This is a genomic window from Variovorax sp. Soil_C_39 (assembly GCF_057656815.1).
Genome location: NZ_JBDGJQ010000006.1, coordinates 224,686 through 281,082, shown reverse-complemented (window position 1 = coordinate 281,082; position 56,397 = coordinate 224,686). Strand labels below are relative to the sequence as shown.

48 protein-coding genes (2 of these 48 cut by a window edge) are annotated in these 56,397 nt (G+C 70.6%); 22 read left to right on the top strand and 26 right to left on the bottom strand.

Going from position 1 to position 56,397, the window contains the following annotated elements; translation table 11 throughout:
- The 4 genes from AC3A6J_RS17995 to AC3A6J_RS17980 form a co-directional block, all read left to right on the top strand.
- Positions 1–1,557: the 3' portion of an ATP-binding response regulator gene (locus tag AC3A6J_RS17995; RefSeq protein ID WP_487861335.1), read on the top strand. It extends 345 nt beyond the left edge of the window; 1,557 of the gene's 1,902 nt are visible here — the last part of the coding sequence; the start codon falls outside the window, past its left edge; its stop codon occupies positions 1,555–1,557.
- A 163-nt stretch (positions 1,558–1,720) separates the two neighbouring features.
- Complete coding sequence (locus AC3A6J_RS17990; protein WP_487861334.1) at positions 1,721–2,800, top strand: ABC transporter substrate binding protein; 1,080 nt, start codon at positions 1,721–1,723, stop codon at positions 2,798–2,800.
- On the top strand, positions 2,797–4,797 hold the full coding sequence (locus AC3A6J_RS17985; RefSeq protein ID WP_487861333.1) for a hybrid sensor histidine kinase/response regulator: 2,001 nt from the start codon (positions 2,797–2,799) through the stop codon (positions 4,795–4,797). The genes AC3A6J_RS17990 and AC3A6J_RS17985 overlap by 4 nt, the downstream gene beginning before the upstream one ends.
- 10 nt (positions 4,798–4,807) lie before the next feature.
- Positions 4,808–5,596, top strand: a complete 789-nt coding sequence (locus AC3A6J_RS17980; RefSeq protein ID WP_487861332.1) for a hypothetical protein — start codon at positions 4,808–4,810, stop codon at positions 5,594–5,596.
- On the opposite strand, the gene AC3A6J_RS17975 is transcribed toward AC3A6J_RS17980, so the two are convergent.
- Positions 5,551–7,320 (bottom strand): galactosyltransferase-related protein, encoded by a 1,770-nt coding sequence (locus AC3A6J_RS17975; RefSeq protein WP_487861331.1) that lies wholly within the window; start codon positions 7,318–7,320, stop codon positions 5,551–5,553. The two genes, AC3A6J_RS17980 and AC3A6J_RS17975, sit on opposite strands and share 46 nt — an antisense overlap.
- A gap of 41 nt (positions 7,321–7,361) precedes the next feature.
- Between AC3A6J_RS17975 and AC3A6J_RS17970 the strand changes: the two genes are divergently transcribed.
- Positions 7,362–8,219: a hypothetical protein gene (locus AC3A6J_RS17970; protein ID WP_487861330.1), complete on the top strand. Its 858-nt coding sequence runs from the start codon at positions 7,362–7,364 to the stop codon at positions 8,217–8,219.
- Between the two features lie 21 nt (positions 8,220–8,240).
- On the opposite strand, the gene AC3A6J_RS17965 is transcribed toward AC3A6J_RS17970, so the two are convergent.
- The 5 genes from AC3A6J_RS17965 to AC3A6J_RS17945 all read right to left on the bottom strand — a co-directional run bounded on the left by AC3A6J_RS17965 (position 8,241) and on the right by AC3A6J_RS17945 (position 20,094).
- Positions 8,241–13,718, bottom strand: coding sequence for a two-partner secretion domain-containing protein (locus AC3A6J_RS17965; protein WP_487861329.1), 5,478 nt, complete (start codon positions 13,716–13,718; stop codon positions 8,241–8,243).
- Positions 13,719–13,720: 2 nt separating this feature from the next.
- On the bottom strand, positions 13,721–15,430 hold the full coding sequence (locus tag AC3A6J_RS17960) for a ShlB/FhaC/HecB family hemolysin secretion/activation protein (RefSeq protein ID WP_487861328.1): 1,710 nt from the start codon (positions 15,428–15,430) through the stop codon (positions 13,721–13,723).
- On the bottom strand, positions 15,420–17,585 hold the full coding sequence (locus AC3A6J_RS17955) for a CHAT domain-containing protein (protein WP_487861327.1): 2,166 nt from the start codon (positions 17,583–17,585) through the stop codon (positions 15,420–15,422). The genes AC3A6J_RS17960 and AC3A6J_RS17955 overlap by 11 nt, the downstream gene beginning before the upstream one ends.
- Before the next feature lie 158 nt (positions 17,586–17,743).
- Positions 17,744–19,930: a catalase HPII gene (katE, locus tag AC3A6J_RS17950; RefSeq protein ID WP_487861326.1), complete on the bottom strand. Its 2,187-nt coding sequence runs from the start codon at positions 19,928–19,930 to the stop codon at positions 17,744–17,746.
- Positions 19,927–20,094 (bottom strand): hypothetical protein, encoded by a 168-nt coding sequence (locus AC3A6J_RS17945; protein ID WP_487861325.1) that lies wholly within the window; start codon positions 20,092–20,094, stop codon positions 19,927–19,929. The genes katE and AC3A6J_RS17945 overlap by 4 nt, the downstream gene beginning before the upstream one ends.
- A 288-nt stretch (positions 20,095–20,382) precedes the next feature.
- On the opposite strand from AC3A6J_RS17945, the gene AC3A6J_RS17940 reads away from it, so the two are divergent.
- Positions 20,383–21,198, top strand: coding sequence for a transglutaminase-like domain-containing protein (locus AC3A6J_RS17940; RefSeq protein WP_487861324.1), 816 nt, complete (start codon positions 20,383–20,385; stop codon positions 21,196–21,198).
- Positions 21,199–21,204: 6 nt separating this feature from the next.
- On the opposite strand, the gene ligD is transcribed toward AC3A6J_RS17940, so the two are convergent.
- Together ligD and AC3A6J_RS17930 are read right to left on the bottom strand one after the other, a co-directional pair.
- Entirely contained in the window at positions 21,205–22,128 is a 924-nt protein-coding gene (ligD, locus tag AC3A6J_RS17935; protein WP_487861323.1) for a non-homologous end-joining DNA ligase, read from the bottom strand.
- A 65-nt stretch (positions 22,129–22,193) separates the two neighbouring features.
- Positions 22,194–23,198 carry a M14 family metallopeptidase gene (locus AC3A6J_RS17930; protein ID WP_487861322.1) on the bottom strand — a complete coding sequence of 335 codons (1,005 nt, stop codon included), beginning with the start codon at positions 23,196–23,198 and terminating at the stop codon, positions 22,194–22,196.
- Between the two features lie 161 nt (positions 23,199–23,359).
- On the opposite strand from AC3A6J_RS17930, the gene AC3A6J_RS17925 reads away from it, so the two are divergent.
- Positions 23,360–23,629, top strand: coding sequence for a hypothetical protein (locus AC3A6J_RS17925; protein ID WP_487861321.1), 270 nt, complete (start codon positions 23,360–23,362; stop codon positions 23,627–23,629).
- Between the two features lie 12 nt (positions 23,630–23,641).
- Here the strand turns inward: AC3A6J_RS17925 and rpe are convergent, their stop codons facing one another.
- Complete coding sequence (gene rpe / locus AC3A6J_RS17920; RefSeq protein ID WP_487861320.1) at positions 23,642–24,337, bottom strand: ribulose-phosphate 3-epimerase; 696 nt, start codon at positions 24,335–24,337, stop codon at positions 23,642–23,644.
- Between the two features lie 63 nt (positions 24,338–24,400).
- On the opposite strand from rpe, the gene apaG reads away from it, so the two are divergent.
- The 3 genes from apaG to AC3A6J_RS17905 all read left to right on the top strand — a co-directional run bounded on the left by apaG (position 24,401) and on the right by AC3A6J_RS17905 (position 27,486).
- Entirely contained in the window at positions 24,401–24,796 is a 396-nt protein-coding gene (apaG, locus tag AC3A6J_RS17915; protein ID WP_487861319.1) for a Co2+/Mg2+ efflux protein ApaG, read from the top strand.
- A 195-nt stretch (positions 24,797–24,991) separates the two neighbouring features.
- A complete protein-coding gene (locus tag AC3A6J_RS17910; protein WP_487861318.1) occupies positions 24,992–26,266 on the top strand; it encodes a cation:proton antiporter in 1,275 nt (424 codons plus the stop codon).
- A 98-nt stretch (positions 26,267–26,364) separates the two neighbouring features.
- The gene (locus AC3A6J_RS17905; RefSeq protein ID WP_487861389.1) at positions 26,365–27,486 is read left to right on the top strand and encodes a YbdK family carboxylate-amine ligase; all 1,122 of its coding nucleotides are present in this window, start codon (positions 26,365–26,367) and stop codon (positions 27,484–27,486) included.
- A 10-nt stretch (positions 27,487–27,496) separates the two neighbouring features.
- On the opposite strand, the gene AC3A6J_RS17900 is transcribed toward AC3A6J_RS17905, so the two are convergent.
- On the bottom strand, positions 27,497–28,474 hold the full coding sequence (locus AC3A6J_RS17900) for a GlxA family transcriptional regulator (RefSeq protein WP_487861317.1): 978 nt from the start codon (positions 28,472–28,474) through the stop codon (positions 27,497–27,499).
- 100 nt (positions 28,475–28,574) lie between these two features.
- On the opposite strand from AC3A6J_RS17900, the gene AC3A6J_RS17895 reads away from it, so the two are divergent.
- Positions 28,575–29,204, top strand: coding sequence for a cysteine hydrolase family protein (locus AC3A6J_RS17895; RefSeq protein WP_487861316.1), 630 nt, complete (start codon positions 28,575–28,577; stop codon positions 29,202–29,204).
- A 51-nt stretch (positions 29,205–29,255) separates the two neighbouring features.
- Positions 29,256–30,215, top strand: coding sequence for a thiamine-phosphate kinase (gene thiL / locus AC3A6J_RS17890; protein ID WP_487861315.1), 960 nt, complete (start codon positions 29,256–29,258; stop codon positions 30,213–30,215).
- On the opposite strand, the gene AC3A6J_RS17885 is transcribed toward thiL, so the two are convergent.
- Positions 30,216–31,691 (bottom strand): MFS transporter, encoded by a 1,476-nt coding sequence (locus AC3A6J_RS17885; RefSeq protein ID WP_487861314.1) that lies wholly within the window; start codon positions 31,689–31,691, stop codon positions 30,216–30,218. It abuts the gene before it with no gap.
- A gap of 151 nt (positions 31,692–31,842) precedes the next feature.
- Here AC3A6J_RS17885 and AC3A6J_RS17880 point away from each other — a divergent pair, with 151 nt between their 5' ends.
- The 4 genes from AC3A6J_RS17880 (at position 31,843) to AC3A6J_RS17865 (ending at position 34,057) form a co-directional block, all read left to right on the top strand.
- A complete protein-coding gene (locus AC3A6J_RS17880) occupies positions 31,843–32,370 on the top strand; it encodes a phosphatidylglycerophosphatase A family protein (RefSeq protein ID WP_487861313.1) in 528 nt (175 codons plus the stop codon).
- 274 nt (positions 32,371–32,644) lie between these two features.
- Positions 32,645–33,178, top strand: a complete 534-nt coding sequence (locus AC3A6J_RS17875) for a CinA family protein (protein WP_487861312.1) — start codon at positions 32,645–32,647, stop codon at positions 33,176–33,178.
- 67 nt (positions 33,179–33,245) lie between these two features.
- Positions 33,246–33,743 (top strand): nuclear transport factor 2 family protein, encoded by a 498-nt coding sequence (locus tag AC3A6J_RS17870; RefSeq protein WP_487861311.1) that lies wholly within the window; start codon positions 33,246–33,248, stop codon positions 33,741–33,743.
- A complete protein-coding gene (locus AC3A6J_RS17865) occupies positions 33,740–34,057 on the top strand; it encodes a GNAT family N-acetyltransferase (protein ID WP_487861310.1) in 318 nt (105 codons plus the stop codon). The genes AC3A6J_RS17870 and AC3A6J_RS17865 overlap by 4 nt, the downstream gene beginning before the upstream one ends.
- 9 nt (positions 34,058–34,066) lie before the next feature.
- Here AC3A6J_RS17865 and AC3A6J_RS17860 read toward each other — a convergent pair whose 3' ends face one another.
- The gene (locus AC3A6J_RS17860) at positions 34,067–35,251 is read right to left on the bottom strand and encodes an MFS transporter (RefSeq protein ID WP_487861388.1); all 1,185 of its coding nucleotides are present in this window, start codon (positions 35,249–35,251) and stop codon (positions 34,067–34,069) included.
- A gap of 61 nt (positions 35,252–35,312) precedes the next feature.
- Positions 35,313–36,098, bottom strand: a complete 786-nt coding sequence (locus AC3A6J_RS17855; RefSeq protein WP_487861309.1) for a UPF0149 family protein — start codon at positions 36,096–36,098, stop codon at positions 35,313–35,315.
- Positions 36,099–36,123: 25 nt separating this feature from the next.
- Between AC3A6J_RS17855 and AC3A6J_RS17850 the strand changes: the two genes are divergently transcribed.
- Together AC3A6J_RS17850 and AC3A6J_RS17845 are read left to right on the top strand one after the other, a co-directional pair.
- Complete coding sequence (locus tag AC3A6J_RS17850; RefSeq protein ID WP_487861387.1) at positions 36,124–37,851, top strand: FMN-binding glutamate synthase family protein; 1,728 nt, start codon at positions 36,124–36,126, stop codon at positions 37,849–37,851.
- On the top strand, positions 37,848–38,684 hold the full coding sequence (locus tag AC3A6J_RS17845; RefSeq protein WP_487861308.1) for a BUD32 family EKC/KEOPS complex subunit: 837 nt from the start codon (positions 37,848–37,850) through the stop codon (positions 38,682–38,684). The genes AC3A6J_RS17850 and AC3A6J_RS17845 overlap by 4 nt, the downstream gene beginning before the upstream one ends.
- Here AC3A6J_RS17845 and AC3A6J_RS17840 read toward each other — a convergent pair.
- From AC3A6J_RS17840 to argS, 8 genes are all read right to left on the bottom strand, one after another.
- Positions 38,681–39,136 carry a PIN domain-containing protein gene (locus AC3A6J_RS17840; RefSeq protein WP_487861307.1) on the bottom strand — a complete coding sequence of 152 codons (456 nt, stop codon included), beginning with the start codon at positions 39,134–39,136 and terminating at the stop codon, positions 38,681–38,683. The genes AC3A6J_RS17845 and AC3A6J_RS17840 overlap by 4 nt on opposite strands.
- A 1-nt stretch (position 39,137) precedes the next feature.
- On the bottom strand, positions 39,138–40,382 hold the full coding sequence (locus AC3A6J_RS17835; protein ID WP_487861306.1) for a THUMP domain-containing class I SAM-dependent RNA methyltransferase: 1,245 nt from the start codon (positions 40,380–40,382) through the stop codon (positions 39,138–39,140).
- Between the two features lie 17 nt (positions 40,383–40,399).
- Positions 40,400–41,998, bottom strand: coding sequence for an RNA polymerase factor sigma-54 (locus AC3A6J_RS17830; RefSeq protein WP_487861305.1), 1,599 nt, complete (start codon positions 41,996–41,998; stop codon positions 40,400–40,402).
- A gap of 17 nt (positions 41,999–42,015) precedes the next feature.
- A complete protein-coding gene (lptB, locus tag AC3A6J_RS17825; RefSeq protein ID WP_487861304.1) occupies positions 42,016–42,810 on the bottom strand; it encodes an LPS export ABC transporter ATP-binding protein in 795 nt (264 codons plus the stop codon).
- Positions 42,811–43,491, bottom strand: a complete 681-nt coding sequence (gene lptA / locus AC3A6J_RS17820; protein ID WP_487861303.1) for a lipopolysaccharide transport periplasmic protein LptA — start codon at positions 43,489–43,491, stop codon at positions 42,811–42,813.
- A gap of 126 nt (positions 43,492–43,617) precedes the next feature.
- Positions 43,618–44,265 (bottom strand): thiol:disulfide interchange protein DsbA/DsbL, encoded by a 648-nt coding sequence (locus AC3A6J_RS17815; protein ID WP_487861302.1) that lies wholly within the window; start codon positions 44,263–44,265, stop codon positions 43,618–43,620.
- A gap of 145 nt (positions 44,266–44,410) precedes the next feature.
- The gene (locus AC3A6J_RS17810; RefSeq protein ID WP_487861301.1) at positions 44,411–45,160 is read right to left on the bottom strand and encodes an SPOR domain-containing protein; all 750 of its coding nucleotides are present in this window, start codon (positions 45,158–45,160) and stop codon (positions 44,411–44,413) included.
- Positions 45,161–45,170: 10 nt separating this feature from the next.
- On the bottom strand, positions 45,171–46,856 hold the full coding sequence (gene argS / locus AC3A6J_RS17805; RefSeq protein ID WP_487861300.1) for an arginine--tRNA ligase: 1,686 nt from the start codon (positions 46,854–46,856) through the stop codon (positions 45,171–45,173).
- Between the two features lie 133 nt (positions 46,857–46,989).
- On the opposite strand from argS, the gene AC3A6J_RS17800 reads away from it, so the two are divergent.
- On the top strand, positions 46,990–47,331 hold the full coding sequence (locus AC3A6J_RS17800; RefSeq protein ID WP_487861299.1) for a hypothetical protein: 342 nt from the start codon (positions 46,990–46,992) through the stop codon (positions 47,329–47,331).
- A 118-nt stretch (positions 47,332–47,449) separates the two neighbouring features.
- Here the strand turns inward: AC3A6J_RS17800 and AC3A6J_RS17795 are convergent, their stop codons facing one another.
- The 4 genes from AC3A6J_RS17795 to AC3A6J_RS17780 form a co-directional block, all read right to left on the bottom strand.
- Positions 47,450–47,902 carry a DUF2214 family protein gene (locus AC3A6J_RS17795; RefSeq protein WP_487861298.1) on the bottom strand — a complete coding sequence of 151 codons (453 nt, stop codon included), beginning with the start codon at positions 47,900–47,902 and terminating at the stop codon, positions 47,450–47,452.
- An 82-nt stretch (positions 47,903–47,984) separates the two neighbouring features.
- Positions 47,985–48,911 carry a LysR family transcriptional regulator gene (locus AC3A6J_RS17790; RefSeq protein ID WP_487861297.1) on the bottom strand — a complete coding sequence of 309 codons (927 nt, stop codon included), beginning with the start codon at positions 48,909–48,911 and terminating at the stop codon, positions 47,985–47,987.
- Between the two features lie 34 nt (positions 48,912–48,945).
- A complete protein-coding gene (locus AC3A6J_RS17785) occupies positions 48,946–50,139 on the bottom strand; it encodes a CaiB/BaiF CoA transferase family protein (RefSeq protein WP_487861296.1) in 1,194 nt (397 codons plus the stop codon).
- Positions 50,136–51,071 (bottom strand): hydroxymethylglutaryl-CoA lyase, encoded by a 936-nt coding sequence (locus AC3A6J_RS17780; RefSeq protein ID WP_487861295.1) that lies wholly within the window; start codon positions 51,069–51,071, stop codon positions 50,136–50,138. The genes AC3A6J_RS17785 and AC3A6J_RS17780 overlap by 4 nt, the downstream gene beginning before the upstream one ends.
- 134 nt (positions 51,072–51,205) lie before the next feature.
- Between AC3A6J_RS17780 and AC3A6J_RS17775 the strand changes: the two genes are divergently transcribed.
- From AC3A6J_RS17775 to AC3A6J_RS17765, 3 genes are all read left to right on the top strand, one after another.
- Positions 51,206–51,949 (top strand): IclR family transcriptional regulator, encoded by a 744-nt coding sequence (locus AC3A6J_RS17775; protein ID WP_487861294.1) that lies wholly within the window; start codon positions 51,206–51,208, stop codon positions 51,947–51,949.
- 174 nt (positions 51,950–52,123) lie between these two features.
- A complete protein-coding gene (locus tag AC3A6J_RS17770) occupies positions 52,124–54,301 on the top strand; it encodes a malate synthase G (RefSeq protein ID WP_487861293.1) in 2,178 nt (725 codons plus the stop codon).
- Positions 54,302–54,402: 101 nt separating this feature from the next.
- Positions 54,403–55,632 carry an MFS transporter gene (locus AC3A6J_RS17765; RefSeq protein ID WP_487861292.1) on the top strand — a complete coding sequence of 410 codons (1,230 nt, stop codon included), beginning with the start codon at positions 54,403–54,405 and terminating at the stop codon, positions 55,630–55,632.
- A 27-nt stretch (positions 55,633–55,659) separates the two neighbouring features.
- On the opposite strand, the gene AC3A6J_RS17760 is transcribed toward AC3A6J_RS17765, so the two are convergent.
- Positions 55,660–56,397, bottom strand: the 3' portion of a protein-coding gene (locus AC3A6J_RS17760) for a LysR family transcriptional regulator (RefSeq protein WP_487861291.1). It continues 171 nt past the right edge of the window; only the last 738 of its 909 coding nucleotides appear in the window; the start codon falls outside the window, past its right edge — the gene reads right to left on this strand; its stop codon occupies positions 55,660–55,662.

Here is a 56,397-nt window from a genome sequence, read left to right as displayed (position 1 = left end):
GATGGCCTGCAGGTGGTGGTGCCGATCGTGAGCGACGAAGGCCAGCCGGGCGGCAAGGTGATGGTCGAGATGAGCCTCGAAGCGGTGCAGCAGGCGCGGCGCTCGGTCTGGCTCAACGTGGTGCTGGTGCTGGCCACCAGCCTGGTGGGCGTGGGCCTGGCCGGCTGGTGGGCCGCGCGCCGCATCAGCGAGCCGATCCGCGCGCTCGGCAAGGCCGTCGACCGGCTCGGCGCGGGCGAGTCCGCGAGCGTGACGATCGAAGGCACCTCCGAGGTACGGCATCTGCAGCACGGCTTCAACCAGGCCGCGCGTGCGCTCGCCGAAAGCCACCGGCTGCTGCAAAGCCGCATCGCCGATGCCACCGCCGAACTCGCGCGCAAGAACCAGCAGCTCGAGGTGGCGAGCCAGGCCAAGACCCGCCTGCTGGCCGCAGCCAGCCACGACCTGCGCCAGCCGCTGCACGCGCTCACGCTGTTTTCCGACGGGCTCGCCAACGGCGAGACCGACCCGGTGCGGCTGCAGCGCATCGGCCACATCCGCGAATGCGTCGATTCGCTCGACCGGCTGTTCTCTGAACTGCTGAACCTTTCGCAGCTCGACGCGGGCGTGCTGCAGCCGCAATGGGCCGAGTTCGCGCTCGACCAGCTGTTCGACGAGATCAGCCGCAACTTCCGCCCGGTCGCGGAGCAGCAGGGCCTTCGCCTGGTGGTGCGCAAGACCGACCTCTGGGTGCGCTGCGACTACGTGATGCTCTCGCGCATCCTCAACAACCTGGTGTCCAACTCGCTGCGCCACACGATCGAAGGCGGTGTGCTGGTCGGTGCGCGACGGCGCGGCAAGGGCGTGCGCATCGAGGTGGTCGACACCGGCGTGGGCATCGCACCGCAGCACCAGGCGCGCGTGTTCGAGGAGTTCTACCAGGTCGAGCCCACCGGCCGCAATGCGCCGCGCGGCCAGCGCGGCATGGGCCTCGGGCTCGCCACGGTGCAGCGGCTGGCCGAGCTGCTCAACACGCGCGTCGAACTCACGTCGCGGCCGCAGAAGGGCACCTGCGTGCGGGTGCTGGTGCGCTCGGCACCGGCCGCGCTCGCGGCACCCGTTGCGCCCTCCGCGACGGGCGCGGCCGAGGACGACGACGCCGGCCTCGCACCCCTGCGCATTCTCGTGATCGACGACGAGCGCACCATCCTCGAAGGCCTCTCGGTGGTGCTGACGAACTGGGGCGCCGAAGTGATGGCGGCCCAGACCCGCGCCGAGGCGCTCGCGCTGGCCGACACATGGGCCGAGCCGCCCGACGTGGTGGTGAGCGACCTGCTGCTGCAGGGTGGCGACAACGGCCTCGGCGTGATCGCCGCGCTCGAGCGCCATCCGCGCGGCATCGGCGCCGCCACCGCACGCCTGCTCGTGACCGGCGAGACCAAGCCCGACCGGCTGCGCGAAGTGGCGGAGGCCGGCATCGCGGTGCTCTACAAGCCGGTCTCGCCGCGCGTGCTGCGGCAGGCGATCCTGGCGCAGCGGGCGGCGGTGATGCAGCAGGCAGGCCGAGGCAGCGGCTGACCGTCGGGCATAGGCCAGGCGGCCGATGCGGCGCGGCCTTCCGTCACGCTCCCGCCGCACGCCGGGCGTCGACATAAGCCCTCCGCCTTATCGCGCGAACCAGGGGCCTTCCGTACATTGGGGTTCTGCCCTTGCCGCAGAAGTCATCCCCATGCCTGTTGCCGTGAACCCTTTCATCTCGTTCCTCCGGAAACGGCTGCGGCATTGGCGCGTCCGCCTCGCGCTGGCCCTGTGCATGGCGCCGTTCGCCGCCGTGGCCGCGGGTGCCGCCGGGCTCACGGTGCTGATGGGCGACGAGGTGCCTGCGCATACCGAATTCGTGCAGCACATGCGCGCCGCGCAGGCGCCCGGCGGGCGCTTCGAGCTGGTGCGGCTTTTGCCCGGCGCGGCCGATGTAGCGCAGTCGGGCGTCGAGAGCGCCGTGGCCGCAGCGGGCGCCGAGCCCGAGCGCGCGGTGAACGCCGGCGTGCGCACGCGCAGCCTGCGCACGGCCACGCCGGCCCCGGCCGACACGAGCCTCACGATGGCCGTCGGCGCGCCCGCTGCGCGCGCCGCGCTCGATCGCCCGGGCCAGCAGCCGCTGCTGCTCGCGATGCTGAGCCGGCTCGAGTACGAGAACCTGCGCGCCAGCGCCCCGGCGCTGCGGCGCGGCGACCGGCGCGTGGGCGTGCTGCTGCGCGACCCGGCCATGGCCGACCAGTTGGCGCTGGTGGCCGCAGTGCTGCCGAACAAGCCGCGCCTCGGCGTGGTCGCCACGCCCGAATCCGAACCGCTGGTGCGCGATCTGCAGCGTGCCGCGGCCCAGGGCGGCCAGCCCGCGTGGGACCTGCAGGTCGAATACGCGCCCGACGCGCGCTCGCTGGCCGCGGCGCTGCGCGCGGTGGTGCCGCGCAGCGACGCTCTGATGGTGCTGCCCGACCTGATCGGCGACAACCAGGCGGCCACGCTGGCGGTGCTTCGCGCGGGCGCGAGCGCGGGGCTGCCGGTGTTCGGCGCGAGCGAAGGGTTGGTGCGATCGGGCGGTCTGGCCGCGGCCGTCTCGACGCCCGCGCAGCTGGCGCAGCAGGCGCAGCTGCTCGGGCAGAAGCTCGCGGGCCACGGCAGCAGCGCAAGCAACCACGTCCCGCTGGTGGAATCGGCCGCGCCGCCGTCGGTGCGCGTCAACGCCACGGTGGCACGCGGACTCGGGCTTCGCTTGCCGCAGGAGCGCGACCTGACCGAGCGGATCACCGCCACGCGATGAGCGACGTGGTGCCGTCCGAAGGCGCGCAGTCCGCGCACCCGCCGCCGCCTGCTTCACCATCGTCCGCGCCCACGCTACTGGTGCGCGGCAACCTGCAGCGCGACCTGTTCCGGCTCGGCGTGGTGCCGTGCGCCGCAGTGGCGCTGGCGCTCACCGGCTGGTTCACCCACCACCGGCTGCAGACGCTCGAGGCGGCCTTCGACGCCGAGGGCCAGGCCGTGGCACGCCAGGTGGCCGCGATGTCGGACCTGAGCCTCTATGCGGGCGACGTGCCGGCGCTGCAGAACGTGGCGAATGCTGCGTTGCGCGGCGGGCAGGTGATGCGCGTGGAGATCAGCAACAGCGCCGGCGTGTACGTGACGGCCGGGCCCAGGACCTCGCCGCTCGCTCAGCTGCGCATGTTCACGTCGCCGGTCACGCTGCGCGAAGCCTCGCGCGCCAGTGCCTTCGCGCCCGCAGGCTCGACGGCCGCCGGCGACACCCCGATCGGGCTGGTGCAGACCTTCCGCGACACCACGGCCTATGCGCGCGAGCGCAGCCGTTCGCTCATCGCCGGCATCGGCATCGCGCTGGTCGCGCTGCTCGCGGCCTGGGCCTCGGTGCGCCACATGGCGCGCACCGTGGCGCGGCCGCTGCGCCGCGTGTCGCGCACCGTGGCCGCGCTGGAGGCAGGGCATTTCGAGGCGCGCTGCGGCGTGGGCGACGGCGGCGGCATCGCGTCCGCACAGGCGCCCTCCGCCGGTGCGCACGAGCTCGCGGTGCTCGCGCGCGACATCGACCGCCTGGCCGAGCGCCTGCAGCACAACCGGCAGGTGAGCGAGGAACGCGTGCGCGAAGCCACCGCGGTGGCGCTGCAGCGCATGGCCGAGGCCGAGCAGGCGGCGCTCTCCCGCGCGCGCTTTCTCGCCGCTGCGAGCCACGACCTGCGCCAGCCGCTGCATGCCATGGGCCTGTTCATCGACGGCCTGCTGCCGGGCGCCAGCGCGGCGCAGCGGCCGGCCATGATGCGCCTGCAGGAGAGCACAGAGTTCATGGGCGTGCTGCTCGACGACCTGCTCGAGATCTCGCGCCTCGATGCGCAGGTGCTGACACCCGCGATCACCCGCGTGTCGCTGGCCGCATTGTTCGACCAGCTCGATGCGCAGCATGCCGCCACGGCCGCCGAGAGCCGCGTGCGGCTGCGCTGGAGCGACCGCGGTCTGGTCGTGCGCAGCGACGCGGCGCTGCTGCAGCGGATCGTCGGCAACCTGGTGTCCAACGCATTGCGCCATGCGCCGCCGGGCGGCACGGTGCTGGTGGCTGCGCGCCGCGGCCGTGCCGACGATGGCGGCGACGGCGTGCGCATCGAGGTGCGCGACAACGGCGTGGGCATCGCGCCCATCCACCAGGGGCGCATCTTCGAGGAGTTCTATCAGGTGGCCAACACCGAGCGCGACCGCCGGCGAGGCTTCGGGCTGGGGCTGGCGATCTGTGCGCGCATCGCCACGCTGCTCGGCACCCGCATCACCGTGCGCTCGGCACTGCAGGCCGGCAGCACCTTCGCGCTGACGCTCCCGGCGGTGCAGGCCGCCGAGGCGAGCACGCCCGAGGAAGAGCCCGCACCGGTGCCCGCGGCGCCCCTTGCGGGGCTGAACTGCATGGTGGTGGACGACGATCCGGCGATCCTCGACGGCAGTCGCGCGCTGCTCGAGCAGTGGGGCTGCCGCGTCGAGTGCATCGCCACCGGCGCCGAGGCGATCGCGCGGCTCGGCACGGGCGACCTGCGCTTCGATGCGGTACTGTGCGACCTGCAGCTCGCGGGCGACGGCGACGGCATGGACGTGATCGCGGCGGCGAAGCGGCTGCAGCCCGATGCGCTCGCGGTGCTGGTCTCGGGCGCCACCGGCCCCGAGGTGCTGCAGCGCCTGCGCCGCGGCGGCGTGATGCTGTTGACCAAGCCGGTCGCGCCGGCCAAGCTGCGGGCGCTGCTTTCCACGCGGCGCCACGCACCGGCCTGAAAGGATCGCCATGCTCGACACCGACGCGCTGAAGACCATCCGCCCCTTCATCGCCACGCCGAGCCACAGCGGCTCGATGACGAGCGACTACGTGCGCAGCCTGCTCGGCCTGGTCAATGCCGCGTGGCAGCACGGCTTCGCGTTGCAGGCACGCTTTCTCGATGGCGACAGCCTGATTCCGCGCGCGCGCAACCGGCTGGTGGCGGAATTCATGGCCGACGCACGCTGGACGCACCTGTTCTGGATCGATGCCGACATCGGCTTCGCGCCCGAAGACGCGCTGCGCCTGCTGTGCGCGGGCCGACCGGTGGTGGCCGGCGTCTATCCGCACAAGGACGACGGCTGGCCGCGCGCCGGGCTGGCGGCGCCGCTGCCGGCGGGCAGCACGCGCGACGACTTCGAGGCGCGGCATGCGGTGTTCCCGGTCAACCTTGCCGCGCCGGGCACGGCCGCACGGGTCGAGCCCGACGGCTTCCTCGAGGTGCTCGACGCACCCACGGGCTTCATGCTGATCGAGCGTGCCGTGTTCGAGCGGCTGGCCGAAGCCATGCCCGAGCTGCGCTACACGCCCGACCGCATGGACGACCCGGTGGCCGCGGCGTGGCCGCACTACCGCTTCTTCGATGTCTGGGCCGAGCCCGGCCATGGCCGCTACCTCAGCGAAGACTTTGCGTTCTGCCGCCGCTGGCAGTCGATCGGCGGCAAGGTGCATGTGGACACGCGCTCGCGCCTCACGCACACCGGCACGCACACCTACCGCGGCGACTTCGCGCGCACGCTGTCGGCAGGGGTGCCTTGAGCAGCCTCGCCTGCCTGCAGCGCCGGCGGCAGCGTCGCCATGTCGTAGCCGCGGCCGGGCGCTACCAGCGCGAGGCAGAGCGCCGGTCCTTCGTCGGCGAGATGGTCGTAGCCCATGGGCTGCAGCCGTGCGCCGGGGTCGAGCGCACGGTGGCGCTCGCGCCGTGCGATGCGGTCCTCGCGCCGCACCATGCGCAGGTGGTAGACGCGGTAGTAGCTGCGGTACATCGCACCATGCCGTGCCACCGCATCGGGGAACCGCTGGCCGTGCAGCGCGGGCGCGGCGTCGAACGCGATCTGCTGCGGCAGCCGGAACAGCATCGCGCGCGTCTGGCGTCCCCAGTCGCCGTCATCGCGAAAACGGTCGGGCGCATCCCACAGCTCGCGCAGCGACAGCGACAGGCAGGCCAGCCGGTCCTCGGGCAGCGAATCGACGATCGCATGCAGGTGGCGCAGGAACAGCGTCTCGAAGCGCTCGTCCGCGTCGCAGGCAAGCACCCAGCCTGCACCGTGGCGGCGCGCGCATTCGAGCAGGCGGCGGCGGTTGCCGGGCTCGTCCCAGTGGTGCGGCTCGGCTGGCGGGTTGGCGAGCAGTTCGAGCAGCTTCGGCTCGTTGCGAAGGATGGCGGCGGTGCCGTCGGTGGAACCATCGTCGAGCGCGATGAAGCCGTCGACGTGCGGGCGCAGGTGGTCGAGGCAACCCTCGATCCAGCCCGCCTCGTTGCGCAGCTGCATCACGCAGACGATGCGCGGGCGCGCAATGAGACGCTCGGGTGCGCCGCGGCTGCAGTACGGGCAGAAATACGGCGGCGCCGGCTCGTGGTGCAGCATGCGTGCGCAGACCTCGCACTGGCGGCGCGACCCCATCGCGAAGCTCGCCGGCGCTGCGCCCAGCCACGCGGGCGCAGCCTCTCGCCGTGCGGCGTCCGGGTGCGGCGCGTGCGCGGTGTCGTCGCGCGCGACGCGGCCGAAGTCGCGGCCCCAGGCGTCCTCGCGCCCGTCGGCCGCGAGGTTCGCGCGCGGCGCGCCCGGCGTGCAGCGGCGCCAGTCGTTGTCGGGGTCGAAGCGCTCGGCGCCGTTGCGCGGCTCGAACGACAGGTGCAGCAGCTTGAGCGATGCGCAGGCCTGCAGCTGCCAACCCGCCATTTCGAGCCGCACGCGGAAGTCGTCGTCGTCGCCACCCCAGATGTCGAAGCGTTCGTCGTAGCCCCCCACCGCGTCGAAGGCCACGCGCGCGCAGCACAACGACCCGTAGAAGGTGCGCAGGTAGAGCGCCTCGGGCACCTGCTGCGCGAAGGCCGCGTCCAGGTTGCCGTCAGCCGCGTCGAGCGCATCGAAGCGCGCAAAGCCCACGCGCCCGATCGCCACATGGCGTTCGCCCGCCATTGCCGCGTGCAGCGCGACCGCGGGCGCATCGCCGACGTAGGCCGATTCGGGCGAATGCACGAAGACGAAACGGCCGGTGCTGAGGCGCACGCCCACGTTGATCGCGCGGCACGGCGGGCGCCATTCGTGCGGGCGGTCGTTGACGAGCAGCTTCCAGCGCACCTGCGCGAACCGGTCGAGCAGCCGCCGCAGGCTCTCTTCTTCCGAAGGCTCGTCGAGCGCGATCACCACCTCGATGCCGGGTCGGGCCCAGAACGGCGCGTTGCGCGCGGCCACGCGCTCGAACTCCGCGAGCTTGCGGTAGAACGGCATCACCACGCTGAGCCAGGTTTCGGTCATGGGCCGTACCACCACCACAACCCCGTCGCGAGGTCACGCGCATGAACGGCTGCTTCATCAACCTGCAGAAAAGCACCGCCCGGCGCGACACCATGGCGGCGCAGCTGCGCGCGCTCGGCCTGCACGGCGCCATCGCGCGCTTCGAGGCCACCGGCATCGAGGACCTGCCGCCTGCCGGCGCGGTGAGCCGGCGCGAGCATGCGTGCTTCCGCTCGCATGTGGCGGCGATCGAATCGGCCCCCGCCGACGGCTTCTTCCTCGTGCTCGAAGACGATGTGCAGTTGAGCCGCGCGCTGCCTGCGCTGCTGCGCGACGAGAACGCGCTCGCACGCCTCGCGGGCTGCGACCTGGTGTTCCTGGAATGCCTGCCGTATGCCTCGGCGCCGGCCCTTCTCGGGCTCTGGCAGAGCCTGCAGAAGCACCTTCCGAGTGACCCGCAGGCGCCGCGCGATGCCATCGGCGGCATCGAGATCCTCGAGGCGGCGGACCTCTACAACTGGGGCGCGACCGCCTACCTCGTGACGCCGCGCGGCCGGCGCACGCTGCCCGCGCTGCTCGGCGAAGCGCTGGCCGAAGGCCCGGCGCTCGCCTTCGACATGGCGCTCAACCGGCTGATCGCCGCGGGGCGGCTGCAGGCCGCGGTGCTCGCGCCCTTTCTCGCCACGCCCAGGATCGGCAGCGAAGCCACGAGCACCATCGACGACCGCGCGCGCGTGCCCGCCTACGACGCGCTCGGCGGAGCGCTGCGGCGCATGTTCTTCGCCGGGCCGCTCGAGGACATCGAGGCCCGTGCAGCACCCTATCGCCATGCGCCGCTGGCCGAAGGCGATGCGCAGCTGCAGCTGCTCGCCGACCTGATGTCGCAGCTCTTCATCGTGAGCGCGCGCGGGCCGCGCTGAGCGCTGCGCGCGCGCTCAGCGTCAGAAGTCCGCGCAGCCATTGCGCCGCTCGGTGTTCACGCAGCTCAGCAGGTTGGGCCGCGAGCGCACGCGGGTCCATTCGCGCGCGAGCACGTCGCCGTCCTGCGACGCGCGGTCGCCGTCGAGCGGGCCGGTCGCAAGGCAGATCGGTGCCGGGCCGATGTTGCGGTCGTACAGGTAGGTCGATGGCAATTCGCGCACCACGTCCACCGAGGGCAGGTCGGGTCGCTCGAAGACCACGGGCGGTGGCGGCGGCGGCGGTGGCGGTGGCCCCGGATCGACGCGCAGTTCGCCCGGCACCACGTTCACCGCATAGCCGGCGGCCGAGGCGAAGGCCCCGTCGATCGGGTAGGTGCCCGGCGGGCTCGCGCCATTCGCCGCTGTGCCGGGCGTGCCGCTGAAGCTCGATGCGTCGTCGCCGAGGATCAAGCCGGTCACGCTGTAGGTGAAGCTCGGGTTCGGCGCGCCCGCGGGCCGCGAGGCATCGCCGATCGTCACGGTCGCGACCGGTTGCCGGGCGTAGATGAAATGGTTGTCGCCGGCCGGCACGGTCACGGTGCACAGGCCCAGGTAGGCGCAGTGGTACAGGTTGGGCAGCGGGCCGGAGCCCGCGAGGCCGCCGCGCGTCTCGCCGATCCAGGTGTCGGCCCAGACGCGCCAGTTGCCGCCGCCGATCGCGAAGGCGCCGGGGTTCTGGAAGCGCGCGGCCGCGACGAGGTCGGTGCTGGCCGCGTTCACGTTGGCGCCGAGCGTGAGGTCGCCCGAGAGCGTGCGCACGAAGACCGTGCTGGCGGCCATGGAGCCGGCGCTGGCGACGGTCGGCAGGTTGGCGGCGGGGTCGAACCCCGCGGCGGCCACCGGACCGATGGTGACGGCATTCGCATCGACGTAGCGGAAGCCGCCCTCCGCGCCGCCGCCGACGGTGCCGACGTCGTTCGCCGCGGAGTCCAGGGCCACCGAACCGCCGTCCGAGCGCGCCAGCAGCGTGCCCGCGGTGATCGCCCCGGCCGCAGACTGCGCGATGTTGCCGCCCGCGAGCAGACCAACGGTGGCGGCCGTGACCGCGCCGTTCAGCGCAATGCTGCCGCCGCCCTCGTTCTGCAGCGTGAGCGCGCCCGGCGTGGCAATGGCGCCGGCCACGGTGATGTCGCCCGCGTGCGTGCTGCTGCCGGCCACGATCGTGGGGGCCGAGAGCTGCGCGAACTCGCCGCTCGACACCGAGAAGCCGCCGCCGCCCGCGCCGCCGAGCACGATCGGTGCGCCGGTCGCATCGAAGGCCGCGAAGTTCGCATCCATGCCGCCCGGGCGCAGGTTGATTGCATTGGCGGCGCTCACGGGCGCGCCGATCACGATCGCATCGGCGCTGCCGTCGTTGATGGCGCGCAGCACCACGTTGCCGCTGCCTTGCACGCTGGGCGGCGCGCCGGGGCCGCTGACGCCGCCGCCGGCTTCGATCGAGACGCCCGCCCCTCCGTTCTGCGAAGCGCCGCTGATCTCGATGTCGCCGCCGCCGGTGGTGGCCAGGCGCGCGCCGTTCTCGAGCCGCACGCCGGTGTCGCCGGTGGTCGGCGCATTGTTGAAGTTGTAGCCGCGCAGCACGATGTCGCCGCTGCCGCTCGTGATGCTGCTGCCGCCGTTGACGAGCACGCCGTGCGCGCCCGCGAAGGTGGACGAGGCCTGGCGCCGCGCCACGCCCTGCACCGTGATGCTGCCGGTGGTGGTCGAGATGGTCGACGGCGCGCGGCCATCGGTGATGACCACGCCGCTCTGCCAGTCGGCCGAACTGCCGCGGATGTCGATATCGCCGGTCGAGGTGGCGAGGTTCACGCCGGCCAGGGTCACGTTGCCGCCCGCGATCTGCAGGTCGCCGCCGGCGCCGGCATCGCTCTGCCCCACGCGCGTGTCGATGACGGTGTCGGCCAGCGTGATGTAGCCGGTAGGCGCGCCGGGCTGGCCGGCGAACAGCGTGACGGCGCCGCCGTCGGTCTGCACCTGCGCATCGCCCATGAAGATGGCACCGCTCGTGGACGTGCCATTGCCGTGCGCCGTCATCGTGACGTCGCCGCCGCGGGTGTCGATGCTGCCGTTGTAGACGATGAAGCCGCTGTTGCCCGACGGCGTTCCGTCCGCGTTGACGCCCGCGTCGAACACCACGTCGAGCGCACCCGCGCCGGACGAGCGGATCACCGTGCCGGTGCCGTTGGCCTGGATGCTGCCAGCCGACGCCAGCTCGAAGGTCCGCGGCCCCGACGCGCCGTCGTAGTCGACGAGCACGTCGTTGGCCAGCGAGATGCTGCCGCTGCCGGCACCGCCGGTGCCCGTGGTGATCTTCACGTTGGCGCCGCCATTGAGCGCGGCATTGATGTCGCCGTCCTGGATGACCGACGCGGCCACCGGATCGAAGGGGTTGGTCGGCAGCGAGCCGGCGGCGGTGCCGCTGACGATGGAGATCGCGTACGGATCGATCAGCCACTGGCCCGCGAGGCCCGCAGGTGCCGCCGCATCGACGCGGATGCCGCGCAGGTCGAGCGCCGCACCCGAGGTCTCGATGAAGCCGCCGTTGCCGCCGCCCGCGCCGGCCCGCGCCGAAAGGCTGCCGTGCGCGCGCAGGCTGTTGCCCGCGAGCAGCACGATGCTGCCGCCGTCGCCCGCGGCCGAGGTGTTGTCGGCGCGGATCGCGAGGCTGGAATCGACCGAGAGCATGCCGCCGCTGTTGTCGGCGCTGCGCACCGTGGCTTCGAGGCGCACGCTGCCGCCGCCGGCCGCGCCGCTCGCGTCGGCCAGTGTGCCCTCGCCATCGGAGAAGCTGCCGGCGTAGATGTTGCGGCCGGTCACGCTGACCGAGCCGCCCGCACCGGTGGCGCTCGCAGCGCTCAGCAGGGCGTTGGATTGGTTGCCGCGCTCGAGCAGCACGTCGCCATCGCGGCCGTCGACGACCACCTGGCCGCCGTCGGCGCGCAGCCCTTGGCCCTCGCCATCGGCGCGGATCCAGACAGCCGCCGCGGTCAGGTCCTCGTCGAGCCCGGCCGGCGGCGGCACCGGCACCCCGAGGAAGTCGAGCTGCAGGCCCGCGCTGCCCATCGTGCCGCTCACCGAGAGGCTGCGGCCATTGCCGGCCACGACCGAACTGCCGTCGATCACCACGCCGTGCGAGGCATTGATGGTGGCGGAGGCCGCCAGCTTCCGGAACTCCTCGTTCGCCAGCAGCGCATCGAGGTTGGCGCCGCGCCCGTCGATGGCCACGTTGCCGCCGGTGGCGATGTCGGCATCCTGCAGCGCGACGCCGCCGCCGGTCGCGCCGAAGCCGAAAGTGCCGATCGGGTCGGTGGCTTCGTTCCATCCGCGCGTGCTGCCGCGCAGCACGATGTCGCCGCTGCCCGAGACGATGCGGCTGCGCGAGCCGGGCGCGGGGGCGAGTGCGCTGAAGTCGTCGCTCGGCCGCACTTCCACGCCGCGCGCCATCAGACCGCCCACGCCGTCGACCTCGATGCGGCCAGTGCCGGTGAGGAGTTCGGCGCTCGCCAGCACCACGCCGGCGCTGGCCGAGAAGAAGCCGCTCGCGACCTGGGTCTGGCCCTGGCCACGCAGGCTGATGCTGCCGCCGCTGCCGCTGCAGCCGGTCGCGTCGGCTGCGCAGGTGGAGATGCGGCTGTCGGTGAGCTGGATGCCGGCCGTGGGTTCGTCGAAGCGCGGCGCATGGCCGATGGCGCGGCCGTTGACGGCGTCGCTCTGGCCATAGAGGCGCACGTTGCCGCCGTTGGTTTCGATGACCGCGCCGTCGAGCCGGATCGGCGCGCCGATGCCCGAGGCCAGCGGCGCATCGCCGGGGCCGGGCACGGTGCCGTAGGCGTCGGCGTTGAAGTCGACGTGCAGCGCGCCCGATTTCGACTGGATCGCCGAGCCCGTGAACATGCCGATGCCCGTGGCCGAGTCGACGCGCAGCGCGGCGTCGCGCCCCTCGCCCTTCACCACCTGGCTGCCGGTGTCGAAGTACACGCCGTACATCTGGCGCCCGACCTCGGGATCGTCGGCACTGCTTTGCAGCAGCACGTCGGTGCCGCGGCCCAGCGCCGCGCCGATCGCGCCGCCATGGACCTGGCTCGCACCGCTGGCAGTGCCGTCGAAGAAGCCGCCGGGGTCGTAGGCCGGGGCATCTTTCGACACGACCATCTGCCGCCCGGAGCGCAGTTCCCAGCGGCCGTTGGCGCCGCCGCCGGCGCCGCCCGACGCCGAGACCGCGAGGTCGCTGCCGACCGCCACGGCGGTCGCGCCGGCGCTCACGAGACCGCCCGCGCCGCTGCCCGACCCGTTGGCCGAGAGGGTGCCCGACAGGTGCATGCCGTCGAGCGAAGTTTCCGAGTTGGTCGCGCCGAGGCGGATCTCGCCGCCGGCCGCGTTGCCGGTGCGGCCATCGGCGCGCACGATGGCGTCGGGTGCCACGGCGAGCCCGGCGTTCGCCGCGACTCGCACCGTGCCGCCGCCCGCGTCGCCGCTCGCATCGAGCGTGGCGCCTTCCACGCGCACCCTCCCCCCGGTCACGTCGATGCGGCCGCCCCGCGCCGCGGTGCCGGTGGCATCGAGCGTGCCGCCGACGCGCACGTCGTTGCCGGCGCCCGCACCGAGCACGATCTCGCCGTTTTGCAGGCCCACGCTGCGCGCACGCACCGTGCCGGCCTGGTTCACCACGAGTTCGTTGAGCGTGGTCGACTGGCCCACCATCACGACGCGGCCGCCATCGGCGCGCAGCGTGCCGGTGTTGGCGACCGAGGCGTTGGTGGCCATCGCGCTGGTGTCGATCGCGATGTTCGTGAGGCCGTCGCCCACGAGGTCGAGCGTGATCCTGCGGCCCGAGGCGAGCGCGATGGACTGGCCGTCGGCCGTGATGCTGGCGCCGGCGCCTTCGTTGGCCACGCCCGCGCCCATCAGCACCACCGGGCCGCCATTGGCCTGGATGCTGCCGAGGTTGCGCACGGTGGCGCCATTGGCATCGGCGCGTTCGAACACCAGGTTCGTGGCGCCGTCCATGAAGCTCTTGTCGCTGGTGGCGAGCGCGAGCGTGGAGGCGACGAGGCCGCCGACATTGACCTGCGCGCTGCTGTTGAAAAGCACGCCGTTGGGGTTGACCAGGAACACGCGGCCGTTGGCATTGAGCTGGCCGGCGATGGACGAGGTCTCGTTGCCGGTGACGCGGTTGAGCAGCACGCTCGCGGCGTTCGGCTGCTGGATGTTGACGATGCCGCCGGCACCGATCGAGAAGGTGGTCCAGTTGACGATGCCGCGCTGGGTCGATTGCGCGATGTTCATCAGGCCGCCAGCCTGGGTCATCGCGACATTGCCGCCGACCACGGTGAAGCCGGTGGGCAGCACCTGCGCCATCGCGGGCGCAGCGCCCGCACAGATCAGCGACAGTGCCACGGGCCGCAGCCGCAGGCGGCGCGCGGCCGTGCGAAGAAGGTGCTGGGAGGTGCGGGGCTTCATGGTCAGAATGCCTTTTGAACCTGGATGTAGAAGCGCGGGTTGCGCCCGCCGCCATCGGTCTGCGCGCGCGGCGTGCCGTCGCGCCAGGCCAGCGTGGCATTGACCGAGAAGTTGCCGGGCCGCGCCCAGCTCACGCCCAGGCCGAAGCCGCGCAGGCTGTGGGTGTTGTCGCCGTCGAAGAGCGTGGGATGGCGCGCGATCTTTCCGCGCGCGGCGTCGTAGAACGCGAAGGGCGTGAACGCCTCGTTGACCGACCAGCGCCATTCGAGCGTGCCGATCACGCCCTGGTCGACCAGCAGCTCGCCCGAGGGATAGGCGCGCACCGCGCGCGCGCCGCCGAGCGCGAGCTTCTCGGACGCGTCGAGGTTCTTGCTGGCCCACTGGCCGCCCACCGAGAGGTAGAGGGAGTGTTGCGGCACGATCGACTGCAGGCGCGAGAGCTGGAAGCTCATCTTGGTGAAGCCGCCCTCGGTGCGGCGGCCGCCGAAGCCCTGGTCGGCCTCGCGGCTGCCGGGGTCGTGGATCGACAGGTCGCCGTGGTAGACCGTGCCCGAACTCGCCCAGTAGCCGCCGCCGAGCAGCTCGTCGCGCCGCTCCCAGGTCCAGCCGACGCCGAAGCCACGCACCCGCTTCTTGGCGCTGAAGCCCACGCCGCGCAGTTCGTCGGTCAGGTCCTTCACGTCGGCGGTCAGCCGCAGAAACAGGTTCTGCTGGCGCTGGCGAATCAACGGATAGCTGAGCGACACGTCGAAGACGTCGGCCTGGCCCTGTGCCTCGAGGTCGGCGAACTGCCCGCCCAGTTCGTAGTTCACGCGCGCCAGGCCCATGCCGGCGCGCAGGCCGTTGGTGCCGATCGGCGCCTCGTACGACACGCGGCCGAACTGCAGCGCGTTGCTGTCGGACACCATGAGCCGCATGTCGAGGTTGTCGCCGATGCCGAACGGGCTGAGCCAGCGCGCGGTGCCGCCGAAGCGAAAACGCCCCGACTCCTTCGTGCCGTGGTTGTCGGCTTCGGCCGAAAAGGCCCAACGCGAAGCCGCGGCCACTTCGACCGACAGGTCGGTGGTGCCGGGCTGCGTGCCTTCCTGCAACGCGGACGAGACCTTGAGGCCGGGCTGGTCCGACAGCAGCAGCATCGCGCGCTCGTACGCCGGCGCGTTGACGGCCTCGCCGGGCGCGAGCGGCGCGAGGAAGCCGCGCACGCGCGATTCGGCGACCGGCGCATCGGGCGCCACCACCACGTCGACGCGGCCGAGCCGGCCCTCGATCACGCTGATCTCGACGATGCCGTCACGCACGGTCTGCACCGGCACCACGGCCTGCGCAAGGAAGTAGCCACGCGCCTTGTAGTGCGCGGTGATGGCCTGCGCGAGGCCTTCGAGGTCGCCGAGCGTGACGTTGCGGCCGATGTAGGGTGCCGTGATCGCCTGCAGCTCCTCGTTGCTCAGCGCCTTCACGCCGTTGAGGCGCAGGTCCTCGAGCTTGAAGGAGGCCTGGTTCGGTGGCGGGCTCGCCGGCAGGCTCTGCGGCGCGGCGCTGCCGCCGGCCTGGGCCAGCGGGCGGTCGCAGGCGGCGCAGGGGTTCTGCGTCGGCAGCAGCGTGGTGCTTTCGGTCTCGCTGGCCTGGGCGCTCTGGGCGGCGACGAACAGGGTCGCGCCGAACAGCGCCGACACCGCGAGCGCGACGGGGGTGGAGCGGGGACTAGAGCGCATGTGCAGCATCCACGGTGAGGCGCCAGTTGCCGATCAGATTGAACGGGGCCCAGAAGAACGGATGGGCCATCTTCGGGTCCTTGAGCACCGCGAGCTGGCCGGCCTGCACGGCCTTCTGCAGATCGCGGCCCTTGGCGAGCTCGCCGTAGAGCGTGCCCATGAGCACCGCGGTCGCGTCGTCCGACACGGGCCACAGCGATGCGATCAGGCTCGAGCTGCCGGCCGAGAGGAACGAGCGCGTGAAGCCCAGCACCTCGTCGCCCTGCGCGATGCGCCCGAGCCCCGACTCGCAGGCCGAGAGCGTGACCAGCGCGGTGCCCTCCATCGGCAGGCCGAGGATCTCGTGCGCTTCCAGAAAATTCTGCCGGCCGCCCTCGTTCGCAAGCAGGATGCGCGAATACAGCGGATCGACCGCATCGGCCTCGGCATGGGCCGCCACGTGCATCAGCGGCGAACGCGCGGCCACGTCGCGGAACTGCGTCTTGGTGGCCGCGGAGCCCATGTAGACCGTGTTGCGCGGGAACAGCTGTGCGAGCTGCTTGACCTCGACCTCTGCGCCCGGCAGGTCGTACTTGTCCTCGATGCGCGGATTGCCGAAGGCGGTGAGCGCGGCACTCACGCGCGGCGTGCGCTGCGCCAGCTGCACCGCGATGCTGATCGAGGGCGCCACCGCCACCGGATGGCGCTCGATGAGGTAGCGCCCGTCGGTGCGCAGCGCCTGGAACGGCAGGTAGTGCAGCGCACCGTGCGGCACGACGACCAGCCGCTGCCCCGGCACCAGGCCCAGCGGCGCAATCAGCGCCGCGCCGAGCTTGTCGGCATTGGCAACCGCCGCGCGGCGGCCGCGCACGATCGAGTTGCGGAACACCTCCACCAGTTCGGTGAGCTCCTCGCGCGGCAGCGCCACGGTGCTCGCCTTGATGCCGGCCGGGCCGACCACCCAGACGAGCAACCGGTCGGGCAGCGAGTGGAACTGCAGCACGCGCTCGTCGGGCGCGAGCGCCGCCTGCAGCGTGGCGAGGTCGATGGTGGTCGCGGCGCGCTCGTGGATCTTCGCGCGGCCGCGCACCGCATCGAGCAGCGCGCGCGAGCGGCTGCGTTCGCTGACCTCGAAGGCGCGGCCGGCATCGCCCGCATCGCTGTAGATCGCCACGGCGCGCTCGAACACGGTCTGCAGGTCGGAGAACAGCCCCATCTTGAATTCTTCGCTGCGGAACCTGGCGCGCACGCGGTCCACGCTGCCGAGCGCCTGCGCGGCGGCCTCGGCCGCTGCCTGCTTGTCGCCCAGCGCGAGTTCGCTGCGCGCGAGGCCGTCCCAGGCCCAGAGGCGGTAGTAGTCGGCGTCGGTGCCGGCCTGCCGCACCGTGAGCGTGCGGTACAGGTCGCGGGCCTCGGCGGGTCGGTTCTCGGCCAGCAGCAGGCGGGCGCGCGTGCGGTCGAGCTGTGCCGCGAGCGGTGCGTCCTTCGGCGGCGCGATGGTGGCGAGCACCTCGCGGGCGCGCGCCGCGTCGCCCGATTCGATCAGCGCATTGACGAGCGAGGCCTGCACCAGCGGCGCGTAGCGGGCCGAGCTGCCGGCCAGCGCCTCGTCGTAGCTGAGCACCGCGCCGGCATGGTCGCCGCGCCGCGTGCGCGCGTCGCCGATCACCTTGTGCACCGGGCCGACGACGAGCTTCGGATCGCGGGCCGGATGCCGCAGCGCCTCGCGCGCGAACTGCTCGGCCTTGTCGAGCTGCCCCGAATAGCTGTAGACGATCGCCAGGTCGCGGTGCGCCATGGCGAGCAGGTTCGGATCGCGCGTGGCATCGGCCAGGTGCAGCGCCTTGCTCGCGGCGCGCACGCTCTGGCGGAATTCGCCGGCCTCGGCCAACGCCACCGCCTGGCTGCAGTACTGGTAGCCCGAGAGCTTGACGCTGTCCTGCCCGTAGAGCACCGCGCCCTCGCTGGTCAGCGCAAGCAGGGTGTCGGTGTCGGCGAGCCGCGCCTGCTCCATCCGGCCGGCTGCGGCCTCGGCGTTCGGTGCCGCCTGGGCCCTTGCCGAAGGTGAGTGCACCGCCAGCAGCAGCACCGCGAGGCCCACCGCGCCGAACGCGGCCGCGAGCCTTTCACCACGACGGGCCGAGCGCCCCCATCCCGTTCTCGAAAACCACGTCATTGGACCCCCGCGTGCGGCCCATGCACCCGCGGTTGCGGGAAGCGGCGCGGCAGGAATGCGCGCCTTCGGGCCTCGTGCGGAAAGTCTAGGAGCGGGCCCGCGCGGCGCCTATTTGCAGGACGGCCTAGCGCGAATGGACTAGGGTCGCCCTGCGGTGCTCAGGCGGGGATCGAATCGATGTCGGTCCGGTCCCAGTGCCGGTGCTTCGCGATCGCGGCAATGAAGGCCTGCGCGATCTGCGTCGCCGCGGTCGTGTCGCCGAGGTTGGTGACCGGCGTCGCCGCGATCACCACGCCCGGCGGCGCTTCGGCCTGCTGCGCATCGGCGGCGATGCCGAGCCTGGACAGCAGCTGGACGCCCTCGCCCACCGTGCAGATGGCCTTGCAGTGCTTGTAGGCCTCCAGCACGAAATGCACCGCGTCGCCCGATGCCGCGAGCGCCGAGATCCCGAGGCTGCCGCCCGGCACGAGTACCGCGTCGAACACCACCGACGGCGCATTGGCAAAGGTCATGTCGACGTCGATCTGCCGCTTCGATGCGCTCGCGATGGTGCCCAGGCGCGCGCCGACCACCTTGCACTGCGCACCCGACTGCTCGAGCGCATCGCGGATCGGCTTGAGCGATGCGGAGTCGATGCCGTCTGCCGCGAGGATCGCGATGCGGCGCGTGCGCACCGTGCCGTCGCCGGTGTCGGCCATGCTGAGCGCACGCGACTCCTCGATCGGCAGCGTCATGCGGTGCTCGCGAAATCCGGCCCGGCCGGCGGCCGCCTTGGCGTCGGGTGCGCCGATGCCCAGCGGCTCGGCCACGCGCCGCGCGAGCTTCTCGTCGACGTGCGCGAGGTTGTCGACCATGCGCTGGCGGATGGCGGGCACGTCGACCTTCGAGAGCTCGAAGCGGAACGCCGCGACGATGTGCTCCTTCTCGGCCGCGCTCTGGCTGTTGAAGAACAGCCGCGCCTGCGTGAAATGGTCGTCGAAGGTGGGGCTGCGCCGGCGCAGCTTGGGCGACTCGATCTCTTCGGGGTGCGACTGGAAGCCCACGCTGCCGCCATCGACGCGGAACTCCTTGCCGTCGCCGAGCGAGTTGGGCTCGTACGACACCTGGCCGCGCGCGATGGTCTGGCGGTGCATGCCGTCGCGCTGGAAGTTGTGGAACGGGCAGACGCTCTTGTTGATCGGCAGCTCGTGGAAGTTCGCGCCGCCCAGGCGCGAGATCTGCGTGTCGGTGTACGAGAACAGCCGGCCCTGCAGCAGCGGATCGTTGCTGAAGTCGATGCCGGGCACCACATGGCCCGGGTGGAAGGCCACCTGCTCGGTCTCGGCAAAGAAGTTGTCGGGGTTTCGGTTGAGCACCAGCCGGCCGATGCGCTGCACCGGCACCATTTCCTCCGGAATCAGCTTGGTGGGGTCGAGCAGGTCGAAGCCGAGCGACTGCGCGCGGTCGGCCGGCACCAGCTGCACGCCGAGCTCCCACTCGGGAAAGTCGCCATGCTCGATCGCCTCCCAGAGGTCGCGGCGATGGAAGTCGGGGTCCTTGCCCGCGATCTTCTGCGCCTCGTCCCAGGCCAGGCCATGAATGCCGAGCTTCGGCTTCCAGTGGAACTTCACGAAGTGGCTCTCGCCACGGTGGTTGATGAAGCGGAAGGTGTGGACGCCGAAGCCCTCCATCATGCGGTAGCTGCGCGGAATGGCACGGTCGCTCATGGCCCACATCAGCATGTGGGTGCTCTCGGGCATCAGCGAGACGAAGTCCCAGAAGGTGTCGTGCGCGCTCGCGGCCTGCGGCATCTCGTGGTGCGGCTCGGGCTTGAGCGCATGCACCAGGTCGGGGAACTTCATCGCGTCCTGGATGAAGAACACGGGGATGTTGTTGCCGACGAGGTCGTAGTTGCCCTCGCGCGTGTAGAACTTGACGGCGAAGCCGCGCACGTCGCGCACGGTGTCGGCCGAACCGCGCGAGCCGGCCACGGTGGAGAACCGCACGAACACGGGCGTCTTCGCGTCCGGGTCCTGCAGGAAGTCGGCCGCGGTGAACTGCGACATCGACTTGTAGACCTGGAAATAGCCGTGCGCCGCCGCGCCGCGCGCATGCACCGCGCGCTCGGGAATGCGCTCGTGGTCGAAGTGCGTGATCTTCTCGCGCAGGATGAAGTCTTCGAGCAGCGTCGGCCCGCGCAACCCCGCCTTGAGCGAGTTGTGGTTGTCGGGAATCTGAAGACCCTGGTTGGTCGTCAGCTGGGGCGCCTGGTCGGTCGTGAAGCCGTCGAGTTGCTGCTGCTTGGCGTTGCCGGCGTCCGAGGCCTTCGAGCGGCGCCCGGCGGCGGCCTTGTTCTGAGGCGTCATCGAGGGTCTTTCACGGGAGGGTCAACTTCATTGTCGAGGAACATGTCGAGCACATTCACCACCGCGATCAGGCAGATGAAGCCGGCCACGGCGGCGACCACCCAGAACAGGATTTCATCCCCCCACGCGCCGGTGAGTGAATCGAACAGCGACGCAAAATCCATGATTGCTCCAGCAGATCAGTGTGAAAACTCGGTGCTTGCGCCGCAGCCTCCTGAGGTCCGCGCAGAGATGGCGGCGGGGGCGAATGCGAGCGTGACAAAGATTAAGTTTTTCTCACACTGTTACCCGTAGTGGCGGCTCGCCCGCGCATGTCGGAAAGCGTGCGCCCCCGGAGTAGGAGCGCGCCGACAGCGTGCCGCCTACGTCGCTTCGCGTCTCTGCCCCCGCCGGTCGGGCGCGGCCGGCCCTTAGGATCGGTGGTCATACACATCCAACGGGGGATCGTCAAAATGCAGATCAGGATCGGCTTCGACATCGAGCTGGCGGTCACTGCACCGACAGCGCTGATCTACATGCTGCAGGTGCATCCCACGCGCGCGGGCGATCTGCAGGGCGGCGAGAACATCAGCATCAGCCCGCCGCTCGTCACCGACCACTACCTGGACAGCTACGACAACCACTGCGCCCGGGTGCAGGTTCCACCGGGCGTGGCAAGCGTGCGGCTGCACAACCATGCCGTGATCTTCGATACCGGCACCCCCGATCCGGTGGACCTCAGCGCGATCGAGCACACGGCGGCCGACCTGCCGACGTCCACGCTGCGCTTCCTGCTGCCGAGCCGCTATTGCGAGGTCGACAGCGAACTGCTCGCCTTCGCCTGGAACAACTTCGCCAACCTGGCGCCGGGCTGGCCGCGCGTGAAGGCGATCTGCGATTTCGTGCACGGGCACCTGCGCTTCGACTACGGCCGGGCGCGCCCCACGCGCACCGCGCTCGACGCGTTCCGCGAGGGCACCGGCGTGTGCCGCGACTTCGCGCACCTCGCGATCGCGCTGTGCCGCTGCATGAACATCCCGGCGCGCTACGCAACTGGCTACCTGGGCGACATCGGCGTGCCGCCGGTGCCGTACCCGATGGATTTCAGCGCCTGGTTCGAGGTCTACCTGGGCGACCGCTGGCACACCTTCGATGCACGCCACAACACGCCGCGCATCGGGCGCGTGCTGCTGGCACATGGGCGCGATGCGGCCGACGTGCCGATCACGATGGTGTTCGGCGCCAACACGCTGCAGCGCTTCGAGGTGACGACGCAGGAAGTGGCCTAAAGTGGCCTAAGGCATGTAGCCGAGCATCTCCATCGCGCGGCGCAGCCCGGTGCGGCGCTTCTCCATCGCGTCCCACGGCGCATTGCCGACGGTCAGGCGCTCAGCGGCGTTGGCCACGGTCCAGTGCGCCGGACCGGCAAGGTCGGGCAGTTCCTCCCAGTCGAGCGGCACCGAAATGCCCATGCCGGGGCGGGCGCGCGCCGACCAGGCAGCGGCCGTGGTGGCGCCGAAGCCGTTGCGCAGGTAGTCGGCGAAGATCCGGCCCACACGGTTGCGCGGTCCGCTCTTGGCGACGAAGCGTTCGGGCACGATGCGCGCGAGGTGCTCGACGATGGCGCGCGAAAAGCCCCGCACCTCGTCCCAGCCGAAATCGCGCCGCAGCGGCACCACCACGTGCAGGCCCTTGCCGCCGCTGGTCTTGAGGAACGACGGCAGGCCGAGCTCGTCGAGCAGCACGCGCACCAGCAGCGCGGCCTCCTGGATCAACGGCCAGTCGACGCCCTCGCCGGGGTCGAGGTCGAAGGTCATGCGGTCGGGCTTGGCCAGCGCGCGCGAGGTGGCGTTCCAGGTGTGCAGCTCGACCGTGTTGAACTGGGCCGCGCCGAGCAGCGCGCGCGCCGTGTCGATCTGCAGCAGCGGCTCGTGGCCCGGGTCGAGCGCCGGATCGAGCAGTTTGATGCCGGCGATCTCGCTGTGCTGCGCGTGCTTCTGGAAGAACAGCTCGCCGTCCATGCCGTCGGGCGCGCGCACCAGTGCGACCGGCCGGCCCTTGAGGTGCGGCAGGATCAGCGGCGCCACGCTGGCGTAGTAGGCCACCAGATCGCCTTTGGTGATGCCGGTGGCGGCGTCGATCACGCGCTCGGCGTGGGTGATGCGCGGCAGCTGGATGCCGGCTGCTGGCGACGAAGGGCCGTTGATGGAAGCTGCCATGCGCCCGAACTCTGCGCGCGCGTCGTATGCAGGGTGTAGGAGCGCGGCGGCGCCGGCCGTAGGGTTCAGGCGGCGGCGGCGGGGCCTGCCGGGCCGAGCACACGCTCGCTCGGGCGTGCGAAGTAGAACCATTCGGCACCCGGCTGCGCGAGCGCGTTGGGAAAGACGATGAAGCCGTCGTCGGGCGCGTTCACCGCTGTGCCGTCGTGGCGCATGCCGATCGGCTCGCCGCGCTGCACCGCATCGAAGGTGGCCCAGTCGCGCACCAAGCGGTCGTGCTCATGCAGCCGATAGTCCACGCTCGCGAGCCGCAGCAGCAGGCGCGGCGGTGCGGGCGGGGGGCCGGGCGGCGGCTCGGCCATGCCGAGCAGCGCGAGCGCACGGCGGATCGCGCGCCACGCCACCTCGGGCGCCTGCGGGTCCTGGTGCTGGCCGCATTCGAGCGTGACGCCGTAGCCGCCGCAGTTTCGGATGTACTCGTTGGTACCGCGGCCGAAGTCGATCTCGTGCTCGGTCACCGCCCCGCCCGCGGCGCGCTGCGCGAGTCCGGCGGCATAGATGTCGAGCCAGCCCTCCACCACGATCGGCGTGCCGAGGTGCAGCGCGAGCAGGCCTTCCTCGGTGGCGCGCGCGAACGGCTCGAGCGGACCGGTGTTGTCGCGCGGGCCGATCATCGCGAAGGCCTCGCCCGCGCTCTGGAACGAATGCAGGTCGAGCAGCACGTCGTGGCGCTCGATCAGCGGGCACAGCAGGTTGGTCACGCGCGCCTCGTAGTCGGACGGCGAGGCACTCGGCTTGAACAGGCGGTTGAGGTTGCGCTGGCCCTCGCGCTGCAGCCGCCGCCGCGCGAGCGGGTTGGCCACGGGCACCAAGGTGAGCTGGCCGCGCTGCAGCCGCAGCGCGCCGCCGTCGAGTTCGGCCAGCACGCGCTCGATACCCGCCGTGCCGCAGGTTTCGTCGCCATGCACGCCGCCCACGACGAGCAGCCGGGGGCCGGGGTTCAGCGAGGCGAAGGCATGGATGCGCAGGCTGTCGGTCGCCGCGGCGGCGTCAAGGGGATCGGAAGACATCCGGGGAATTATTGCGGAGCGCCTGGCCGCGCGCAAAGACGCTCTCGATTCGATAGCGCCGCGCGGCACCTACAGCGCGTGCCTCGCGTGTCCTACCGCGCAGGGCACGGCGCCGATGCAGCCTTGGGCGAACACCAGCTACCGTGCGAAGGAACCATGCCATGAGCAACAACAACAACAGCAGAAGCCCGGCCCGCCCCGACGATCCGCTGCGCGATGCCGGCGGGGGCGACACCAAGGTCCAGCAGGGCGGCGACTCGGCACCGCGCCTGCCGCACGAGCGCGACCAGTCGTCCGACAGTCAGGAGCCGCAGGACGGCCAGCAGGTGGAGGTGGGCCGCAAAGGCCATGACGACGTGGAGCGCGGCGTGGTCGACACCAGCCGCGGCGCCGAAACCGACCGCGTCTACAACGACAAGGTCAAGCCCTGACCGGCGCGGCGCTCAGCGCGGCGCCACGCCCGCGAGCTGCTCGCGCATCTGCGCGATCACCGCAGCGTAGTCCTTGGCATTGAATATCGCGCTGCCGGCCACGAAGGTGTCGGCACCGGCCGAGGCCACGCGCGCGATGTTGTCGGCCTTGATGCCGCCATCGACCTCGAGCCGGATGTCGCGCCCGCTCTGCTCGATGCGCCGGCGCGCAAGCTCGATCTTGCGCAGCGCCGAATCGATGAAGCTCTGCCCGCCGAAACCCGGGTTCACGCTCATGATCAGGATCAGGTCGATGTCGTCGATCGCCCAGTCGAGCGCCTCGAGCCCCAGCCCCGGGTTGAACACGAGCCCGGCCTTGCAGCCCGCGGCCTTGATGGCCTGGATGCTGCGATGGGTGTGCGGCGACGCATCGGGGTGGAAACTGATGTAGTCGGCCCCGGCTTCGGCAAACGCTGCGGCCAACGCGTCGACCGGCTGGATCATCAGGTGCACGTCGATCGGCACCGGCTCGCCGTCCGCTGTCTTGGCGTGGGGCCGCAGCGCCTTGCACACCATCGGGCCGAAGGTCAGGTTCGGCACGTAATGGTTGTCCATCACGTCGAAGTGGATCCAGTCGGCACCGGCGGCGATGACCCGGGCCAGTTCGTCGCCGAGGCGCGCGAAATCGGCGGAAAGAATGGAGGGGGCGATGCGGAACGGCGTGCTCATGGCGGCAATTGTCGCAGCCCGACGCCGGATCGGGAAAGCCGCCGGCCAGTTACCATCGCGCGCATGTCGAACAGCCCCTTCAGCGTCCAGGTCGAGCCGCGCTACCTCGCAGACCAGTCCTCCCCCAAGGACAAGGTCTACACCTTTGCCTACACGGTCACCGTGACCAACGTGGGTCGCATGGGCGCCCAGCTCATCGCGCGCCACTGGCTCATCAACGATGCCTCCGGCCATGCCCAGGAGGTCAAGGGCCTCGGCGTGATCGGGCAGCAGCCGCTGCTCGCGCCGGGCGAGAGCTTCCGCTACACCAGCGGCTGCCGGCTGCAGGCGCCGAGCGGCACGATGCACGGCAGCTACTTCGTGGTGACCGAGGACGGCGAGCGCTTCGACGTGCCGATCCCGATGTTCGTGCTCGAGGCCGATGTCGGCGGCGCGCCGGTTTCCCGCGTGCTGCACTGAGATACCACACCCCCGGGGCTGGACAGAAACCGCCTTTGTCCTGCACTCTGCGGTCACCGCCATGCGGTACAAACCCGGAGCGGGCGATTTCCAGGCGCCGCACGCGACCGCCGCGGGTCCACCTAGCGCGCAGGCCCCTCGGGGGCTTCGCTTCCCACCGACCGCCGGGCCCGCCATCCGTTTCTTCCTGACTGCATGAACCTGACGACGAATCTAATCAACGACCTGCTGGGTTTCTGGTCCGAGTGGCTGCGCCCCTCGGCCGGGCTGCCCACGGTGCTCTGGTCGCTGCTGCTGGCCGCGGCCGCAGCCTCGGGCCACCTCGTGCAGCGCTACCTGGGCTTTCCCAAGGTGGTGGGCTATTCGGCCGTGGGCGCGTTGTTCGGCTTCGCAGGCTTCGAAGGCGCGATCTGGCCGCTGCGCGGCATCAGCCTTTTCCTGCTCGAACTCGGCGCCGCCGTGGTGCTGTTCGAGGCCGGCGGCCGGCTGCCGCTGCGCTGGTTCCGCCACAACCCGATGGTGCTGGTGCAGAGCCTGCTCGAAGCCACGCTGACCTACTTCGGCGTGCTCTGGATGCTGCAGCTGCTGGGCCTGCCCGATCCGGTGGCCAACCCGATCGCGCTGATGGCGATCGTGGCGTCGCCGGCGGTGCTGAGCCGCGTGATCATGGACACCCGCGCCTCGGGGCCGGTGACCGAGCGCGCGATGACGCTCGCCACGCTCAACACCTTCTATGCGCTCGCGCTCGGCTATGCGCAGGCGGGCCTGATCGAGCGCGCGCCGCAGACCCTGCTGCAGAAGCTCTACCCGGTGGCGGTGGTGCTCGGCCTCTCGTTCGTGATCGGCGGCATCCTCGCGCTCGCGCTGCGCATGGCGCTGCGCTTCATGAGCCCGACGAGCGAGAACACCTCGATCCTGCTGATCGCGCTGATCGCGGCGGGCACCGCGCTCACGGCCCACTTCGGCGGCTCGGCGCCGCTGGCGGCACTGATCGGCGGGGTGCTGCTCAAGTCGCTCAATCCCAAGCCCTGGGCCTGGCAGCGGCAGCTCGGCACGGCCGCGTCGCTGCTCACCATGCTGATGTTCGTGCTGGTGTCGATGGTGGCGGCGCAGGCCGACTGGACGCTGCCGGTCGCGAGCGTGGTGCTGGCTGTGATCGGCATTCGCCTGGTCGCCAAGATCGCGGGCGTGGCGATCGCCAACCCGGGCAGCGGGGCCAGCTGGAAGCAGGCATTTTGGGTCGGCTGCGCGATGTCGCCGCTCTCGTCGATCGCGCTTTTGATCGCATCGAACTTCACCAGCGCCTCGCCGCTGCTCGGCACCATGATCACGCAGGTGGCGCTGCCCTCGATCCTGCTGATGGAAGTGCTGGGCGCGGTGCTCGCCACCGTGGCCATCCATGCGGTCGGCGAGAGCTCGGTGCCCTGGACGCCGCAGGCCTTCAGCACCACGGAGGACACGCAGCGATGAATGCCGCCATGCCCCCCGATCAGCTCAACCTGCACAACATGATCGACAGCGACGACGTGCGTTCGGCACCGCTGGCGGCCGACCCCGACAGCCGCGTGGTGCGGCTCGAGCCCTTCAACCGCTCCGAAGCGCTGTCGCTCGGCGTGGAGCTCGAGCTGCAGCTCGTCAACACGCACGACTACGACCTCGCGCCGTACGCCGAAGACATGCTGCGGCTCATGGCCCAGACGCCGCTGCCCGGCAGCGTGGTGCCCGAGATGACCTCGAGCATGATCGAGATCTCGACCGACATCTGCCATTCGGCCCAGGACGTGATCACGCAGCTCTCGCCGATCCGCGAGGCGCTGATCCGCAATGCCGACAAGCTCAACATCGCGGTGGTCGGCGGCGGCACGCACCCATTCCAGCAGTGGCACGAGCGGCGCATCTACGACAAGCCGCGCTTTCGCGAACTGTCGGAGCTGTACGGCTACCTGAGCAAGCAGTTCACCATCTTCGGCCAGCACGTGCACATCGGCTGCCCCGATGCGGACGCGGCCCTGCTGATGCTGCACCGCATGTCGCGCTACATCCCGCACTTCATTGCGCTGTCGGCCTCGTCGCCGTTCGTGCAGGGGCAGGACACGCAATTCGACTCGGCGCGGCTCAACTCGGTTTTCGCATTTCCGCTCTCGGGCCGCGCGCCGTTCACGCTGAGCTGGAAGGAGTTCGAGGCCTATTTCGAGCGCATGACCCGCACCGGCGTCGTGCGCAGCATGAAGGACTTCTACTGGGACATCCGTCCCAAGCCCGAGTTCGGCACGATCGAGATCCGCGTGTTCGACACGCCGCTCACGGTGGAGCGCGCCGCCGCGCTCGCGGGCTACGTGCAGTCGCTGGCCGCATGGTTCCTGCAGGAGCAGCCCTTCGAGCCCAGCGAGGAAGACTACCTCGTCTACACCTACAACCGCTTCCAGGCCTGCCGCTTCGGGCTCGACGCGGTGTATGTCGACCCCGCGAGCGGTCAGCACATGCCGCTGCGCGACCACATCCTCATGACCATGACCCAGCTCGAATGGCACAGCGAGGCGCTCAACGCCACCAAGGCGCTCGGCGAGTTGCGCACCAGCGTGGAGGCCAACCGCAACGATGCGCGCTGGCTGCGCGAGAAGCAGGGCAAGGAGCGGCTGCTCGCCGAGGTGGTGCGGCAGTCGGCGCTGCGCTTCCGCGGCGCGGACTGACCGCCCGGATTCAGCCCGCTGCGGCCTGCAGCGAAAACTGCCGCCGGTAGGCCGCCGGCGACACCTTGAAGGCCGCCGTGAAGTGCTTGCGCAGCGACACCGCCGAGCCGAAGCCGGCATCGGTCGCCACGCGCTCCACCGGCCGGTCGGTGGTTTCGAGCAGCCGCTGCGCGAGCGCGAGGCGCTGGTTCTGCAGCCACTGGCCGACCGTCGTCCCGGTGGCTTCGCGAAAGCGCCGCGTGAAGGTGCGCCGGCTCATCAGCGCACGCTTGGCGAGCGCGTCGAGCTCGTGCGCGGCCTGCAGGTGGCGCCCCAGCCATTCGAGCAGCGGCGCGAGCCCGTTGCCGCCCGCGACCGGCGGCACCGGCTGCTCGATGTACTGCGCCTGCCCGCCCTGCCGGTGCGGCGCCACCACCATGCGGCGCGCCGCACGGTTCGCGGCTTCGGCACCGTGGCGCACGCGCAGCAGGTGCAGGCAGCAGTCGATGCCCGCCGCAGTGCCGGCCGAGGTGAGCACGTCGCCGTCGTCGACGTACAGCACCTCGGGGTGCAGCTGCACCTTCGGGTACTTGCGCGCGAAGGTGTCGGCCAGCTTCCAGTGCGTGCTGGCCGGGCGGCCGTCGAGCAGGCCTGCCTCGGCCAGCACGAAGGCGCCGAGGCACAGCCCCACGACGATCGCGCCGCGGCGGTGCGCGGCCTGCAGCGCACGCAGCAGCGCCGGCGGCGCGGGGCTGCCGTCGTCGCGCCACGAGGGCACGATCACGATCTGTGCCTGCCGGATGGCCTCGAGGCCGTGCGGCACGTTGAGCGTGAAACCCGCGTTGGTGCGCAATGGCCCCGGCTCGAAACCGCACACCTGCAGCCGGAAGCGCGGCACCCCCGCTTCGGTGCGGTCTTCGCCGAAGACCATGCACGGCACCGAGAGGTGAAAGGGGCTGATGCCGTCGAAGGCCACGACGGCGATGGTTTCTGCAGGGGTTCGCGCCATGGCCCGATTTTATCGATGAATGGCATTCGGGCCACTTTTCCGCACGCGCCGCGCGGGCAAGAATCGGTGCAACCCAACCTACAACCTACGGAGCAAGCCCATGAACGCAAAGACCGCACCGCGCCGCGCCCTCGTCGTGATCGACGTGCAGAACGAGTACTTCGAAGGCGGCGGACTGCCGATCGAGCATCCGCCGGTCGAGCAGTCGCTGCCGAACATCACCCGCGCGATGGACGCCGCGCGCGCCGCCGGCACGCCCGTGGTGGTGGTGCGCCACCATGCGCCGGCCGGCGCGCCGGTGTTCCAGGCCGACGCCCACAACGGCCAGCTGCATCCCGAGATCGCGAAGCGGCCGCACGACCACCTCGTGACCAAGGCCTTCCCGAGCGTCTTCACGGGCACCGACTTCGCCGACTGGATCGCGCGCACGGGCATCGACACGCTCAGCATCGCCGGCTACATGACGCACAACTGCGATGCGTCGACCGTGTTCGAGGCCATGCACCGCGGCCTGAACGTGGAATTCCTCTCCGACGCGACCGGCGCCCTGCCCTACGCCAACGCGGCGGGCCGCGCGAGCGCGGAAGAGATCCACCGCGTCTTCAGCGTGGTGTTCCACAGCAACTTCGCGGCGGTGGCGACCACCGAGGCTTGGATCGCCGCGCTGCAGGCCGGCGAGGCGATCGAGAAGGACAACGTGGTCATGTCGAACCGGCGCGCGCGGGGCTGAGCGCGCGCCAAGGTTGCATTTCGCGCGCACCGGAGCCCTTATGCTCGCCGCATGGGTGAATTCGACCTGATCGCACGCTACTTCCACCGCCCCGCCAAGCGCTCGCCGCTCGGCGTGGGCGACGACTGCGCGCTGCTCGCGCCCGCGCCGGGCATGCAGCTGGCGGTGTCTTCCGACATGCTGGTCGAAGGCCGGCATTTCCTCTCGACGGTCGATCCGGTGCGGCTCGGGCACAAGGCGCTGGCGGTGAACCTCAGCGACCTGGCCGCCTGCGGCGCGAAGCCGCTGGCCTTCACGCTCGCGCTGGCGCTGCCGAGCATCGATGCGCCGTGGCTCGAGGCGTTCTCGCGCGGGCTGCTGGCGCTGGCCGACGTGCACGGCTGCGAGCTCGTGGGCGGCGACACCACGCGCGGGCCGCTCAACATCTGCATCACCGTGTTCGGCGAGGTGCCGGCCGGTGCGGCGCTGCTGCGCTCGGGCGCGCGTGCCGGCGACGACATCTGGGCCAGCGGCACGCTCGGCGATGCGCGGCTCGCGCTCGAGGTGTTCCGCGGCACCCTCGCGCTCCCGGCCGAGGTGTTCAAGGCGGCGCGCGCACGCATGGAGCAGCCCACGCCGCGCGTGGCGCTGGGCCAGGCGCTACGCGGCACCGCATCGGCCGCGGTGGACGTGAGCGACGGCCTCGTCGGCGACCTGGGCCACATCCTTGCGGCGAGCGGGGTCGGTGCCACGCTCGACGCCGATGCGGCCGCGAGCCTCGTGGCCGCGGCCGACACGCCCGGCATCGGCACCGAGACGCTGCGCGGCTGCGCGCTTTCGGGCGGCGACGACTACGAGCTGGTGTTCACCGCCCCGCCCACGGCGCGCGCCGCGGTGGCGCAGGCCGGCCGCGAAAGCGCCACGCGCGTCACGCGCATCGGCCGCATCGAGGCCGAAGCCGGACTGCGCATCGTCGATGCGGGCGGTGCACCGGTGGCGCAGCGCTTCGGGTCGTTCGACCACTTCGCCTGATCAACCCCTGCGCGCGGCAACGAAGCGGGCCACCAGCCACGCCGCCAGCGCCGGCGCGAGTGCGAAGCTCGCGAACAGCCAGGCAGCCGCCGAGCGCGCGCCGGCCGCGCCACCGGGTTCGGTGAGGCCGGCCGCATTGGCCACCAGCCCCGCCACCGCTGCGCCCACGGCCATGCCATAGAGCTGCACGGTGGTGATCGAGGCCGAGGCCAGGCCTTCCTGGCCGCCGGGCGCGAGCGACATCACGCGCGTGACCAGGTGCGGCCATCCGATGCCCACGCCAACACCCACGACGGCCAACGCGACGCCTGCCAGAAACATCTCGAGCCCCGGCGCGAAACGCCCGGGCGCCGGCAGCAGCAGCGCGAGCGCGACGAGCCCCAGCGTGCAGGCCACCGGCCCGGCGCGCAGCATGCGGTCGGCGGCGCGGCCGCTGCGGCCCGACGACAGCAGCGACCCCGCGCTCCAGCCACCGGCCATCGCGGCCGTCAGGTAGCCGGCCGACAGCGGCGAATGGCCGTGCAGCAGCTGCAGGAAATAGGGCACGAAGATCTCGGTGGTGGTGCCGACGAGCAGCAGCACCACGCTCGCATAGATGGCCCCCATCGGCGCGCGCACCGCGTAGGCGCCGGTCGGCAGCAGCCGCACCGCGGCACGCCGGTCGACCCGCGTGGCGAGCAGGCCGAGTCCGAGCCCGAGCGCCACGCCGGCGGCCTGCCAGGCCAGCGCCGGCCAGAACCCGCTCGCCGCGATCACCAGCACCGAGGCGGCGAGCAAGCCGATCTGCGGCGCCGGAATGCGCGGCATCTGCGCCGGCCGCTGGTGCCGCACGCCCGCCGCGGGCCGCAGTTGCACCGCCACCAGAAGCGCCTGCGCCGCAGCCAGCGGCAGCAGCGACCAGAAGGCCCAGCGCCAGTGCCCCGCCTGCGCGAACAGGCCGCCGACCGCCGGCCCGCAGAGCGTGGCCACGCCCCACATGCCCGACACCAGCGCCACCGCACGCGGCCACAGCCGCGGCGCGAACACCAGCTGGATCAGCGCATAGCTCAGGGCGGCAAGCAGGCCGCCACCCAACCCCTGCACCGTGCGGCCCGCGAGCAGCCAGGCCATGGCCGGTGCAAGCGCGCACGCCATCGAGCCCATGGTAAAGATCGCCAGGGCGGCCAGGCAGGCGCCGCGCGGCCCAAGCCTCGCCAGCAGCCGCACCGACAGCGTCGCGCCCAGGATCGATCCCACGACGAATAGCGTGGTGCTCCACGCGTACCAGTCGAGGCCGCCGATCTCGTTCACCACCGACGGCAGCACGGTGGTCACGATGTGCACGTTGACCGCGTGCAGCGCCACACCGCCCGTGAGCGCCACTGCACGCCAGCCGTTGCGGCCGCTGAACAGCTCGCGCCAGCCGGGGGCGGGCGGTGGGGACGGCAGCGGGGAAACGCCGGTGGCGGAGGGAATGGTCGAAGAGGCAGCGGGCATGGCGCAAGGGCGGAGCGAGAGGAAGGCCTCGATCGTAGGCCGGGTCCATCAATTAAACAAGTAATTGCTTTGATAAATGCAAGATCTTGGCCGCCCTCGAATGCGCGACACTCCTGGCTCGACCCCAGCCGTTTTCTCTTCCGCAGGCCCGATGTCCCCCGCCACCCCGCTCCGCCCCACCATCGCTTTTCTTCGCGCGCATCCGGCGCATTTCATCGCGCTCGGCTTCGGCTCCGGGCTCGGACGCATGGCGCCGGGCACCGTCGGCACGCTCTGGGCCTGGGTGGCGTTCGCGGTGATGCAGCTGTGGTTCACGCCCGCAACGATCGGCTGGATCATCCTGGCCGCGCTGCCGATCGGCTGGTGGGCCTGCAGCCGCACCGCGCGCGACCTCGGCGTGGCCGACCCGGGTTGCATCGTCTGGGACGAAGTGGTGGCGTTCTGGATCGTGCTCTGGCTGGTCACGCCCGCGGGCCTGCTGGCGCAGGCGGTGGCCTTCGGGCTGTTCCGGTTCTTCGATGCCGCCAAGCCCGGCCCGGTGGGCTGGGCCGATGCGCTGTTCAAGCCGCGTGCCGGTGTCGAGACGCGCTGGTGGCGCGCAGGCTTCGGCATTCTTTTCGACGACCTGGTGGCGGCCTTCTGCACGCTGCTGGTCATTGCGCTGTGGCGCGCCTGGTGAGTAGGGCCTGTTCACACTATTTACGGGGTCGCGAAGGCATGCCAAAGCGGACAAATCAAGGCGCACGACGCAGTGTGTGCGTCGGCACACACAAGGCGTGCAACGCGGAGTTGGCCGCTTTGGCATGCCTTCCCTTCGGGTTGGCCCGCATTGGGGCCGTCTGCGGCGTTGCCCGCGCTTGCAATGCTCCAGCATTGCTGCGCACGGGCGCCTTGCAGCCAGCCCCGATGCGGGCCAACGCGATCCCCGTAAATAGTGTGAACAGGCCCTGACCATGACGAACCCCCTGCTTCCTCCGCGGCCCCTGCTCGCCGACAAGGCCACGCCCGCGATCGTCGCGGCCTTGGCCGACCTGCTGCTGCAGAAGGGCTGGATGCTGGCCACGGCCGAAAGCTGCACCGGCGGCCTGATCGCCGGCGCCTGCACCGACCTCGCGGGCTCGAGCGCCTGGTTCGACCGTGGCTTCGTGAGCTATTCGAACGCGGCCAAGACCGACATGCTGGACGTCGACGCGGCGCTGATCGCCACCGATGGCGCGGTCAGCGAACCCGTGGCGCGCGCCATGGCCGTGGGCGCGGCGGACCGCTCGGGCGCCCGCGTCGCGGTGGCAGTGACCGGCGTGGCCGGCCCGAGCGGCGGCAGCGCCGACAAGCCGGTCGGCACGGTGTGGTTCGGCTGGTCGGTCGATGGCCAACTGCGCACCGAGCGCCGGCGCTTCGAGGGCGACCGCGCGGCGGTGCGCGCGGCCACGGTGCACTACGCGCTGCAGACGCTGGTGGTGCTGCTCGGCCCGCAGGGCAACGCCTGAAAAGCCGCACGGCGCGGTCCACTATGATCTCGCGCCGCGCACCGTTCCATCCGAAGAAAGAGGCCTCATGACCGCAGCATCAGCCAATGCCCAGACCATCGAGCGCTTCTACCAGGCCTTTGCGCGGCTCGACGGCCCCGCCATGGCCGCCTGCTACGCGAGCGATGCGGCCTTCGACGACGAGGCCTTCTCGCTGCGCGGGCGGCGCCAGGTCGGCGGCATGTGGCGCATGCTCTGCGACGCCACGCGCGCCAGGGGCGCCGACGTCTGGAAGCTGAGCTGGCGCGACGTGGAGGCCGACGACACCAGCGGCCGGGCCCACTGGGACGCGCACTACCGCTTCAGCGCCACCGGTCGCCTGGTCGACAACCACGTCGATGCGCAGTTCGGCTTCACGCCCGAAGGCCTCATCGCCACCCACCGCGACAGCTTCGCGTTCTGGGCCTGGGCGCGCCAGGCGCTCGGCGCGCCGGGGCTGCTGCTCGGCTGGACGCCGATGCTGCGCAACAAAGTCAGGGCCACCGCGGCCGCCAACCTCGCCACTTACCTCGCACGCGAACCATGAACGACAAGACCTCCCTCGCCATTGCCGACAACCCCGCCCAGCACCGCTACGAAGCCATGCGCGACGGCCGGCTCGCGGGCTATGCCGAATACAACCTGCTGACCGACGCGATCCTGTTCTCGCACACCGAGGTGCTGCCCGAGAACGAAGGCAAGGGCGTGGGCTCGGGCCTCGCGCGGCATGTGCTCGACGACGCGCGCGCCAGGGGGCTGCATGTGATTCCGGTGTGCCAGTTCATCGCGGGCTACATCCGCAAGCACCGCGAGTACGCGGACCTCGTGCGCCCGGACGTGCAGCGCGCGTTCAAGATCTGAGCCGCACGCTCAAGACCTGAGCAGCGCCTTTGGCGCGGGCAGCCACGCGAAGGCCGCGATACCGAGCACCAGCAGCGCCGCGATGACGGCCATCACGGCCGTGAGCGGATCGCCGCCGTGCGCGACGGCCACCGACGCCGCCAGGCCCGTGGCCCACTGCATGAGCGCGACGCCGAGGAACATCGCCATGGTGAACACCGCCATGGCCCGGCCGGTGAGCGTGGCCGGATAGGCCACGCGCACGTCGGCGTACTGCCAGACGATGAAGCCCGAGAGCACGCCGATCATCAGCAGGCCCGCGATGTCGAGCCACGCCGCGCGTGTGAAGGCGACCAGCGCGAAGAGCGCCGCATAGCCGAGCGCGCAGCCCACGATCCGGCGCCGGCGCAGCGCACCGTCGCGGTCGAAACGGCCGAACAGCGGCGCGCCGACGAGCGAGATCACCGACATGGCGATGGCGACATTGCCGCTCTGCACCAGCGAGAAGCCGTGGCGCTCCATCATGAGCGGCCCGAGCCAGAGGCCGCGCAGCGAGATGAAGGCCGCATACGTCACCCCGCCGAGCAGGACGATGCCGAGCGTGTGCGGCATCGCGAGCAGCACGCCGAACTGGCGGATCGCCTCGGGGATCGACTCCTTCGCCTTCGGCACCGCCGAGGCGGGCTCGCGCACCCAGTGCCAGATGGCGAGCCAGGCCAGCGCCGAGACGACGGCCAGCACCACGAAGCCCGCGCGCCAAGAGAACGCCTCGACCAGCCACGCGAGCGGCGTGCCCGTGACCAGCATGCCGACCCCGCCGATCGCGAGCACCAGGCCCGAGACGGTGGCGAAGCGTGCGGCGGGAAAGTGCCGCGCGACGAAGACGGTGCACACCAGGAAGGCCGGCGCGCAGCCGATGCCGATCAGCGCCTGGCCGGCCACCAGCACTGGGTAGCTCTGCGCCAGCGCCGAGAGCAGCGCGCCCGCGATCGCGATCGGAAACGCCACCAGCACGGTGCGCCGCACGCCATGCAGGTCGATGCCGATGCCCATGAACAGCTGCATCGCGCCGAATGCGAAATGGAACGCACCCGAGAAGATGCCGAGCGCCTGCGCCGAGAGCCCGAAATCGGCCTGCAGCGGGCTCGCCATGATCGCGCCGACGGTGCGGAACGCCTGGCTCAGCGCCACCCCGGCGCACAGCGCCAGCACCATGACCCACGCGGCGCGCGGGCTCAGCCTTGCACCGGCGTCGCTGCTGGCGCCGATGCTGCTGTCAGGCACCGTGGCACTTCTTGTATTTCTTGCCGCTGCCGCAGGGACAGGGATCGTTGCGGCCCGGCTCGGCCTCCTTGCGGACCGTCTGGACCTTCGGGCCCAGGCTCTTCCAGAGCTGGCGCAGGTCGTACACGGCCCAGATGGCAGCGCCGAAGTCGTCGAGCCGCTGCTGGCTCACGCTGGGCGGGCCGTCGTCGCTGTACATCGAGACCGTGGGCTTGGCGGTGTCGTTCTCGGTCAGCGCGACGATGTTGTCGAGCGCATCGTCGAGCATCTGTGCGGCTTCCTTGTCGCGCGGCGCGGCCCAGTCCTCGGGCCAGTTCTCGACCGCGTACATGAAGCCGAGCGCCCAGACCTGGGCGAACGAGGGGATCTCCTCGCCCTCGACCTCGGCGCGCTCTTCCTCGGGCAGCGAGGCGATGGCGCCGCGGGTGTCGAGCACCTCGGGCTGCCAGCTGCGCTCGTCGTCGAGCGACTGCACGTCGGCGTCGAGCCCTTCTTCGATCTCGCGCCAGCGGCGCTTCCAGTTCCAGACGAACTCCATGTGCTGGGCCGGAACGAAGCCGTCGCCGAGCAGCACCGGCCAGTATTCGGCCGGCTCGATCGCGCGGCGGGTGCAGATCAGCGCGGCCATGAAGCCTTCGCAGAATTCCCACTGTGGGATTTCGTCGTCGTGCTCGCGCATGGCGTCGAGCGCCTGGTCGAGCACATCGAAGTCGTCGGGGCCCAAGGGTTGCTGGGCGGGGGCGGGGGTCGGGGGGATGATGTCGGGGGAAGTGGTCATGGCAGGTCCGAGGCAGGCCTCTATGATGCAGCAGGCCGGCAGACCTCACTTTTCCACGCCCACGATGATTCCTTTCCCGACGCGCTTTACCGCCTTCGCCCTGTGCGTGGCCGGGCTCGCCGCCAGCCTGGCCGCGGTGCTCGTCGCGCCGCATCTCTGGGGCGCCTGGCTTGCGCTCGTGGTCTTCGCGGTGCTCGCCGCGACCGGCGTGCACGACCTGCGCCAGACCCGCCACGCGATCCTGCGCAACTATCCCGTCATCGGCCACCTGCGCTTCCTGCTCGAATTCATCCGGCCCGAGATGCGGCAGTACTTCATCGAGAGCGACTCCGAGGCGGCGCCGTTCTCGCGCGCCCAGCGCTCGCTGGTCTACCAGCGCGCCAAGGGCGAGCCCGACAACCGGCCGTTCGGCACGCAGCTCAATGTGACCATCGCGGGCTACGAGTGGATCAACCACTCGATGCAACCGACGAAGCTCGACGACCACGACTTCCGCATCGTGATCGGCAACGCCTCGGCATCGGCCGGCCAGGCCGGGCATCCCTGCACCCAGCCCTACAGCGCGAGCGTGTTCAACATCTCGGCCATGAGCTTCGGCGCGCTGTCGGCCAATGCCATCCTCGCGCTCAATCAGGGCGCGAAGATGGGCGGCTTTGCGCACGACACGGGCGAGGGCTCGATCTCGCAGCACCACCGCGTGCACGGCGGCGACCTGATCTGGGAGATCGGCTCGGGCTACTTCGGCTGCCGCAACGACGACGGCACCTTCAATGCCGAGCGCTTCAGCGCCAATGCGCGCGATCCGCAAGTGAAGATGATCGAGATCAAGCTGAGCCAGGGCGCCAAGCCCGGCCACGGCGGGGTGCTGCCGGCGCCCAAGGTCACGCCCGAGATCGCGGCCGCGCGCGGCGTGCGCGTGGGTGTCGACTGCATCTCGCCGTCGTCGCACAGCGCCTTCGACACGCCGACCGGGATGATGCATTTCATCGCCGAGCTGCGCGCGCTGTCGGGCGGCAAGCCCGTGGGCTTCAAGTTCTGCCTCGGCCATCCGTGGGAATGGTTCGCGATCGTCAAGGCGATGCAGGCGACCGGCATCACGCCCGACTTCATCGTGGTGGACGGCGCCGAAGGCGGCACCGGCGCTGCGCCGGTGGAGTTCAGCGACCATGTGGGCGCGCCGCTGCAGGAGGGCCTGCTGCTGGTGCACAACACGCTCGTCGGCGTGAACCTGCGCCACCACATCAAGATCGGCTGCGCGGGCAAGGTGATCACCGCCTTCGACCTCGCGCGCATGATGGCGCTGGGCGCCGACTGGTGCAATGCGGGCCGCGGCTTCATGATGGCGCTCGGCTGCATCCAGGCGCAGAGCTGCCACACCGGCCACTGCCCCACGGGCGTGACCACGCAGGACCCGGTGCGCCAGCAGGCGCTGGTGGTGCCCGCCAAGGCCGAGCGCGTGCGCAACTTCCACCGCAGCACGCTGCATGCGCTGCAGGAACTCGTGCAGGCCGCGGGCCTCGACCATCCGCAGCAGATCACCGCGCACCACATCGTGCGGCGCATCTCCGACACCGAAGTGCGCCTGCTGAGCAACCTGATCATGCAGGTGCAGCCGGGCGCCCTGCTCGGTGCGCTCGACGGGCAGCACAACGTGTTCCGCACCTACTGGCCGCTGGCCAGCGCCGAGAGCTTCCAGCCGCTGACGCAGGCGCCGCCGCAGGCTGCGGCGCAGAACCTCGCCATGGCCGCATGACGCCTTTGCAACAGCAGCCGTCCGTGCCAGGGCCAGGCGACTACGACAGCTTCCTGCGCCTCACTCTGGCCCGGCAGCAGAAGAACGTGGCGAGCCACCGCCTGGGCAGCGAACGCGTCTGGATCAAGAAGGCCGGCCCGCGCCACGGCAAGTGGGGCTACCGCGTGATGGCGGCGGTGGCGCGGCTGGCCGGGCTCGACATCCTCAAGCCGGTGCCCAACCCGGGCGGCGCGGCGGCCATCGCCACCGAGGCACGGCGGCTGCGGCAGTTGGCCGCGGCGGGCCTGCGCGTGCCGCGCGTGCTGGCCGAGCAGCCCGAGGGCCTGCTGATCTCCGACCTCGGCGAAAGCGGCCGTGGCACGGTGGTGCTGCAGGAGCGGCTCGATCAGGCGGCCGCGGCGGGGCCCGCGGCACTGCTCGCCGTGTGGCGCGAGGGGCTCGCCGCGATCGCGCAGGTGCATCTGCGCGGACAGCACCTGAGCCAGGCCTTCGACCGCAACCTCGTGCTCTGCCCCGACGGCGTGATCGGCTACATCGATTTCGAGGACGATCCGTCGGAGGTCATGACGCTGGCCGAATGCCAGGCCCGCGACTGGCTCAGTTACCTGCATTCCACGGCCATGATGCTCGAGGCCGCGGCGCCCGAAGCCGCGGGCCAGCACTGGCAGGCCGCGCTCGCCGAGGTCGGCGGCGAGGTGCGCGTGCGCATCGCCGAGGCGGCGCGGCGCATGAAATGGGCCCAGAAGCTGCCCGCCAGCCGCCGCTGGGGACGCGACACCCAGCGCGTGCGCGCGGTGGCGCGGCTGCTGGGGCGCTGGTACCTTGCCGCTTAGGCGTGCAGTGCCGAGCGCACCGCCACGCCGCGCAACGCAAGCCGCTTCTTCATCGACAGCACCGCGCGGTCCTTGCTGAGCAGCAGCGCGCCGTGCGCCACAGCCAGGTCGATGAAGACCTGGTCGTCGGGGTCGCTGCAGACGCAGGGTGCGCGCGGCGGAAGGACGTCGACGTGGCGCACGCGTGCATCGAAATCCGCGAGCACGGCCTGCACTTCGAGCCCGCGCTGCAGCATGCGCCGCGCGACCAGCGGGTAGCCGAGCACGCGTTCGAGCTCGACGCGCATGGCCGCCGTCGCGAGCCAGCACAGCTCGCCCGCGGCCAGCGCGGTGGCGAGCGGAGCGATGTCGGGGTTCTCGAACACCAGCAGGTCGAGCGCGATGTTGGTGTCGATCACCACCAACGCGCCGGCTTCCGCCGAAGGGGCGGGGTGTTGGCTGCCAGCAGTCACGCTACGCGGGCTTGCGCGCCGAGCCGGCCACCATGTCGAAGCGGAACAGCCGGCACTCGATGGGGCCGTTCCACATCGGCACGCGGCGCGACTCCTTCAGGCGCATGCGCTTGGGCAGCTTGAGGTCGGGCGTGAGCACCCAGGCGGTCCAGCCGGCGTAGTTCTTCTTCCAGTGCGAGGCGAGCTGCGGAAAGAACTCGCCGCCATCGCCTTCCTCGGTGCCGTCCTCACCGCCGGTCTGCGCCGCTTCGCGCGCGCCGAAGCGCGCCACCCCACCCACCTCGATGCGCTCGCCGTAGGGCGGGTTGAGCATGATCACGCCGCCCTCGGCCGGTGGCATGCGCTGCAGCGCATCGCCGCCGCGGAACTCGATCGCCTCGGCCACGCCGGCACGCTCGGCATTGCGCTCGGAAAAGTCGACCATGCGGTGCGACACGTCGGAGCCGAAGATTGCGACCTCGCGCGGCTTCGCGGCCGCTTCCGCCTCGCTCTTGAGCGCATTCCAGACATGGGCCTGGAACGGCAGCAGCTTCTCGAAGCCGAAGCGCCGCAGCCAGCCGGCCGGAATGCCGCGCGCGATCTGTGCCGCCTCGATGGCGATGGTGCCGCTGCCGCAGCACGGGTCGTAGAGCGGCTCGGCGGCGACCTCGCCGGTCTCGGGGTTCCACCAGCCGCTGGCGGCCAGCATGGCCGCGGCCAGCGTCTCCTTGAGCGGCGCGTCGCCCTTGTCCTGGCGCCAGCCGCGCTTGAACAGCGGCTCGCCCGAGGTGTCGATGTAGAGCGTGCAGGTGTCGGTGGTCAGGTGCGCGAACACGCGGCAATCGGGCCACTGGGTCTCGATGCTCGGGCGCACGCCGGCCGCCTTGGCGCGGAAGCGGTCGGCGATCGCGTCCTTGATGCGCAGGGTGGCGAAGTTCAGGCTCTGCAGCGGGCTGTGCTGCGCGGTTGTCTCGATCTTGAAGGTCTGCTTCGGCGTGAACCAGATCTCCCAGGCCACGCCGCTCGCGATGGCATAGAGGTCGTTCTCGCTGCGGTACGGCGCCTGCACGAGTTCGACCAGCACGCGCTGCGCCAGCCGGCTGTGCAGGTTGAGCCGCAGCGCGTCGCGCCATTCGGCGCGCACCCGCACGCCGCCGCGCAGCATGAGCAGGTCGTCGCCGGCGCGGCCGGTCAGTGCATGCACTTCGGCCGCGAGGAATTCCTCGACGCCGGCGGCGCAAGGCAGGAAAAGGGAAAGATCGTTCACTGGAGCGCCTTTGTCTTCTACAGCGCCTTGCGCAGGTTGGCCGGCGCGATGCGCAGGGCCTCGCGGTACTTGGCCACGGTGCGCCGCGCGCATTCGATGCCCTGCTCCTTGAGCATCTCGGAAATCTGGCTGTCGGACAGCGGCTTCTTCACGCTCTCGGAACTCACGAACTGCTTGATCAGCGCGCGCACCGCGGTGCTCGACGCATTGCCACCGGTCTCGGTGCCGAGCGCCGAGCCGAAGAAGTACTTGAGCTCCACGGTGCCGAATGGCGTGGACATGTACTTGGCGGTGGTCACGCGCGAGATGGTCGACTCGTGCAGGCCCAGCTCGTCGGCGATCTCGCGCAGCACCAGCGGACGCATTGCCAGCTCGCCATGCACGAAGAAGCTCTTCTGCCGCTCGACGATCGCGTTCGACACGCGCAGGATGGTGTCGAAGCGCTGCTGGATGTTCTTGATGAACCAGCGCGCCTCCTGCAGCCGCTGCGACAGCGCCTGGCTGCCCTCGCCCTTGTGCGACTTGAGGGCGCCGGCATAGATGTCGTGCACGCGCAGCCGGGGCATCACCTCGGGGTTGAGCATGACGCGGAACTTGGCGTTGGTGCCGCGGCCGACCTTGGTGACGATGACGTCTGGAATGACGATGTTGCGCTCGACGTCGACGAAGCGGCGCCCCGGCTTGGGCTCGAGCCGCGAGATGACCTGCAGCGCCGAGCGCACGAGTTCCTCGCTGCTGCGCGTGAGCGTGGCGAGCCGCTTGAAGTCGCGCCGGGCGAGCAGCTCGAGCGGCTGCTTGCAGATGGCGAGCGCGGTCTTGCGCACGAGCGCCTGCTGCTCGGTCTCGCGCTCGCTCGCCATGGCACGCAGCTGGATGCTCAGGCATTCGCCAAGATCGCGCGCGCCGACGCCCGTGGGCTCCAGGCTCTGCAGCAGGCCGAGTGCGACCTGGAAGTGATGCACCAGCTCGTCGAACTGGTCGTTGTCGTCGCCGGCAAGTCCCGAGGCCAGCGACGGCAGCGAGTCTTCGAGGTAGCCGTCGTCGTTGAGCGACTCGATCAGGAAGCGCAGCGCCGCGCAGTCGTTCTCGTTGAGCCGCAGGCTCAGGGCCTGGCGGTGCAGGAACGACTGCAGTGATTCCTGGCTGCGCGCGAGTTCGGTGGCGTCGGGGCGCTCGTCGTCGCTGAGGTTGTTCTTGCGCGCGGGTGCATCGCCACCCCACTCGCTGTCGTCGGGCGCCATGTCGACGGTGCCGTCGCCTTCCCAGTCGGGCTCGCGCTCGGCAACCTCGGCGGCAGGGCCGTCGGTGTCGGTGGCCGGTGCCGTGCTCTCGGCCGGCGCCGTGGCGGCCGCACTGGCGGCGGGTGCCGCGGTGAACTCGCCCTCGCCCGCCTCGGCAAACTCGTCGCGCGGCACCGGCGTGTCGATCGCGTCGAGGCCGAATTCCTCGCGCGCCGCTTCTTCGGCCGTGCGTTCGAGAAAAGGGTTCTCGTCGAGCATCTGCTCGACCTCCTGGCTCAGTTCGAGCGTGGAAAGCTGGAGCAGCCGGATCGACTGCTGCAGCTGAGGCGTGAGCGCCAGGTGCTGCGAAACGCGAAGGGACAGCCCTTGCTTCATGGAGACCGGCCCCTCCCTTACATCCGGAAGTGCTCGCCGAGGTACACCCTGCGTACTTCGGCGTTGTCGACGATCTCCGCGGGTGTGCCTTGTGCCAGCACATGCCCGTCGCTGATGATGAAAGCGTGGTCGCAGATGCCCAGCGTCTCGCGCACGTTGTGGTCGGTGATGAGCACGCCGATGCCGCGCTCCTTGAGGAAGCTGATGATCCGCTGGATCTCGATCACCGCGATCGGGTCGATGCCGGCGAAGGGCTCGTCGAGCAGGATGAAGCGCGGCTGCGTGGCGAGCGCACGGGCGATCTCGACCCGGCGCCGCTCGCCGCCCGAGAGCGCGAGCGCGGGCGAGTCGCGCAGGTGGTCCACTCGCAGGTCGGCCAGCAGGGCCGAGAGGCGCTCTTCGGTGCGCTGCTTCGACAGCGGAGCGGGCTTGCCGTTGGCGTCGGGCTCGCGCTGGAGCTCGAGCACGGCGCGCACGTTCTCCTCGACGCTGAGCTTGCGGAAGATCGAGGCTTCCTGCGGCAGGTAGCTCAGGCCCATGCGCGCGCGCCGGTGGATCGGCATGTGGGCGATGGGTTCGCCGTCGATGGAGATCTCGCCCGCATCGGCGCGCACCAGGCCCACGATCATGTAGAACGAGGTGGTCTTGCCGGCGCCGTTCGGTCCGAGCAGACCGACGACCTCGCCCTTCTGCACCTCGAGCGACACGTCTTTGACGACCTTGCGGCTGCCGTAGCTCTTCTGCAGGCCACGCACCACGAGACGGCTGCCGGGCGCCGCTTCGGCGGCCTGGGTTCCAGCGGTTTCCGTCACTTACTTGCGCCCTTCGCCGTCGAGGGTGGTGGACGAGCGCAGGCCGGTGCCGCGGGCAGGCTGCGGCGCCGTGGGTGCGCCGGGCGCGGGCGCCGTGGCCGACTTCGGCGTCAGGATGGTCCGCACGCGGCCGCCCGACGACGCGTTGACGGCGGTGTTCGGCGGCACGGTGGAGCCATTGACGGTGTAGGTGTCGTTGCTCTGGTCGTAGACGATCAACGCGCCCTGGCTCTCGTCGTTGGGCGTTGCACCGACCAGCCGGCGCATCACCGCATTCCGGATGAACTTGACGTTGTCGGCGCGGCTGTCGTATTCGATCACCTCGGCCTCGCCCTCGATCCACTCGTTGGGCGCATTGCGCTTCTGCTTGTAGTACGCCCGCTTGCCGGGCGCCGCCGTGACCACGCCGTACTGGTAGCCCTCGGCGTCCTGGCGCACGTCGATGCGCGCGCCGCGGATGATGATCGTGCCCTTCGTGACCACCACGTTGCCCGTGAACACGCTGGTCTGCTTGAGGTCGTCGTAGCGCATCGCGTCCGACTCGATGTTCATCGGCTTGGTGCGATCGGCGGTTTCAGCCTGCGCACCCGCGGCGAGGCCAGCCAGCAGCAGCACGCCCGCGGCCAGCCGGCCGAGGCGACGAAGAAGGGGTGTGGTGTGGGGGTAGGAGTGCAATGTCATAGAGGCACGAAACTTGCTCTGCATTGTATGGCCGGATGGCGCCGACCTCGCGCGCAGCGATGAAAAAGCCCGCGGGTGCGGGCTTGGCATTGGATCGGGAACGCAGCGCCTGCGCGGGAGCAGGGCTCAGCCCTTCTTCGCTTCGCCGACCAGGTATTCGGCGACCTGCAGCGCCCGCGTCATGTTGCCGGCGGTCTCGCCGTCCACATACCAGCGCCCGCCGACGGCCAGCGCCGGCACGCCGGCCACGCGGTAGGCGTCGGTCAGTTGCGCGGCGCGCTTCGCCTTGCTGGCCACGCCGAACGAGGTGAACACTTCCTTGAACTTGGCGCCGTCGATGCCGTTGGCCGACACCCAGGCAACGATGTTGGCATCGCCGGTGAGGTTCTGGCGCTGGCGGTGGATCGCGGTGAAGATCTTCGGCTGGAACTCTTCCACCTTGCCAAGCGCCTCGAGCGCGTAGTACAGGCGCTGCTTGGCTTCGACGTCGTTGCCGACGAAAGGCACCGGCACGCGACGGAAGGCCACTTCCTTCGGCGCCTTCTTGAGCCAGGCCTCGAGGTGCGGCTCGAAGTCGCTGCAGTGCGGGCAGTTGTACGAGAAGAACTCGACCACCTCGACCTTGCCCGCCGGCGCGTCGACCGGCACGCGCTTGTCGAGCACGAGGTACTCCTTGCCGGCCTTCGGTGCCATCGCCTGGGCATGCGCGGCGTTTCCGGCCAGCGAAAGGAGGCCGAGCGAACTGGCGGCCAGCGAAAAGTCACGACGTTTCATGAAAGGGTTCTCCTGTGGTACGGCTGTACTGAGCCTGCATGCGGCGGGGAGTTCCCTCGCCGGCCGCGCGCCTGGGCGTGAATGGTGCCGGCGAATGGCGCGCGGCGGAGCTTAAGGGCTATTCGTGACGGGCGCGCGGGGCTTCTCAGCGCTGGACGCGCACGAGCGCGGATTCGAGGCCGCCGCCGTCGAGCCGCTCCTTGAGGCGGTCGGCGTCGTCCTTCTTGCTGAACGGGCCCGCGCGCACGCGGTAGACCGTGCGGCCCGCCTGTTCGCGCTCGGTGACCCGGGCCTCGACGCCCATCAGCGAGAGCTTGGCGCGCTGCGCCTCGGCATCGTCGTTGGTGCGGAAGGCGCCGGCTTGCACGAAGTACATGAACGGATCCGCGCCCGGGGTGCTGCTGCTGCTGCTCGGCGCTGCCGAGGCGACGGTCGTGCTGCTGTTGCTGCTGCCGCCGCCGGCGCGTGCGCGGGCCAGGTCGCCGAGCGGATCGTTCGACGGCGGCAGTGCGTTGGCCTCGGCCGGCAGCGGTGCCGGGCGCACAGGCCTCGGCGCCACCACCACGGGCACCGGCGGTGCGGGCGGGGCGGCACCGGGCGCCACCGCGGCGTTGTTCTCGCCGCCAGCCGGCGCCACCGGACCGCTGGCGGCCGGGGGCTTGGGCGCCGAGCCTGCCTTGCCGGCCAGCGGCGCGTTCGGGTCCCAGTCGCGGTTCTTGCGCGCCTCGGCTTCGTCCTGCTCGGCACCGCCGCGCTGCGTCTTGGTCACGAACGGAATCGGCACCTTGGTCACGTAGACCGCAATGCCGAGCGCCACGCCGAGCCCGAGCACCAGGCCGACGATCAGCCCGATGACGATGTTGCCGCGGTGTCTGTTTCTCTTCTTCTGCTTCATGGTGAGGGAGTTACATCTTGCTCGGCGCACTGACGCCGAGAATCGCGAGGCCATTGTGCAGCACCTGCGCGCAGGCCTTGACGAGCGCAAGCCGCGCCAGCCGGACCGGCTCGTCGTCGACCAGGATGCGCTCGGCGTCGTAGTAGCTGTGGTAGCTGGCGGCCAGTTCGCGCAGGTAGAAAGTGACGTCGTGCGGCGCGAAATCCTTCGCCGCGGCCGCGAGCATGGCGGGGTACTTGGCCAGCTGCAGCATCAGCGCCTGGGCCGCCGGGCTTTCGAGCGGCGACAGGTCGACATCCGCGAGCGTGGCCGCATCGCCGCCCCAGGCCGCCAGCACCGAGTGGATGCGCGCATGCGCGTACTGCACGTAGTACACCGGGTTGTCGTTGTTCTTCGCCACGGCCAGGTCGACGTCGAAGGTGTATTCGGTGTCGGGCTTGCGGCTCAGGAGGAAGAAGCGCACCGCGTCGGTGCTGGTCCACTCGATCAGGTCGCGCAGGGTGACGTAGCTGCCAGCGCGCTTGCTGATCTTGACCTCTTCGCCGCCCTTCATGACGCGCACCATGGTGTGCAGCACGTAGTCGGGGTAGCCCTCGGGAATGCCCACGCCCGCGGCCTGCAGGCCCGCGCGCACGCGGGCGATCGTGCCGTGGTGGTCGGTGCCCTGGATGTTGATGACCTTGTGGAAGCCTCGCTCCCACTTGGCGATGTGGTAGGCGACGTCGGGCACGAAATACGTGTACGTGCCGTCCTGCTTTCGCATCACGCGGTCCTTGTCGTCGCCATAGTCGGTCGACTTCAGCCAGAGCGCGCCGTCCTGCTCGTAGGTCTTGCCGGCGGCCACGAGTTTTTGCACCGCGTCCTCGACGCGGCCGCTCGTGTAGAGGCTCGATTCGAGGTAATAGTTGTCGAAGCGCACGCGGAAGGCCTGCAGGTCGAGGTCCTGCTCGCGGCGCAGGTAGGCCACCGCGAACTCGCGGATCGAGTCCAGGTCGTCGATGTTGCCGCTGGCGGTGTATTCGCGATCGTCGGACTTGACGGTCTTCTTCTCTTTGAAGTCTTCGGCGATGTCGGCGATGTAGTCGCCGTTGTAGGCGGGCGCCTTTTCGCCGCTCGGCCATTCCGCATCGCCGGGCTTGAAGCCGCGCGCGCGCAACTGCGTGCTGTGGGCGAGCGTCTGGATCTGCACGCCGGCGTCGTTGTAATAGAACTCGCGCCAGACCGTTTCGCCCTGCGAGGCGCGCAGGTTGCAGATCGCGTCGCCAAGCGCGGCCTGCCGGCCGTGCCCCACGTGCAGCGGCCCGGTCGGGTTGGCCGAAACGAACTCGACCAGCACGCGCTCGCCGGTCGCCGGCTGCCGGCCGAAGGCTTCGCCCGCGGCCAGCACCTCGCGCACGATCTGCTGCTTGGCGGCGGTCTTGAGGCGGATGTTGAGGAAACCGGGGCCGGCGATCTCGATCGCTTCGACCCACTGGCCGAAGATCGGCGTGGCGAGCAGTGCCGCGCTGAGTTCTTCAGCCAGTTCGCGGGGCTTGCGCGCTAGCGGTTTGGCAAGCTGCATCGCAGCCGTGGAGGCGAAATCGCCATGGGCCGCCACCTTGGGCGACTCGAAAGCGGCCTTGGCGCCGGCGCCGGGCGAGAGTGATTCGAGCGTGTTCGCGAGCGCCGCGAGCAGCTCCTGTTTGACCAATAGCATCGCGGGATTTTACCGGGGGCAAACCCGGACCCGGGTGACATTCGTCATCCAATTGATACCTACTCCCGTTAGGATGGCCGGCCCCCGGGTCGGGGCGCCTGCCGCAACACCATTCAAAAGGACGTACCCCATCATGAAGAAGCTCCTTTCCCTGGTCGCCTCCGCTGCTGTGCTCGGCGCCTGCCTCTCCTTCGGCGCCGCCGCCCACGCCCAAGACAAGGCCGCCACGCCGGCCATGCCCGCCGCCACCGCGCCGGCCGCTGGCGCGAACTGCGAAGCCAAGGCCGTGGACAAGAACGGCAAGGCCCTTGCGGGTGCCGCCAAGAACAGCTTCGTCAAGAAGTGCGAGAAGGATGCGCAGGCTGCCGCCGCGCCCGCCTGCGCCGCGAAGGCGGTCGACAAGAACGGCAAGGCCCTCGCCGGCGCCGCCAAGAACAGCTTCATGAAGAAGTGCGAGGCCGACGCGAAGGGTTGACCACCCCCGTCCCTCGCTCACTGCGTGTAGCTCGACTCCCCCCTCGAGGGGGCAACACCAGCGGCCCGGCAAAGCCGGTTCCGCGGTGTTCCCCGGCTTCTCTGCCGCTACGCGGCAGCTACTTGCCGAAACCGCGCGCGAGGAACACGGCGACCAGCGGGATCAGCGCGATCAGGTGCGCCTGCACCATCACCAGCTTGCGGGTCTTGCGCACCTCGGCCTCGGCCGGCAGCGTTCCGCTGGCGCGCAGCGTCTTGCGCCAGCGCAGGTAGGTCAAGGTCGGAAAGATCGACAGCACGCCGACGACGATGAACAGGCTGAGCTTCACGTGCAGCAGCGGGTTGGTCCAGTACCAGGCGGTGCCCTTCACGCCCCACCAGGTGCGCGCGATGCCGGTGGCGAGCACCGTGATCGAGGCGATGCCGTAGACCATGTCGACGCGCGCGAGCCGTTCGACCACGGCGGCGTTGAGCCACTCGATGCGGCACAGCGCCGCTTCGCTCGAAATGAAGACGACCATCGTGAGGATGGCCAGCAGGTGCACGTAGGCGAGGATGGCTTCGAGGGTCATCGTGGCTTTCTTCTTTTCTTCGTCGTGGTTGCGGGATGTGTTTGCAAAAAATGCGAGCGGATTGTGCCGCGAGTCCGCGGGCTCAGCGCCTTCCGCCCCAGAATTCGGGCCGCCCGTACTGCTCCTTGAGGAAATCCAGCCACAGCCGCACGCGCAGCGGCAGGTGCTTGGTGCCGGTGAAGACGGCGTAGATGCCGTTCGGCGGCGCGGCGAACTCGTCGAGCAGCGGCACCAGCAGGCCGGCATCGATCTCGGCCTCGACTTCCCAAGTGCTGCGCCACGCAATGCCGTGGCCCGCGAGGCACCAGTCGTGCAGGACCTGGCCGTCGGAGCAGTCGAGCGGGCCTTCGGGCCGCAGGTGGATCAGCTCCTCGCCGCCGCCTTCGGTGGCGACGCGAAACGCCCAGCCGCGCGTCTGCGAAGCGTCGCTGGACAGCGCGAGGCAGGCGAAGCGCGACAGCTCGCTCGGGTGGTTCGGCTTGCCGTGGCGGCGCACGAACTCGGGCGTCGCGACACAGCGGCGGCGGTTGTCGGCCAGCCGCACGCTCACGAGCGACGAGTCGGGCATGTCGCCCACGCGCACCGCGCAGTCGAAGCTCTCGCCGCGCACGTCGACCACGCGGTCGCTGAGGTTCAGCGAGATGGTCACCTCGGGGTGCAGCGCATGGAAGCGCGGCACCAGCGGCGCGACGTGGCGCCGCCCGAAGCCCGCCGGCGCGGTGATGCGCAGGTGGCCGCTGGCCTTGACGCCGCCGGCGCTGACGCTGGCCTCGGCATTGGCAAACTCGGTCAGCAGGCGTTGGCAATCTTCGAGGAAGGCGCTGCCCTCGTGCGTGAGCGTGATGCGCCGCGTGGTGCGCACCACGAGCTTGACGCCCAGCCGCGCCTCGAGCGCATCGAGCCGCCGGCCGATGATGGCGGGCGCCACGCCCTCGGCCTTGGCCGCGGCCGTGAGACCGCCGCGGGTCGCCACCGAGACGAAGGATTCGAGTTGCTTCAGGCGGTCCATGGCGAGCGAACTATATCGCCGGACTTTCGCGCACTCAGGCTGCCCCGTCTTCGCGCCGTGCCTCGAAAGCCGCGATCTCGGCCTCGCCGTAGCCCACTTCGCGCAGCAGCTCGGCCGTGTGCTCGCCCACGGCCGGCGGCTGCAGCCGGATGCCGGGCCGCGCGCCGTCGAGCGTGAACGGCATCAGCGGCACCTTGGCCATGTGGCCGTCGTTCATGCGCACCGGCGCGAGGCCGCCGGTGGCGTTCAGGTGCGGATCGTCGAACAGGTCCTGCGGCTTGGTGATGGGCGCGAAGGGCAGCTCGTTGCGCTCGAACACGGCGCTGAGTTCGGCCGCGCTGTAGCCCGCGAGGTGCGAGCGCAGCATCGGCATCATCCAGTCGCGCGCGCGCACGCGGTCGTTGTTGGTGGCAAGGCGCGGGTCGGCGAGCATCTCCGCAAGGCCGAAGGCCTTGCAGAAGATGGCCCATTGCTTGTCGCTCACCGCGGCCAGGAAGATCTGCTCGCCGTCCTTCACGGTGAAAACGTCGTACACGGCCCAGGCCGAGATGCGGCTGGGCATCGGATCGGCGGCCTTGCCCGTGGCGGCGAACTGCATCATGTGCTGCGCCACCAGGAACACGTTGTTCTCGAACAGCGCAGCCTGCACCTCGCAGCCCTTGCCGGTGAGCTCGCGCTGGCGCAGCGCGGCCATCGCGCCGATGGCGCCGAACATGCCGCCCATGATGTCGTTCACGCTGGTGCCGGCGCGCAGCGGATCGCCCGCGCGGCCGGTCATGTAGGCCAGCCCGCCCATCATCTGCACCACTTCGTCGAGCGCGGTCCGGTGCTCGTAGGGGCCGGGCAAAAAGCCCTTGTGGCTCACGTAGATCAGGCGCGGGTTGAGCTTGCTCAGGCTGTCGTAGTCGAGCCCGAGCTTCTTCATCGTGCCGGGCTTGAAGTTCTCGCTCACGATGTCGGCGGTGGCCACGAGGCGCAGCGCAGCCTCGACGCCTTCGGGCGACTTCAGGTCGAGCGCGATGCTCTTCTTGTTGCGGTTGAAGGCCGGAAAGAAGCCCGAGCCCGAGCCGAGCAGCCGCCGCGTGCTGTCGCCTTCGAGCGGCTCGACCTTGATGACCTCGGCACCGAGGTCCGCGAGCAGCAGCCCGCAGGTCGGCCCCATCACCATGTGGGTGAACTCGACGACGCGGATGCCGGCGTAGGGCAAGGGGAACGAACTGTCAGTCATTGTGCGGTGGTGGTTTGCGGGACGAAGCCCTTGGGCAGGCCGGCCTCGGGCGTCATGCCGTAGACCGGTTCGCCGGGCAGGCCGGCCATGAGCGGCGCGCGTGCCGCGATGAGTTTCTCGATGTCGATGCCGGTGCGCACGCCCATGGCCTCGAACATGAAGACGAGGTCTTCGGTGACCGCATTGCCCGAGGCGCCGGGCGCATAGGGACAGCCGCCGAGGCCGCCGAGCGAAGCGTCGAAGGTGCGCACGCCCTCGTCCCACGCGGCCAGGCAGTTGGCAATGCCGAGGCCGCGCGTGTTGTGCATGTGGGCCGCGCCCGCGTGGTCGCCGAGTTCGGCGCGCAGCCGCCGGAACAGGCGCCGCACCTGGGCCGGGTTGGCATAGCCCACGGTGTCAGACAGGCCGGCCTCCTGGGCGCCGGCCGCGATGCACTGCGCCGCGAGCCGGATCACGTCGTCCTCGGGCACCAGGCCCTGCAGCGTGCAGCCGAAGGCGGTGGAAATGCCGGCCTCGAGCTTCACCTGCGGCGCGATCGCGTCGCGCAGTTCGGCGATGGCGCGTACTTCGTCGACCATTTCGGCCGGCGTCTTGCGCACGTTGGCGAGCGAATGCGCCACGCTGGCGGAGACCGGCATCGTGAGCTTGTGCACGCCGGCTTCGAGCGCGGCCTGCGCGCCCTTGCGGTTGGGCACCAGCGCCATCACCGTCAACCCTGGCAGGGTGGCCGCATGGCGCACCACCTCGGCGGCATCGGCCATCTGCGGCAGCAGCTTCGCGGGCACGAAGGACGCGACCTCGATCTCGCGCAGGCCCGCGGCATGCAGCGCGTCAATCCAGCGCAGCTTGGCGGCCGTGGGCATGGTGGCCGCGACCGATTGCAGGCCGTCGCGCGGGCCGACCTCGCTGATGAGGACGTCGGGGGATGTCATCGGCTGGGTTCCTGGGGAATGAGGAGTCACGGAGAAGCAGGCGGTCGGCTTGACCGTTCTGTCTTGCAGAACTATATTCTGCCAAACAGAATTACACCGCCGAAGCGGATTCACTGTCAAGCCGAAGGTCCACCATGCCGCGAAAAGCCCAGACCGAATCGATGGCCGACCGCCACGCCGCACCCGGCGGTGCCGCCGCGGTCGACCGCGCGCTGAGCCTGCTCTCGGCTTTCGGGCCTGGGGACGAAGCGCTTTCGCTCGCGCAGTTCGCCGAACGCACGCAGCTCTACAAAAGCACGGCGCTGCGCCTCTTGGCCTCGCTCGAGCATGCGCGCTGGGTGCGCCGGCAGGACGACGGCCGCTACGCGCTCGGACCCGAGATCGCGCGGCTGCACGGCGTGTATGCCGCGGCGCAGTCGCTCGACCGCACCGTGCTGCCGGTGCTGCGCACGCTGGCGGCGGCCACCGGCGAAAGCGCGGCGTACCACGTGCGGCAGCCGCAGGGCGACGGCTGGGTGCGGCTGTGCCAGTTCCGCGTCGATTCGACGCAACTCGTGCGCGACCACGTGCGCGCCGGCGACCTGTTGCCGAACGACCGCGGTGCGGGTGCGCGCGTGCTGATTGCCTGGGGCCCCGAGGCCGAATGGCCGCCCTTGGGCAGCAGCGAGCGCGCGCTCTGCGAAGCGGTCCGCGCGCAGGGCTATTGCGCGCTCGTGGGCGACCGCACGGCCGAGCTCGCGGGCATTTCGGCGCCGGTGTTCCATGCCGACGGCCGCCTCGCCGCGGCGCTCACGCTGACGATGCCGGCCCACCGCTACGACGCGCGCCACATCGCGCCGGTGTGCGCGGCGGCGCGGGAGCTCGGCGGAACGGTCTGAGTGAGACCGCTCGATTACCGTCATTCAAGTCATCGATAAATCCCACTTTCAGCTATTACTCTCCATAGCAGTATCGAATAAAGTGAAGGTTATGGATGGCCCCACGCGCCCGCGTCCGCCGTTCCCCCCACGTATCACCGCAACGACCGCACTCGTTTCCAAGGAGAAAAGAACATGACCCTCGCCCGTACCACCGCCCACCGGCTCGAAGTGGCGACCGAGCTCCACCGCTTCATCGAGGACAAGGTCCTGCCCGCCAGCGGCGTGGCGAGCGACGTGTTCTGGAAGGGCTTCGACGCCATCGTGGCCGACCTCGCGCCGAAGAACCTGGCGCTGCTCGCCGAGCGCGACCGCCTGCAGGCCGAGCTCGACACCTGGCACCAAAAGAACCCGGGGCCGATCGCCGACATGCCGGCGTACCGCGCCTTCCTCGAGAAGATCGGCTACCTGCTGCCGCAGCCCAAGGGCACGAAGGCCACCACCGCCAACGTCGACGACGAACTCGCGCTGCAGGCCGGTCCGCAGCTGGTGGTGCCGATCCTCAATGCGCGCTATGCGCTCAACGCGGCGAACGCGCGCTGGGGCTCGCTGTACGACGCGCTCTACGGCACCGACGCGATTCCCGAAACCGACGGCGCCGACAAGGGCCAGGGCTACAACCCGGTGCGCGGCGCCAAGGTGATCGCGTTCGCGCGCAACGTGCTCGACCAGGCCGCGCCGCTCGTCAACGGCTCGCACAAGAACGCCACCGGCTACAGCGTGAAGGACGGCCAGCTCGTGGTCGCGCTGCAAAGCAGCAACACCGCGCTGGCCGACCCGTCGCAGTTCATCGGCTACCAGGGCGACGCCACGGCGCCGTCGTCGGTGCTGCTCAAGCACAACGGCATTCACCTCGACATCCGCATCGACCGCACCACGCCCATCGGCAAGAACGATCCGGCCGGCGTGAGCGACCTGGTGCTCGAAGCCGCGCTCTCGACGATCCTCGACCTCGAGGACTCGGTGGCCGTGGTCGATGCGGCCGACAAGGTGACGGCCTATGCCAACTGGCTCGGCATCGTCGACGGCACGCTGACCGAACAGGTGGCCAAGGGCGGCAAGACCTTCACGCGGGGCCTGAACCCCGACCGCGAATACACCGGCGCCAACGGAAAGCCGCTGAAGCTGCACGGCCGCTCGCTGATGTTCCTGCGCAACGTGGGCCACCTGATGACCAACCCGGCCGTGCTGTACGACGGCGGCAAGGAAATCCCCGAAGGCATCCTCGATGCGGTGGTCACCACCACCATCGCGATGATCGACCTGAAGCGCAAGGGCAACTCGCGCGCCGGCAGCATCTACATCGTCAAGCCCAAGATGCACGGCCCGGCCGAAGTGGCCTTCGCGAGCGAACTCTTCGGCCGCGTCGAGCAGCTGCTCGGCCTGCCGGCCAACACGGTGAAGCTCGGCATCATGGACGAGGAGCGCCGCACCAGCGTGAACCTCAAGGCCTGCATCGCCGAGGCCGCCGCGCGCGTGGCCTTCATCAACACCGGCTTCCTCGACCGCACCGGCGACGAGATGCACACCGCCATGCAGGGCGGCCCGATGATCCGCAAGGGCGATATGAAGGCCAGCGCCTGGATCGGCGCTTACGAGAAGAACAACGTGCTCGTCGGCCTCGCGTGCGGCCTGCGCGGCAAGGCGCAGATCGGCAAGGGCATGTGGGCCATGCCCGACCTGATGGCCGCCATGCTCGAGCAGAAGATCGGCCACCCCAAGGCCGGCGCCAACACCGCCTGGGTGCCCTCGCCCACGGCCGCCACGCTGCATGCGCTGCACTACCATCAGGTGAACGTGGCGGCCGTGCAGCAGGCGCTCGAGAAGACCGACGCCGATGCCGAGCGCGACAACATCCTCAACGCGCTGCTGCAGGTGCCGATCGCGGCCGAAGCCAAGTGGAGCGATGCCGAGAAGCAGCAGGAGCTCGACAACAACGTGCAGGGCATCCTCGGCTACGTGGTGCGCTGGATCGACCAGGGCGTGGGCTGCTCGAAGGTGCCCGACATCCACGACGTGGGCCTGATGGAAGACCGCGCCACGCTGCGCATCTCGAGCCAGCACATCGCCAACTGGCTGCTGCACGGCGTGGTCACGAAGGCGCAGGTCGACGAGACCTTCCAGCGCATGGCCAAGGTGGTCGACCAGCAGAACGCGGGCGACCCGGTGTACCAGCCGATGGCCGGCCATTTCGACACCTCGGCCGCGTACAAGGCGGCGCAGGACCTGGTCTTCAAGGGCATCGCGCAGCCGAGCGGCTACACCGAGCCGCTGCTGCATGCGTGGCGCCTCAAGGTCAAGGCTGGGGCCTGATCGCCTCTTCGCCGGCTTGTGAACCACGGCGCCCTCGGGCGCCGTTTTTTGTTGGCCGTTAGGATGCGGATCGCTTTTCGCCTCCGGTTCCCCGCTTTCCCATGACACTCTCCACGGCCCCCGCACGCTCGGCCACATCGATGCTGATCGTGCTGGCCTCGGCCTTCGCGCTGAGCCAGGCCTTTCGCACCGTCGGCGCGATGATGGCCACGCCGCTCGGCGGCCACTTCGGCCTCTCGCCCCAGCAGATCGGCCTGTGGGCCGGCACCTTCCATTTCATGTTCGGCGCGACCCAGCTCGCGATGGGCGTGGCGATCGACATCTACGGCGTGCGGCGCACCGTGCTCAGCGCCTTTCCGCTCGCGGTCGCGGGCGCGGTGCTGTGCGCGGTGGCGCCGAGCTTCCATGCGCTGCTGCTCGGGCAGGCCCTGATCGGCGTCGGCTGCGCGCCGGCGTTCCTGGCCTGCACGGTGTTCATCGCGCGCCATTTCGAGGCCGCGCGCTTCACCGCGATGTCGGGCCTCGTGATGAGCATGTCGGGGCTCGGCATCCTGTTCACCGGCACGCCGCTCGCGCTGTTGATCGACGCGGCGAGCTGGCGCGCGGGCTATGCCGCGCTGGCCGGCTTCGCGCTGCTGTCGTGGGGCTTCGTGTTCTGGCGCGTGCACGAGCCGCCGCAGGCGGCTTCGCAGGAACAACGCCCATCGCTCGGCCGCGCGGTGCGCGAGCTGCTGCCGCTGTTCGCGATGCCGCACACGCTGGGCCTGCTGTGCTTCGCCTGCGTGTCGTACGCCGCGTTCATCACGCTGCGCGGCCTGTGGCTCGGTCCGATGCTGCACGACCGGCACGGGCTGTCGCTGGTCAACGCCGGCAACGTCGCGGTTGCGATGACCATCGCCGGCATCGCCAGCCCCGCGATCTTCGGCCGCCTCGACCCCGGCGGCGCGGGCCGGGGACGCTGGCTCATGGGCTGTGCCTTCACGGCCGCCGCCATCTTCACGCTGATGGCGCTGACGCACTCTCTGTCGCTCGACATCGGCCTGGCGATCCTCTACGGCCTGCTGTCGGGCTATTCAGTGCTGCAGTACTCGTACACGCGAGCAGCCTATCCCGCGGCCATGACGGGACGCGCGCTTGCGCTGCTGAACATGGCGATCTTCCTCGGCGTGTCGCTGATGCAATGGACCACGGGCGTGGCCGCCTCGTGGGCCGCGGCCAGCGGGGTGGAGCCGTTCCGCGCCGTGTTCCTCACGATCGCGGGCATGGTCGCGGCAGGCACCACCGCGTTCATCCTGCTGCCGCGGGCGCCGGGGCGGCCGGCCGCGAATTGAGCCGCCGTCGAACGAGCGGCTGCCGTTTCATTCGGCCTGGCCGACCACCAGTTCCCGCAGCGCGGTCATCAGCGGCGACCATGTCGCCTTGGGACGGCTGATCAGCATCCATTGGCGCCGCGTGCGCAGGTCCGCGAGCGGCAGCGCCTGCAGCTGTTCCGGACGCCGCTGCAGCAGGTACGTGGGCACGAAGCACAACAGGTCGGCGCTGCCGACGATGTCCATCGCGGCATCGGTGTTGTGCTCGATCTCGAGCACCACCACCGGGGCGCCGAGACCGCGATCGGCAAAGGCCTGGTCGACGACCCGGCGCGCGGCGGTGTGGCGGCTCGGCAGCGTCCAGCCATAGGGCTGCAGGTCCTCGAGCTGCAGATCGGTGCCCCGGCGGCTGGCCTGCAGGAAGAGCGGATGGCGCGGCCGCGCGGCCACTTGCAGTTCGTCCCCGCCGATGGGCGTCTGCGTGCATGTCGTGACCTGGCCCGGATACGAAGGCACCACCGCCAGGTCGAGCCGCCCCTGAAGCAGCGCGCGCTCCAGGTCGTCGGATTTTCCGACCTCGAGCAGCACACGCAGCCCCGGACGGTTCCGGATCAATTCGGAGACCGCCTTGGCCGCGCGGCTTTCGGATGTGGCGAGCGTCATGCCCAGGCGCAGCAAGCCTGCGTGCTGCGCCTGGATGTCGCGCGCGGCGCGCAGCGTCTCTTCGTGTTGCAGCACCAGTTGCCGCGCCGACTCGAGGAACAGCTGGCCGCTGCTGGTGAGGAT

Bases quoted from the DNA above. Each gene is read 5' to 3' on its own strand.
- AC3A6J_RS17930 (WP_487861322.1), bottom strand. From the start codon at position 23,198: ATGTCTTCCGATCCCCTTGACGCCGCCGCGGCGACCGACAGCCTGCGC.
- AC3A6J_RS17945 (WP_487861325.1), bottom strand. From the start codon at position 20,094: ATGGATTTTGCGTCGCTGTTCGATTCACTCACCGGCGCGTGGGGGGAT.
- AC3A6J_RS17845 (WP_487861308.1), top strand. From the start codon at position 37,848: ATGACGCCTTTGCAACAGCAGCCGTCCGTGCCAGGGCCAGGCGACTAC.
- AC3A6J_RS17960 (WP_487861328.1), bottom strand. From the start codon at position 15,430: ATGCGCTCTAGTCCCCGCTCCACCCCCGTCGCGCTCGCGGTGTCGGCG.
- AC3A6J_RS17940 (WP_487861324.1), top strand. From the start codon at position 20,383: ATGCAGATCAGGATCGGCTTCGACATCGAGCTGGCGGTCACTGCACCG.
- AC3A6J_RS17900 (WP_487861317.1), bottom strand. From the start codon at position 28,474: ATGGCGCGAACCCCTGCAGAAACCATCGCCGTCGTGGCCTTCGACGGC.
- AC3A6J_RS17870 (WP_487861311.1), top strand. From the start codon at position 33,246: ATGACCGCAGCATCAGCCAATGCCCAGACCATCGAGCGCTTCTACCAG.
- AC3A6J_RS17875 (WP_487861312.1), top strand. From the start codon at position 32,645: ATGACGAACCCCCTGCTTCCTCCGCGGCCCCTGCTCGCCGACAAGGCC.
- AC3A6J_RS17790 (WP_487861297.1), bottom strand. From the start codon at position 48,911: ATGGACCGCCTGAAGCAACTCGAATCCTTCGTCTCGGTGGCGACCCGC.
- AC3A6J_RS17855 (WP_487861309.1), bottom strand. From the start codon at position 36,098: ATGACCACTTCCCCCGACATCATCCCCCCGACCCCCGCCCCCGCCCAG.
- AC3A6J_RS17815 (WP_487861302.1), bottom strand. From the start codon at position 44,265: ATGAAACGTCGTGACTTTTCGCTGGCCGCCAGTTCGCTCGGCCTCCTT.
- AC3A6J_RS17795 (WP_487861298.1), bottom strand. From the start codon at position 47,902: ATGACCCTCGAAGCCATCCTCGCCTACGTGCACCTGCTGGCCATCCTC.
- AC3A6J_RS17955 (WP_487861327.1), bottom strand. From the start codon at position 17,585: ATGACGTGGTTTTCGAGAACGGGATGGGGGCGCTCGGCCCGTCGTGGT.
- AC3A6J_RS17970 (WP_487861330.1), top strand. From the start codon at position 7,362: ATGAACGGCTGCTTCATCAACCTGCAGAAAAGCACCGCCCGGCGCGAC.
- rpe (WP_487861320.1), bottom strand. From the start codon at position 24,337: ATGAGCACGCCGTTCCGCATCGCCCCCTCCATTCTTTCCGCCGATTTC.
- AC3A6J_RS17895 (WP_487861316.1), top strand. From the start codon at position 28,575: ATGAACGCAAAGACCGCACCGCGCCGCGCCCTCGTCGTGATCGACGTG.
- AC3A6J_RS17785 (WP_487861296.1), bottom strand. From the start codon at position 50,139: ATGACTGACAGTTCGTTCCCCTTGCCCTACGCCGGCATCCGCGTCGTC.
- AC3A6J_RS17865 (WP_487861310.1), top strand. From the start codon at position 33,740: ATGAACGACAAGACCTCCCTCGCCATTGCCGACAACCCCGCCCAGCAC.
- AC3A6J_RS17860 (WP_487861388.1), bottom strand. From the start codon at position 35,251: ATGGTGCTGGCGCTGTGCGCCGGGGTGGCGCTGAGCCAGGCGTTCCGC.
- AC3A6J_RS17850 (WP_487861387.1), top strand. From the start codon at position 36,124: ATGCAGCAGGCCGGCAGACCTCACTTTTCCACGCCCACGATGATTCCT.
- ligD (WP_487861323.1), bottom strand. From the start codon at position 22,128: ATGGCAGCTTCCATCAACGGCCCTTCGTCGCCAGCAGCCGGCATCCAG.
- AC3A6J_RS17910 (WP_487861318.1), top strand. From the start codon at position 24,992: ATGAACCTGACGACGAATCTAATCAACGACCTGCTGGGTTTCTGGTCC.
- AC3A6J_RS17780 (WP_487861295.1), bottom strand. From the start codon at position 51,071: ATGACATCCCCCGACGTCCTCATCAGCGAGGTCGGCCCGCGCGACGGC.
- AC3A6J_RS17765 (WP_487861292.1), top strand. From the start codon at position 54,403: ATGACACTCTCCACGGCCCCCGCACGCTCGGCCACATCGATGCTGATC.
- AC3A6J_RS17980 (WP_487861332.1), top strand. From the start codon at position 4,808: ATGCTCGACACCGACGCGCTGAAGACCATCCGCCCCTTCATCGCCACG.
- thiL (WP_487861315.1), top strand. From the start codon at position 29,256: ATGGGTGAATTCGACCTGATCGCACGCTACTTCCACCGCCCCGCCAAG.
- AC3A6J_RS17880 (WP_487861313.1), top strand. From the start codon at position 31,843: ATGTCCCCCGCCACCCCGCTCCGCCCCACCATCGCTTTTCTTCGCGCG.
- AC3A6J_RS17975 (WP_487861331.1), bottom strand. From the start codon at position 7,320: ATGACCGAAACCTGGCTCAGCGTGGTGATGCCGTTCTACCGCAAGCTC.
- AC3A6J_RS17925 (WP_487861321.1), top strand. From the start codon at position 23,360: ATGAGCAACAACAACAACAGCAGAAGCCCGGCCCGCCCCGACGATCCG.
- AC3A6J_RS17770 (WP_487861293.1), top strand. From the start codon at position 52,124: ATGACCCTCGCCCGTACCACCGCCCACCGGCTCGAAGTGGCGACCGAG.
- katE (WP_487861326.1), bottom strand. From the start codon at position 19,930: ATGACGCCTCAGAACAAGGCCGCCGCCGGGCGCCGCTCGAAGGCCTCG.
- AC3A6J_RS17810 (WP_487861301.1), bottom strand. From the start codon at position 45,160: ATGAAGCAGAAGAAGAGAAACAGACACCGCGGCAACATCGTCATCGGG.
- AC3A6J_RS17885 (WP_487861314.1), bottom strand. From the start codon at position 31,691: ATGCCCGCTGCCTCTTCGACCATTCCCTCCGCCACCGGCGTTTCCCCG.
- AC3A6J_RS17830 (WP_487861305.1), bottom strand. From the start codon at position 41,998: ATGAAGCAAGGGCTGTCCCTTCGCGTTTCGCAGCACCTGGCGCTCACG.
- AC3A6J_RS17800 (WP_487861299.1), top strand. From the start codon at position 46,990: ATGAAGAAGCTCCTTTCCCTGGTCGCCTCCGCTGCTGTGCTCGGCGCC.
- AC3A6J_RS17775 (WP_487861294.1), top strand. From the start codon at position 51,206: ATGCCGCGAAAAGCCCAGACCGAATCGATGGCCGACCGCCACGCCGCA.
- argS (WP_487861300.1), bottom strand. From the start codon at position 46,856: ATGCTATTGGTCAAACAGGAGCTGCTCGCGGCGCTCGCGAACACGCTC.
- lptA (WP_487861303.1), bottom strand. From the start codon at position 43,491: ATGACATTGCACTCCTACCCCCACACCACACCCCTTCTTCGTCGCCTC.
- AC3A6J_RS17985 (WP_487861333.1), top strand. From the start codon at position 2,797: ATGAGCGACGTGGTGCCGTCCGAAGGCGCGCAGTCCGCGCACCCGCCG.
- AC3A6J_RS17965 (WP_487861329.1), bottom strand. From the start codon at position 13,718: ATGAAGCCCCGCACCTCCCAGCACCTTCTTCGCACGGCCGCGCGCCGC.
- apaG (WP_487861319.1), top strand. From the start codon at position 24,401: ATGTCGAACAGCCCCTTCAGCGTCCAGGTCGAGCCGCGCTACCTCGCA.